The sequence below is a fragment of the Stenotrophomonas sp. VV52 genome, assembly GCF_002893095.1.
Lineage (GTDB): Bacteria > Pseudomonadota > Gammaproteobacteria > Xanthomonadales > Xanthomonadaceae > Stenotrophomonas > Stenotrophomonas aracearum.
Genome location: NZ_PKQQ01000001.1, coordinates 396,646 through 454,316 on the forward strand (window position 1 = coordinate 396,646; position 57,671 = coordinate 454,316).

General features: G+C 67.2%; 42 protein-coding genes (2 of these 42 only partly in view). 17 read left to right on the plus strand and 25 right to left on the minus strand.

Annotation, left to right across the window (positions count from 1 at the left end; all coding sequences use genetic code 11):
• From C2U58_RS04285 to C2U58_RS04310, 6 genes are all read left to right on the plus strand, one after another.
• Positions 1 to 800 carry the 3' portion of a glycine zipper 2TM domain-containing protein gene (locus C2U58_RS04285; RefSeq protein WP_102944685.1) on the plus strand. It extends 25 nt beyond the left edge of the window, so the window shows 800 of its 825 coding nt (coding positions 26-825); its start codon lies off the left edge, out of view; the stop codon is at positions 798 to 800.
• A 149-nt stretch (positions 801 to 949) separates the two neighbouring features.
• A complete protein-coding gene (locus C2U58_RS04290) occupies positions 950 to 3,229 on the plus strand; it encodes a thiamine pyrophosphate-dependent enzyme (protein ID WP_102944686.1) in 2,280 nt (759 codons plus the stop codon).
• A gap of 3 nt (positions 3,230 to 3,232) precedes the next feature.
• A complete protein-coding gene (gene asnB, locus C2U58_RS04295; RefSeq protein ID WP_102944687.1) occupies positions 3,233 to 5,176 on the plus strand; it encodes an asparagine synthase (glutamine-hydrolyzing) in 1,944 nt (647 codons plus the stop codon).
• A gap of 153 nt (positions 5,177 to 5,329) precedes the next feature.
• Positions 5,330 to 5,890 (plus strand): NAD(P)H-dependent oxidoreductase, encoded by a 561-nt coding sequence (locus C2U58_RS04300; protein ID WP_102944688.1) that lies wholly within the window; start codon positions 5,330 to 5,332, stop codon positions 5,888 to 5,890.
• Between the two features lie 202 nt (positions 5,891 to 6,092).
• Positions 6,093 to 7,517 (plus strand): replicative DNA helicase, encoded by a 1,425-nt coding sequence (locus tag C2U58_RS04305; RefSeq protein WP_102944689.1) that lies wholly within the window; start codon positions 6,093 to 6,095, stop codon positions 7,515 to 7,517.
• 102 nt (positions 7,518 to 7,619) lie between these two features.
• Positions 7,620 to 7,835, plus strand: coding sequence for a hypothetical protein (locus tag C2U58_RS04310; protein ID WP_102944690.1), 216 nt, complete (start codon positions 7,620 to 7,622; stop codon positions 7,833 to 7,835).
• Positions 7,836 to 7,890: 55 nt separating this feature from the next.
• Here the strand turns inward: C2U58_RS04310 and lpdA are convergent, their stop codons facing one another.
• The 7 genes from lpdA to C2U58_RS04345 form a co-directional block, all read right to left on the minus strand.
• Entirely contained in the window at positions 7,891 to 9,327 is a 1,437-nt protein-coding gene (gene lpdA / locus C2U58_RS04315) for a dihydrolipoyl dehydrogenase (RefSeq protein WP_102944691.1), read from the minus strand.
• Positions 9,328 to 9,387: 60 nt separating this feature from the next.
• On the minus strand, positions 9,388 to 10,590 hold the full coding sequence (gene sucB / locus C2U58_RS04320) for a dihydrolipoyllysine-residue succinyltransferase (RefSeq protein WP_102944692.1): 1,203 nt from the start codon (positions 10,588 to 10,590) through the stop codon (positions 9,388 to 9,390).
• Positions 10,591 to 10,631: 41 nt separating this feature from the next.
• Positions 10,632 to 13,463: a 2-oxoglutarate dehydrogenase E1 component gene (locus C2U58_RS04325; RefSeq protein ID WP_102944693.1), complete on the minus strand. Its 2,832-nt coding sequence runs from the start codon at positions 13,461 to 13,463 to the stop codon at positions 10,632 to 10,634.
• A gap of 184 nt (positions 13,464 to 13,647) precedes the next feature.
• Positions 13,648 to 14,148: a hypothetical protein gene (locus C2U58_RS04330; protein WP_102944694.1), complete on the minus strand. Its 501-nt coding sequence runs from the start codon at positions 14,146 to 14,148 to the stop codon at positions 13,648 to 13,650.
• A 1-nt stretch (position 14,149) separates the two neighbouring features.
• Positions 14,150 to 15,583 carry a cupin domain-containing protein gene (locus C2U58_RS04335; RefSeq protein ID WP_102944695.1) on the minus strand — a complete coding sequence of 478 codons (1,434 nt, stop codon included), beginning with the start codon at positions 15,581 to 15,583 and terminating at the stop codon, positions 14,150 to 14,152.
• A 531-nt stretch (positions 15,584 to 16,114) separates the two neighbouring features.
• Entirely contained in the window at positions 16,115 to 17,482 is a 1,368-nt protein-coding gene (gene purB / locus C2U58_RS04340) for an adenylosuccinate lyase (RefSeq protein WP_102944696.1), read from the minus strand.
• A gap of 35 nt (positions 17,483 to 17,517) precedes the next feature.
• Positions 17,518 to 18,852 carry a hemolysin family protein gene (locus C2U58_RS04345; RefSeq protein ID WP_102944697.1) on the minus strand — a complete coding sequence of 445 codons (1,335 nt, stop codon included), beginning with the start codon at positions 18,850 to 18,852 and terminating at the stop codon, positions 17,518 to 17,520.
• Between the two features lie 231 nt (positions 18,853 to 19,083).
• On the opposite strand from C2U58_RS04345, the gene C2U58_RS04350 reads away from it, so the two are divergent.
• Positions 19,084 to 20,499, plus strand: a complete 1,416-nt coding sequence (locus tag C2U58_RS04350; RefSeq protein WP_102944698.1) for a class II fumarate hydratase — start codon at positions 19,084 to 19,086, stop codon at positions 20,497 to 20,499.
• A gap of 588 nt (positions 20,500 to 21,087) precedes the next feature.
• Here the strand turns inward: C2U58_RS04350 and C2U58_RS04355 are convergent.
• The 7 genes from C2U58_RS04355 to C2U58_RS04385 form a co-directional block, all read right to left on the minus strand.
• Entirely contained in the window at positions 21,088 to 21,513 is a 426-nt protein-coding gene (locus C2U58_RS04355) for a hypothetical protein (RefSeq protein WP_102944699.1), read from the minus strand.
• 92 nt (positions 21,514 to 21,605) lie between these two features.
• Positions 21,606 to 22,193, minus strand: a complete 588-nt coding sequence (locus tag C2U58_RS04360) for a DUF2884 family protein (protein ID WP_102944700.1) — start codon at positions 22,191 to 22,193, stop codon at positions 21,606 to 21,608.
• A gap of 12 nt (positions 22,194 to 22,205) precedes the next feature.
• Entirely contained in the window at positions 22,206 to 23,093 is an 888-nt protein-coding gene (locus C2U58_RS04365) for a DUF4097 family beta strand repeat-containing protein (protein ID WP_102944701.1), read from the minus strand.
• Positions 23,094 to 23,119: 26 nt separating this feature from the next.
• Positions 23,120 to 24,151 carry a hypothetical protein gene (locus C2U58_RS04370; RefSeq protein WP_102944702.1) on the minus strand — a complete coding sequence of 344 codons (1,032 nt, stop codon included), beginning with the start codon at positions 24,149 to 24,151 and terminating at the stop codon, positions 23,120 to 23,122.
• Positions 24,148 to 25,023: an ABC transporter ATP-binding protein gene (locus tag C2U58_RS04375; RefSeq protein WP_070209528.1), complete on the minus strand. Its 876-nt coding sequence runs from the start codon at positions 25,021 to 25,023 to the stop codon at positions 24,148 to 24,150. Before C2U58_RS04375 ends, C2U58_RS04370 begins: the two co-directional genes overlap by 4 nt.
• A complete protein-coding gene (locus C2U58_RS04380; protein ID WP_070209529.1) occupies positions 25,020 to 25,382 on the minus strand; it encodes a GntR family transcriptional regulator in 363 nt (120 codons plus the stop codon). Before C2U58_RS04380 ends, C2U58_RS04375 begins: the two co-directional genes overlap by 4 nt.
• A gap of 2 nt (positions 25,383 to 25,384) precedes the next feature.
• Positions 25,385 to 25,636 (minus strand): hypothetical protein, encoded by a 252-nt coding sequence (locus tag C2U58_RS04385; protein WP_102944703.1) that lies wholly within the window; start codon positions 25,634 to 25,636, stop codon positions 25,385 to 25,387.
• Positions 25,637 to 25,904: 268 nt separating this feature from the next.
• Here C2U58_RS04385 and C2U58_RS04390 point away from each other — a divergent pair, with 268 nt between their 5' ends.
• The 6 genes from C2U58_RS04390 (at position 25,905) to C2U58_RS04415 (ending at position 32,066) form a co-directional block, all read left to right on the plus strand.
• Complete coding sequence (locus C2U58_RS04390) at positions 25,905 to 26,513, plus strand: glutathione peroxidase (RefSeq protein ID WP_102944704.1); 609 nt, start codon at positions 25,905 to 25,907, stop codon at positions 26,511 to 26,513.
• A gap of 83 nt (positions 26,514 to 26,596) precedes the next feature.
• Positions 26,597 to 27,577: an FKBP-type peptidyl-prolyl cis-trans isomerase gene (locus tag C2U58_RS04395; protein WP_102944705.1), complete on the plus strand. Its 981-nt coding sequence runs from the start codon at positions 26,597 to 26,599 to the stop codon at positions 27,575 to 27,577.
• Between the two features lie 23 nt (positions 27,578 to 27,600).
• Positions 27,601 to 28,950 (plus strand): UDP-glucose/GDP-mannose dehydrogenase family protein, encoded by a 1,350-nt coding sequence (locus C2U58_RS04400; protein WP_102944706.1) that lies wholly within the window; start codon positions 27,601 to 27,603, stop codon positions 28,948 to 28,950.
• Positions 28,943 to 29,182: a SlyX family protein gene (locus C2U58_RS04405; RefSeq protein ID WP_070208808.1), complete on the plus strand. Its 240-nt coding sequence runs from the start codon at positions 28,943 to 28,945 to the stop codon at positions 29,180 to 29,182. The genes C2U58_RS04400 and C2U58_RS04405 overlap by 8 nt, the downstream gene beginning before the upstream one ends.
• A gap of 13 nt (positions 29,183 to 29,195) precedes the next feature.
• On the plus strand, positions 29,196 to 29,912 hold the full coding sequence (locus tag C2U58_RS04410; protein WP_102944707.1) for a DUF2058 family protein: 717 nt from the start codon (positions 29,196 to 29,198) through the stop codon (positions 29,910 to 29,912).
• Positions 29,913 to 29,996: 84 nt separating this feature from the next.
• Complete coding sequence (locus C2U58_RS04415) at positions 29,997 to 32,066, plus strand: acyltransferase family protein (RefSeq protein ID WP_253256640.1); 2,070 nt, start codon at positions 29,997 to 29,999, stop codon at positions 32,064 to 32,066.
• A 3-nt stretch (positions 32,067 to 32,069) separates the two neighbouring features.
• Here the strand turns inward: C2U58_RS04415 and C2U58_RS04420 are convergent, their stop codons facing one another.
• From C2U58_RS04420 to C2U58_RS04435, 4 genes are read right to left on the minus strand one after another with little or no spacing between them, the layout of a single operon-like run.
• On the minus strand, positions 32,070 to 33,236 hold the full coding sequence (locus C2U58_RS04420; RefSeq protein WP_102944709.1) for an MFS transporter: 1,167 nt from the start codon (positions 33,234 to 33,236) through the stop codon (positions 32,070 to 32,072).
• On the minus strand, positions 33,233 to 35,920 hold the full coding sequence (gene metH, locus C2U58_RS04425) for a methionine synthase (protein ID WP_102944710.1): 2,688 nt from the start codon (positions 35,918 to 35,920) through the stop codon (positions 33,233 to 33,235). The genes C2U58_RS04420 and metH overlap by 4 nt, the downstream gene beginning before the upstream one ends.
• Positions 35,917 to 37,005, minus strand: coding sequence for a homocysteine S-methyltransferase family protein (locus tag C2U58_RS04430; protein WP_102944711.1), 1,089 nt, complete (start codon positions 37,003 to 37,005; stop codon positions 35,917 to 35,919). The genes metH and C2U58_RS04430 overlap by 4 nt, the downstream gene beginning before the upstream one ends.
• Before the next feature lie 11 nt (positions 37,006 to 37,016).
• A complete protein-coding gene (locus C2U58_RS04435; protein WP_102944712.1) occupies positions 37,017 to 37,946 on the minus strand; it encodes an ArsR family transcriptional regulator in 930 nt (309 codons plus the stop codon).
• A 143-nt stretch (positions 37,947 to 38,089) separates the two neighbouring features.
• Here C2U58_RS04435 and C2U58_RS04440 point away from each other — a divergent pair, with 143 nt between their 5' ends.
• Positions 38,090 to 39,238 (plus strand): acyl-CoA dehydrogenase family protein, encoded by a 1,149-nt coding sequence (locus tag C2U58_RS04440; protein ID WP_102944713.1) that lies wholly within the window; start codon positions 38,090 to 38,092, stop codon positions 39,236 to 39,238.
• Positions 39,239 to 40,011: 773 nt separating this feature from the next.
• On the opposite strand, the gene C2U58_RS04445 is transcribed toward C2U58_RS04440, so the two are convergent.
• Positions 40,012 to 43,182, minus strand: a complete 3,171-nt coding sequence (locus tag C2U58_RS04445; RefSeq protein ID WP_102944714.1) for a multidrug efflux RND transporter permease subunit — start codon at positions 43,180 to 43,182, stop codon at positions 40,012 to 40,014.
• Positions 43,183 to 43,197: 15 nt separating this feature from the next.
• Positions 43,198 to 44,472: an efflux RND transporter periplasmic adaptor subunit gene (locus C2U58_RS04450; protein WP_102944715.1), complete on the minus strand. Its 1,275-nt coding sequence runs from the start codon at positions 44,470 to 44,472 to the stop codon at positions 43,198 to 43,200.
• A gap of 577 nt (positions 44,473 to 45,049) precedes the next feature.
• Here C2U58_RS04450 and C2U58_RS04455 point away from each other — a divergent pair.
• From C2U58_RS04455 to C2U58_RS04465, 3 genes are all read left to right on the plus strand, one after another.
• The gene (locus C2U58_RS04455) at positions 45,050 to 50,026 is read left to right on the plus strand and encodes an NAD-glutamate dehydrogenase domain-containing protein (RefSeq protein WP_102944716.1); all 4,977 of its coding nucleotides are present in this window, start codon (positions 45,050 to 45,052) and stop codon (positions 50,024 to 50,026) included.
• Positions 50,027 to 50,602: 576 nt separating this feature from the next.
• Positions 50,603 to 51,379 carry an NAD kinase gene (locus C2U58_RS04460; protein ID WP_102944717.1) on the plus strand — a complete coding sequence of 259 codons (777 nt, stop codon included), beginning with the start codon at positions 50,603 to 50,605 and terminating at the stop codon, positions 51,377 to 51,379.
• Between the two features lie 16 nt (positions 51,380 to 51,395).
• Positions 51,396 to 52,346 carry a 5'-nucleotidase gene (locus C2U58_RS04465; protein ID WP_102944718.1) on the plus strand — a complete coding sequence of 317 codons (951 nt, stop codon included), beginning with the start codon at positions 51,396 to 51,398 and terminating at the stop codon, positions 52,344 to 52,346.
• 106 nt (positions 52,347 to 52,452) lie between these two features.
• Here C2U58_RS04465 and C2U58_RS04470 read toward each other — a convergent pair whose 3' ends face one another.
• The 5 genes in view from C2U58_RS04470 to kynU are tightly spaced (at most 28 nt apart) and all read right to left on the minus strand, a layout consistent with a single transcriptional unit that may run on beyond the window.
• Complete coding sequence (locus tag C2U58_RS04470) at positions 52,453 to 52,986, minus strand: DUF2939 domain-containing protein (RefSeq protein WP_102944719.1); 534 nt, start codon at positions 52,984 to 52,986, stop codon at positions 52,453 to 52,455.
• A gap of 3 nt (positions 52,987 to 52,989) precedes the next feature.
• Positions 52,990 to 53,676 (minus strand): DUF2461 domain-containing protein, encoded by a 687-nt coding sequence (locus C2U58_RS04475; RefSeq protein WP_102944720.1) that lies wholly within the window; start codon positions 53,674 to 53,676, stop codon positions 52,990 to 52,992.
• On the minus strand, positions 53,673 to 55,112 hold the full coding sequence (gene sbcB / locus C2U58_RS04480; protein WP_102944721.1) for an exodeoxyribonuclease I: 1,440 nt from the start codon (positions 55,110 to 55,112) through the stop codon (positions 53,673 to 53,675). The genes C2U58_RS04475 and sbcB overlap by 4 nt, the downstream gene beginning before the upstream one ends.
• Positions 55,112 to 56,479 (minus strand): NAD(P)/FAD-dependent oxidoreductase, encoded by a 1,368-nt coding sequence (locus tag C2U58_RS04485; RefSeq protein WP_102945012.1) that lies wholly within the window; start codon positions 56,477 to 56,479, stop codon positions 55,112 to 55,114. The genes sbcB and C2U58_RS04485 overlap by 1 nt, the downstream gene beginning before the upstream one ends.
• Before the next feature lie 28 nt (positions 56,480 to 56,507).
• A protein-coding gene (gene kynU / locus C2U58_RS04490; RefSeq protein WP_102944722.1) for a kynureninase crosses the window boundary here: on the minus strand, positions 56,508 to 57,671 show its 3' portion. 114 nt of this gene lie beyond the right edge of the window; 1,164 of the gene's 1,278 nt are visible here — the last part of the coding sequence; its start codon lies off the right edge, out of view; its stop codon occupies positions 56,508 to 56,510.

A 57,671-nucleotide genomic window follows, 5' to 3' on the forward strand; every position in this document is an offset into this window, starting at 1 on the left:
TGGTCGCCGCAGGCGCCCTGCTGGTCGGCGGCATCGCCACCGCCGCCTTCATGAAGAGCGGTACTTCCGCCGACCCGGTCACCGCGAATCCGACCCACCCGACCATCGACACCACGCCGCTGGCCGATGACGCTGCCCGCACCGACGAGCTCGCCGTGGACAAGGCCGGTCGCCTGGAATACGCCGACGTGGTCAGGGTCGATCCGCTGACCCAGAAGGAAAAGGCCTACGCCACCGTGATCGGCACCGAGCCGGTGCGCGAGACCTCCACCACCCAGACCCCGCATGAAGTCTGCGAGGATGTGGTGGTGCAGGAGCGCCTGCCCGAGCGCGACGGCAACGTCGGCGGCACCGTGGCCGGTGCGGTCATCGGCGGCCTGCTCGGCAACCAGGTCGGCGGCGGCAACGGCCGCAAGGCGGCCACCGCGGCCGGCGCCGTCGCTGGCGGCATGATCGGCAACCAGGTCGACAAGCGCCACGTCGGTGGCCGTGTGGTCAACCGCACCGAGCGCCAGTGCCACACCGAAACGGCGACCTCCGAGTCGAGCAAGGTCACCGGCTACAACGTGACCTACCGCAATGAAGACGGCACCACCGGCACCATGCGCATGGCCAGCAAGCCGGGCAACCGCATCGCCATGGGCACCACCAACGCGGTGACCGGCTACAACGTCACCTACCGCTACGACGGCGTCGAAAAGACGGTCAAGATGGCCAACAAGCCGGCCAGCGACCGCCTGCCGGTGGTGGATGGCCAGCTGGTCACCCAGACCGCCGCCCTGGATACGACCACCCGGTAACGGCGGCCGGGCAAACGAAACACCCCGCAACAGGCCGGCACATCGCCGGCCTGTTGCGTTTCCGCATGCTGCACCCGCGCTTGGCAACCCGCACCGCTTGCCGCCATGCTCGCCCGGTCCGTCCGTTCGGCTCAGCTGGAGGGTAGTGCATGGTGGCCGTGGTCCCCGATCCGATTCCCGCGCGCATGAGAGGCCTCAACCGGGCCGAGATCTGCGACGCCAACTTCGTCGAGTTCGTGCAGCACTGGGACGGCCCCGCCGCGCCGCGTCCCGACCCCGGCGCGCCGATCCTGCCGGGCAGCACGCTGGACGCGCAGGGCTTCGACGCGCTGTTCGAATCGCAGCTGGCCAGCCGCCACCTGGACCTGATGGCGCGCGTGCTGCGCGTCCAGAACAAGGTCTTCTACACCATCGGCTCCTCCGGCCACGAAGGCAACGCGCTGGTGGCGCGGCTGGCCCGGCATACCGATCCGGCGTTCCTGCACTACCGTTCCGGCGCGTTCATGGCCGAGCGCTTCCGCCAGCTACCGGACATGGACCCGGTGATGGACGCGGCGCTGTCGTTCGCGGCCAGCCGCGACGACCCCGCCAGCGGCGGCCGCCACAAGGTGTGGGGCAGCAAGCCGCTGTGGGTGCTGCCGCAGACCTCCACCATTGCCTCGCACCTGCCCAAGGCGCTGGGCACGGCGATGGCCATCGAGACTGCGCGCCGGATCGGGCACGCATTGCCGATCCCCGACGACAGCGTGGTGATCTGCTCGTTCGGGGACGCCTCGGCCAACCATGCCACCGCGCAGACCGCCTTCAACACGGCCGCCTGGGCCGCTTACCAGAAGCTGCCGGCGCCGGTGCTGTTCGTCTGCGAAGACAACGGCATCGGCATTTCGGTGAAGACCCCCGAGGGCTGGATTGCCGAAAGCTTCCGCCATCGCCCGGGGCTGGACTACTTCTTTGCCGATGGCTTGGACCTGGCCAGCGGCCACGAGCAGGTGCAACGCGCGCTGGAGCACTGCCGGCGCACCCGTCGACCGACCTTCCTGCACCTGCGCACGACCCGCCTGATGGGCCATGCCGGGACCGACTTCGAGATCGAATGGCGCCCGCTGCCGGAGCTGTGCGCCGCCGAAGCGGCCGACCCGCTGGTGCGCTCGGCGCGGATCGCGCTGGAGTCGGGCTGGATGACCCCGGCGCAGCTGCTGGAGCGCTACGAGGCGATGCGCGCGCGCTGTTTCGCTGCGGCCGAGGCGGCCGACCAGCGGCCGAAGCTGGCCACGCTGGCCGAGATCATGGCGCCGCTCGCGCCGTACACGCCGGCGGCGGTGGATGCCGAGGCCCGTCGGGTGCCAGACGCCGCCGCGCGAGAAGCTGCGTTCGGCAGCGCCGCGCAGCTGCCCGAACGGCAACCGCCGCGCCACCTGGCGGTGCAGATCAACCAGGCCCTGCACGACCTGCTGTGCAAATACCCCAGCGCGCTGCTGTTCGGCGAAGACGTGGCGCAGAAGGGCGGCGTGTACACGGTCAGCAAGGGCCTGCTGAAAGTGTTCGGTCCGCGCCGGGTGTTCAACACGCTGCTGGACGAAACCATGATCCTGGGCATGGCCCAGGGCCTGGCCAACCTGGGCATGCTGCCGATCCCGGAGATCCAGTACCTGGCCTACCTGCACAACGCCGCCGACCAGCTGCGTGGCGAAGCCTGTTCGCTGCAGTTCTTCTCCAATGACCAGTACCGCAACCCGATGCTGGTCCGCATTGCCGGGCTGGGCTATCAGAAGGGCTTCGGCGGGCATTTCCACAATGACAACTCGATCTCCGCGCTGCGCGACATTCCCGGATTGGTGGTGGGCTGTCCCTCGCGCGGCGACGATGCCGCAATGATGCTGCGCACGCTGGCGGCACTGGCCCGGGTCGATGGGCGCGTGGCGGTGTTCCTGGAACCGATCGCGCTGTACATGAGCAAGGACCTGCATGCCGCGGGCGATGGCCAGTGGCTGTTCCCGTACCCCGAACCCGACCAGGCGCTGGTGCTGGGCGAGGGCCGGGTGTACGCGGCCGAGGCCAGCGACCTGGTGATCTTCACCTACGGCAACGGCGTGCCGATGAGCCTGCGCGCCGTGCGCAGCATCGAGGCCGAACTGGGCTGGCAGGTGCGCGTGGTCGACCTGCGCTGGCTGGTGCCGCTCAATGCCGGCTTCATCGCCGAACAGGCGGCCGACGCGCGCCGGGTGCTGGTGGTCGACGAAGGCCGGCACAGCGCCGGGGTGGGCGAGGGCGTCATCACCGCACTGGTCGAAGCCGGTCTGGGCCACCTGCCGCTGCAGCGCGTCTGCGGCGCCGACACCTACACGCCGCTGGCGGGGGCAGCATTGTGCGTGCTTCCAAGCGACAATGCGCTGGTAAGCGCCGCGCGGGTGTTGGCGCAGGACCTTTGACGCATGTGTGGACTGGCAGGAATGTTGCTGGCCGCCCCGGGACGGGAGCAGGCCGCGTTGGAACAGCAGGCACGCCGCATGGGCGATGCCCTGCTGCACCGTGGACCGGATGACAGCGGGGTGTGGGCCGACGCCGCCAGCGGTATCGCGCTCGCGCACCGCCGCCTGAGCATCCTCGACCTCTCGCCGCTGGGCCACCAGCCGATGGCGTCCGACGACGGCCGTTACGTGCTGGCCTACAACGGCGAGGTCTACAACTTCGCCGCGCTGCGGCTGGAGCTGGAGGGCCTGGGCCACGTGTTCCGGGGTCATTCCGACACCGAGGTGCTGCTGGCCGCGTTCGCCGCCTGGGGCTTCGACGACACCCTCCAGCGGGCCAACGGCATGTTCGCCATCGCTCTGTGGGACCGCGCCGAACAGTGCCTGTGGCTGGCCCGCGACCGCGTAGGCAAGAAGCCGCTGTACTACGGCTGGGCCGGCGACACGCTGGTGTTCGGCTCCGAGCTGAAGGCGCTGTGGCAGCACCCGGACTTCGACAACGACATCGACCGCGACGCGCTGACCCTGCTGCTGCGGCTGGACTACATTCCCGCGCCGCACTGCATCCACGAGCGCTGCTTCAAGCTGATGCCGGGTCGCGTGCTGCGGCTGGATGCGGCGGCGGTGGCCGCCGGCGCGGCCGCGCACCGCCCGGACCAGCAGCAGCTGCCGTTCTGGAATGCGCGCGAGCGCATGCAGCAGGCATTGGCGCTTCCGTTCCTGGGCAGCGACGACGAGGCCGAAAGCCAGCTCGACGCGGTGCTGCGCGACGCGGTCGGGCTGCGCATGGTGGCCGACGTGCCGGTCGGGGTGTTCCTGTCCGGCGGCACCGATTCGTCGGTGGTGGCGGCGCTGATGCAGTCGCAGTCGTCCAGTCCGATCCACAGTTTCAGCATCGGCTTCGAAGGCTCCGACCACGACGAAGCGCCGCTGGCCAAGGCGCTGGCCGGGCACCTGGGCACGGATCACACCGAACTGTACGTCAGCGGCGCCGACGCGCTGGCGGTGGTGCCGGACCTGCCGGCGATGTTCGACGAGCCCTTCGCCGATGCCTCGCAGGTACCCACCGCACTGGTGGCAAAGCTGGCGCGCAGCGCGGTGACGGTGGCGCTGTCGGGCGACGGTGGGGATGAGCTGTTCTTCGGCTACAGCCGCTACCAGCGCGCCCTGCGCAACTGGACGATGCTGGGTCGGGTGCCGGCGCCGCTGCGGCGCTGGATGGCCGCGCATGCGCACACCCAGGGCGAGTCTTCGCGCACCGGCGGGCTGGCTGCGCTGCTGGCCGAAACCGGCGCGCGCGGCATTGGCGATGTGTACCGCAACCGCATTTCGCGCTGGCGCGACCCGGTCGCGGCGGTGATCGGTGCGCGCGGCGCGGGCAGCTTCTACGACCTGGCCGACCCGCTGCACGGCGCCGGTTCGCCGGCCGACGCGATGATGCTGGCCGATTTCAGCACCTACCTGCCGGACGACCTGCTGTGCAAGGTCGACCGCACCAGCATGGCGGTCAGCCTGGAAGCACGCGCGCCGCTGCTGGACTGGCGCGTGGCCGAGTTCGCCTGGTCGCTGCCGCTGGGCATGAAGCAGCGCGACGGGGTCAGCAAGTACCTGCTCAAGCGGGTACTGGGCCGGTACGTGCCGCAGGACATGGTGCACCGGCCCAAGCGCGGGTTCGGCGCGCCGGTGAGCGCCTGGTTGAAGGGCGACCTGCGCGGCTGGGCCGATGAACTGCTGGACCCGGCGCGGCTGGCTGCCGAAGGCGTGTTCAACGTGGACGCGGTGGCGCCGCTGTGGGCGCAGTTCAAGAACGGCGAGCGCAAGTGGCACACGCACCTGTGGAACGTGTTGATGTTCCAGGCCTGGCAGGCGCATTGGAAGCAGGTGAGGGCGGGGGTTTCGCGCGCGTGACGGGCATGGCGTGGGACACGCATGGCGTGTCTCTACGCGTAGCGACACGCCATGCGTGTCCTTGGGAACGCTGGCCACGCAGGCCCCCTACCTTCACCACATCCAACGCCACCCCGCCATACGCTGACCGTTCCCCTTCGAACGGAGACACCCATGGCCAACCCCACCATCGCCGTCCTCGTCGGCAGCCTGCGCAAGGGCTCGCACAACCAGGCGCTGGCCCACGCGCTGGAAAAACTGGTCGCCGGCAAGGCGACCTTCACGTACGTGCAGATCGGCAATCTGCCGCTCTACAACCAGGACTTCGACAAGGATTATCCGGCCGAAGGCCTGCGCCTGAAGGACCAGATCCGCAAGGCCGACGCGGTCCTGTTCGTCACCCCCGAGTACAACCGCTCGATCCCCGGCGTGCTCAAGAACGCCATCGACCTGGGCTCGCGTCCCTACGGCCACAGTGCCTTCGCCGGCAAGCCCGCAGCGGTGATCGGTGCCTCCATCGGCGCGATCGGCACCGCACTGGCCCAGCAGCACCTGCGCAACGTGCTGGCCTACCTGGACATGCCGGTGCTGGGGCAGCCGGAGGCGTTCATCCACTTCAAGGAAGGCCTGATCGACGAGCACGGCGCGATCAGCAACGAAGGCACCCGCGACTTCCTGCAGGCATACATGGACAAGTTCCTGGCCTGGATCGCCACCCACGGCGGTCAGCATTGAGCAGGGTGGTTCTGCGATAATGGCGGCCGGCGCGACCGCACTGTTGCGCCTGGCCTTACGGCCGGCAGCCTGCGGGTCCAGAACGTCCTGACCCGGTTGTACCCAGCCCGTCCACTGCTTATCCACAGGGTTTGCTCTGGCTGTGGCGGCCCTGCCGTGCCTACCATGTCCCACGTTCCCGTCGCAGGAAGTACCCCGACCCATGTCCGCCCGCTCCGGCTTCCGTTCCGACCGCAAAGACCGCGGTGACCGCTTCGATCGCGACGAGATGCGCATCGACGCGCTGCGCGTGCCGCCGCATTCGATCGAGGCCGAACAGGCGGTGCTGGGCGGCCTGATGCTGGCCCCGGAAAGCTACGACCGGGTCAACGACCAGCTGACCGAAACCGACTTCTACCGGCGCGACCACCAGACCATCTACCGCGCGATCCGCGAGCTGTCCGAACGCGACCGCCCGTTCGACGCGGTGACCCTGGGCGAGTGGTTCGAGTCGCAGGGCAAGATGGACCTGGTCGGCGACGGCGCCTACCTGATCGAACTGGCCAGCACCACGCCGTCCGCCGCCAACATCGCCGCCTACGCGGAGATCGTGCGCGACAAGGCGGTGCTGCGCCAGCTGATCCAGGTCGGTACCGACATCGTCAACGACGGTTTCCAGCCCGAGGGCCGTGAGAGCAGCGAGCTGCTGTCGGCGGCGGAAAAGTCGGTGTTCGCCATTGCCGAGCAGGGTGCCCGCGGCCGCACCGATTTCGTGGCGATGCCCGGCGCGCTGAAGGACGCCTTCGAAGAGCTGCGCAACCGCTTCGAGAACGGCGGCAACATCACCGGCCTGCCGACCGGCTACGCCGACTTCGACGCGATGACCTCGGGCCTGCAGCCGACCGACCTGATCATCCTGGCCGCGCGTCCGGCCATGGGCAAGACCACCTTCGCACTGAACATCGCCGAATACGCCGCGATCAAGTCCAAGAAGGGCGTGGCGGTGTTCTCGATGGAAATGTCGGCCTCGCAGCTGGCGATGCGCCTGATTTCCTCCAACGGCCGCATCAACGCGCAGCGCCTGCGTACCGGCCAGCTGGAGGACGAGGACTGGAGCCGCGTCACCGGCGCGATCCGCATGCTGAAGGAAACCAAGATCTTCATCGACGACACCCCGGGTGTGTCGCCGGAGATCCTGCGTTCCAAGTGCCGCCGCCTCAAGCGCGAGCACGACCTCGGGCTGATCGTGATCGACTACCTGCAGCTGATGAGCGTGCCGGGCAACAGCGAGAACCGCGCGACCGAAATCTCGGAAATCTCGCGCTCGCTCAAGGGCCTGGCCAAGGAACTCAACGTACCGGTGATCGCGCTCTCCCAGCTTAACCGCTCGCTGGAAACGCGAACCGACAAGCGCCCGGTGATGGCCGACCTTCGCGAATCCGGCGCAATCGAGCAGGACGCGGACATGATCGTGTTCATCTACCGCGACGACTACTACAACAAGGAAAATTCCCCGGACAAGGGCCTGGCCGAGATCATCATCGGCAAGCACCGAGGCGGCCCGACCGGCTCGTGCAAGCTCAAGTTCTTCGGCGAGTACACCCGCTTCGACAACCTGTCGCACGATTCGGTGGGGTCGTTCGAATAAGGGTTCGTCGGCGAATCCGGCGTTTCGTCGCAAACCGGTTGAACCGGGTGGGGCAGGGCGGCACGCTGGTCCCACGCGGCAAGGTGCCGCCTGGAGACCGTCATGAAGACCCTGTTCGCGCTCGGCGTGTGGTGCCTGCTGTTCGTGCTGTGCTGGCCGCTGGCGATCCTGGCCCTGCTGGCCTGGCCGTTCGTGTGGCTGCTGAGCCTGCCGTTCCGACTGGTGGGGATCACGTTCTCGGCGCTGTTCGCCTTCCTCGGTGCGGTACTGATGTTGCCCGCACGCCTGCTCGGCAGCGGTCGCCCCGTCGCTGCGTAACCCACAAAAAAACCCCGCCAAGGCGGGGTTTTTCGTTGCGTCACGCCAGGGCCGGTCAGTTGGCCTTGTGGATGGCGCGCTTGCTCACGGCCATGGCGGCGTCGTGGACCACTTCCGACAGCGACGGGTGCGCGTGGCAGATGCGGGCCAGGTCGTCGGCCGAGCCGCTGAACTCCATGGTCAGCACGCCTTCGTGGACCAGTTCGGACACGTTTGCGCCGACCAGGTGCATGCCGAGGATGCGGTCGGTTTCAGCGTGCGCCAGCACCTTCACGAAACCGGCCGGTTCGATCATCGCCACGGCACGGCCGTTGGCGGCGAACGGGAAGCTGCCGGCCTTGTATGGAATGCCTTCGGCCTTGAGCTGCTCTTCGGTCTTGCCGACCCAGGCCAGCTCCGGCTCGGTGTAGATGACCCACGGAATGGTGTCCATGTTGACGTGGCCCGGCAGGCCCGCGATCAGCTCGGCCACCGCGATGCCTTCCTCGAAGCCCTTGTGCGCCAGCATCGGGCCGCGCACGCAGTCGCCGACCGCCCACACGCCGTTGACGCCGGTGTGGCAGTGCTCGTCCACTTCGATCTGGCCACGCTCGTTGACCTTGACGCCGGTCCCTTCGGCCAGCAGGCCCTTGGTCGCGGCGCGACGGCCCACGGCCACCAGCAGCTTGTCCACCACCAGGCTCTTTTCGCCTTCGGCGTCGGTGTAGGTCAGGGCGACTTCCTTCTTCTTGCCCTTGCCGGTCACTTCGGCCTTGGAGACCTTGGCACCCAGGCGGATGTCCAGGCCCTGCTTCTTGAATTCCTTGGCGGCAACCTTGCCCACTTCGGCATCGGCAGCGGCCAGGAAGGTCGGCAGCGCCTCCAGGATGGTCACTTCCGCACCCAGGCGCTTCCACACGCTGCCCAGTTCCAGGCCGATCACGCCGGCACCGATCACCGCCAGGCGGGCCGGCACTTCGGTGAAGTCCAGGCCGCCGACGTTGTCGACGATGGTCTCGCCGTCGAACTTGGCGAACGGCAGTTCGATCGAGTCCGAACCGGCGGCGATGATCACGTTGGTGCCCTTGAGCTCAACTACTTCGCCGTCGTGCTGGGTGACCTTGACCACGTTGCCCGGCTGCAGTTCACCGAAGCCGTAGTACGCAGCGACCTTGTTCGCCTTGAACAGCATGGCGATGCCACCAGTGAACTGCTTGACGATCTTGTCCTTGCGGCCAACCATCGCCTCGACGTCCATCTTGGCATCCTTGAAGCTGATGCCATGGTCGCCAAAGATGTGGCCCATGTTCCAGAACTGGCGCGAGGAGTCCAGCAGCGCCTTGGACGGAATGCAACCCACGCGCAGGCAGGTACCGCCCAGTGCCGGCTTGCCATCCTTGCCCAGGGCAGCGTCGATGCAGGCCGTCTTCAGGCCCAGCTGCGCGGCGCGGATGGCGGCGTGGTAACCGGCCGGGCCGGCACCGATGACGACAACGTCGAATTGTTCAGCCATTGAAAATTCCTTGATGCTTTACCAGAACCCCTCCGCGCGGTCGCGGAGGGGCGGGAGGTCTTACAGGCCGAACAGCATGCGGCCCGGGTTTTCCAGCTGGTTCTTGATGTCCACCAGGAACTGCACCGAATCCTTGCCGTCGATGATGCGGTGGTCGTAGGACATCGCGAGGTACATCATCGGCGCGATCACGACCTGGCCGTTCTGCGCGATCGGACGTTCCTTGATCGCGTGCATGCCCAGGATGGCGCTCTGCGGCGGGTTGATGATCGGGGTGGACAGCAGCGAACCGAAGGTGCCGCCGTTGGTCACGGTGAAGGTGCCGCCCTGCAGTTCTTCCAGGCTCAGCTTGCCGTCACGGGCCTTCTTGGCGTAGTCGGCGATGGTCTTTTCGATGTCGGCGAACGACATGCGCTCGACGTTGCGCAGTACCGGCGTGACCAGGCCCTTCTCGGTCGACACGGCGATCGAGATGTCCGAGTAGCCGTGGTAGATGATGTCGTCGCCGTCGATCGAGGCGTTGACCAGCGGGAAGCGCTGCAGCGCGTTGGCGGCAGCCTTCACGAAGAAGCTCATGAAGCCCAGCTTGATGCCGTGCGCCTTGACGAACTCGTCCTGCAGGTCCTTGCGCGCGGCCGACACCTTGGACAGGTCGACTTCGTTGAAGGTGGTCAGCATGGCGGTGGAGTTCTTGGACTCCATCAGGCGTTCGGCGATGCGCTTACGGATGCGGGTCATCGGCACGCGTTCTTCCGGACGGGCACCACCGGACTTGCCGGCGCCGCCGTTGCGGGCGAAGTTGACGATGTCTTCCTTGGTCACCGCGCCGCGACGGCCGGTGCCGTCGACGTCGGCCGGGTTCACGTTTTCGGTGATGGCGCTGAAACGCGCGCCCGGGGGCAGCGCGTCGGCAGCCGACTTCGAGGCCGGTGCCGGGGCAGCGGCAGCCGCCGGCGCAGCAGCGGCCGGGGCAGCGGCTTCGGCCTTCGGGGCTTCAGCGGCCGGGGCCGGGGCGGCAGCCACGGCGCCTTCCTCGATCACCGCCACGACCTGGCTGGAGGTCACGGTGGCGCCCACTTCGAACTTGATTTCCTTCAGCACGCCATCAACCGGCGACGGCACTTCCAGGACGACCTTGTCGGTTTCCAGGTCGAGCAGGTTTTCGTCGCGCTTGACGGCGTCGCCAACCTTCTTGTGCCAGGTGGCGATGGTGCCGTCGGCGACGGATTCGGGCAGTACCGGGGCTTTGACTTCGGTGGCCATGCGGGGGCTTCCTGGTTTGTCTTTTCTGGAATGAGGGAAAGTTATTCAGCGACCGCGTCGTTGAACGGGTTGACCAGTGCATCGGCGACCAGCTTCTGCTGTTCGATGATGTGGTCGGCCATGTGACCGGCGGCCGGGGAGGCCGAACGCGCGCGACCGGCGTAGTGCAGGTTCTGGCCATCGGCCAGGCAGAACTGCAGGTGGTGGCGGATCTGGTACCACGCACCCTGGTTCTGCGGTTCTTCCTGCGTCCACACCACGTCGGTGGCCTTGCCGTACTTCTTCAGTTCGGCGGCCAGCAGCGCACGCGGGAACGGGTACAGCTGTTCCACGCGGATGATCGCCACGTCGTCCTGGCCGCGCTTGGTCTGGTCTTCGAGCAGGTCGTAGTAGACCTTGCCCGAGCACAGCACCACGCGCTTGACCTTCTTGGCGTCTGCGTTGGCGTCGCCGATCAGGTGCTGGAACTCGCCGTTGGCCAGCTCGTCCAGGCTCGACACGGCCAGCTTGTGGCGCAGCAGCGACTTGGGCGACATCACCACCAGCGGCTTGCGGGTGGTCAGGTGCAGCTGGCGACGCAGCATGTGGAAGGCCTGCGCCGGGGTCGACGGCACCACCACCAGCATGTTCTCCAGCGCGCACAGCTGCAGGAAGCGCTCCAGGCGCGCCGAGCTGTGTTCCGGGCCTTGGCCTTCATAGCCATGCGGCAGCAGCAGGGTCAGGCCGGTGATGCGGCCCCACTTGGCTTCGCCGGCGGCGATGAACTGGTCGATCACCACCTGGGCGCCGTTGGCGAAGTCGCCGAACTGGCCTTCCCAGATGCACAGGGTGTTGGGATCGGTGGTCGAGAAGCCGTACTCATAGGCCATCACCGCTTCTTCGCTGAGCAGCGAGTCGATGATGCTGGCCTTCTCCGGGGAGTCCACCAGCTGCCGCAGCGGCAGGTAGTAGTTGTCGGTCTTCTGGTCGTGCAGGATCGCGTGGCGGTGGGTGAACGTACCGCGGCCCACGTCCTGGCCGACCAGGCGCAGCGCGTGGCCTTCGTCGAGCAGGGTGGCGTAGGCCAGGTTCTCGGCAAAGCCCCAGTCGCCCGGGATTTCGCCAGCGGCCATCTTGCGGCGGTCGTCATAGACCTTGGCCACGCGCGAGTGCAGTTCCACTTCGGCCGGCACGGTGTTGATCAGCTCGGCCAGCGCCTTCAGCTTGGCCGGGTCGACCTTGGTCGAGACCGGGTCGGACAGCTTGCCTTCCAGCAGCTTGGGCCAGTCGACGAACAGCGCGCTGCTCGGCGGAGTCTTTTCGACCTTGGCCAGTTCGGTGGTGACTTCGCCGGCGTCCAGCTTCTCGCGGTAGGCATCGACCATCGCCTTGCCGGCACCGGCGGCGATCACGCCGGCCTGTTCCAGCTGCGCGGCGTACAGCTCGCGGGTGGTCTGGTGCTTGCGGATCACCTGGTACATCAGCGGCTGGGTGATCGCCGGTTCGTCGGCTTCGTTATGGCCCCAACGGCGGTAGCACATCAGGTCGATGACCACGTCCTTGGCGAAGCGCTGGCGGAACTCGAAGGCCAGCTTCGAAGCAAACACCACGGCTTCCGGATCGTCGCCGTTCACGTGCAGCACCGGCGCGGCGATCATCTTGGCGACGTCGGTGGCGTAACGGGTCGAACGGGTGTCTTCCGGGTTGGAGGTGGTGAAACCGACCTGGTTGTTGACCACGATGTGCACGGTGCCGCCGACGGCAAAGCCGCGGGCCTGCGACATCTGGAACAGCTCCATGACCACGCCCTGGCCGGAGAAGGCCGCGTCGCCGTGGATGAGGATCGGCATGACCTGCTTGCGGGCGGTGTCCTTGCGGCGCTCCTGGCGCGAACGCACGGAACCGGCCACGACCGGGTCGGCGATTTCCAGGTGCGACGGGTTGAACGCCAGCGCCAGGTGGACCGGGCCACCGTCGGTGGCCACGTCGGCCGAGAAGCCCATGTGGTACTTCACGTCGCCGGCCGAGGCGTGCTCGTCGTGTTCGAACTTGCCTTCGAACTCGTCGAACAGCTTGCGCGGGTTCTTGCCGAGGGTGTTGACCAGCACGTTGAGGCGGCCGCGGTGGGCCATGCCGATCACCACGTCCTTGACCCCGTCCTTGCCGGCGTCACGGATGATGGTGTCCATCATCGGGATCAGCGAGTCGCCGCCTTCCAGCGAGAAGCGCTTCTGGCCGACGTACTTGGTGTGCAGGTAGCGTTCCAGGCCTTCGGCGGCGGTCAGGCGCTCCAGCGTGCGGCGCTGGGTGTCAGCGTCCAGGCTGTAGTTGCCACCGGCCAGTTCCAGGCGCTGGTACAGCCACTGGCGCTGCTCGACCTCGGAGATGTGCATGAATTCCGCACCGATCGAGCCGGTGTAGGTCTTCTTGAGGCGGGCGAGCAGGTCGCGCAGCTTCATGCGCGGTTGGCCACCGACACCGCCGGTGCTGAACTCGGCGTTGAGGTCGCCTTCGGACAGGCTGTGGAACGGCAGGTCCAGGTCCGGCGAATTCACGGCCTGGGCCAGGCCCAGCGGGTCCAGGCGGGCGTCGAGGTGGCCGCGCGAACGGTACGCGGTGATCAGACGACCGACATTGCGCTCGCGTTCGTCGCTGGCACCGGAGTTGCCGCCGCCCTTGACCGCGTTTTTGGCGGCGTCGGCGATGTGGGCGATGACGGCCGAGTGCGGAATGTCACCGGCTTCGCGGCCCTTGAAGCCGTCGAAGTAGGTCTTCCATTTGGGATCGACACTGTCCGGAGAAACGAGGTACTGCTCGTACAGATCCTCGATATAGGAGGCGTTGCCGCCGGCGAGCTGCGAAGACTGCGCAAACTGCTTCAGTAGATTGTCCACGATGGAGGGTCGGATTCGCTTGTGGGGTAGGGCTTCGATGATCCGGCAGGGAAGATGAATAGCCCTGCACGGGCGGTATCTAACGGGCCAAATTGTACCCCCATCGGGACACGAAGGGGCACCACGACGGCCCGTGGCGGGCCTGCGGTGTCATTCCCAGACAGGTTCAGCTGCCGGAACCGGACTAGAAGCCCAGTGCGCGCAGCTCGGTACATTCCCGCGAACGTTCCCATATGCGCTGCAAACCTTCCTGCAACGGCCGCGAACGAGCCGGCAGCGACAACCCGGCCTCGCCGTCGAAGCGCAGGCCGCTCAGACGAAAGTAGTAGTCGCCGGCGTCGTTGACCAGGCAGGCCGAGGCGAGGGCGCGGTCGATGGGATCGCTGACCTGGCGCACGCGGAACACGGTGGGCAGGCGCTGGATCAGGCCGAGCAGGGGCGAGCCGGCCTGGGCGATGGCGGTGGCGTCGTGCACGAGCAGGGTGGCCTGCTTGTCGTGGCGGGCGGTGGCGAAGCGACGCAGGGCGTCGAGCACCGGCGGGGCGTCGAGCAGGCCGGGGTCGAGCTGGCGGCTGTGGATCCAGAGATGGCGCCGGGCGCGGTCGATCAGGGCGGTGGTGAAGGCCACCGCCTGGTCGGCGCTGTCGATGTTGACCGCGCCGTTCGGGAGGTCGGGCGCGGTCATGTCAGGCCTTGCCGCCGTGGCCGTCGGTGCCTTCGGCGTCGTCGTCGCTGTCGTCGAAGTCGACGATCACTTCGACGCCGTCTTCGTGGACGGTGACTTCGTGGACGTTGGCCTGGACGTCTTCGTCTTCGACGACCTCGACGGTGTCGGTGGCGTCGATGATTTCGTATTCGGCGATGCCTTCGTCGCCGTCTTCGTCGTCGAAGTCGTCTTCATCATCGAAGGCGTCGCCGTCGAGCAGCTGGTAGTAGCCGCCGGCGATCAGCTCGTGCAGGGCGTCGCGGCCCTTGGCGGAGAGCTTCTGGTAGAGCGGGGCGCCGATCTGTTCGGCGCCGGCCAGGGCCTGGGCGTCCTTGACCGGCAGGGCGAACTCGAGGCCGCTGCAGTACAGGCTGGCGCCCTTTTTGGCGCGACGCCAGGCGAGGCGGGCCCAAGGGTGGCGGCCGAGTTCGATGCCCTCGGCGAGGGCGGCCTCAACATCGTGGCGCGGCAGGGGCTGGCCGGAGGCGACGACGTCGCCGGCGGCGCGGTAGGTGGTGATGAAGCGGCCGAACCAGTCGCCGAGACGGTCGGGGTCGTTCATGCGGATGGCGTTGAGGGCCTGGACGACGCGGTTCATGGCGACGGCGTCGATCTCATTGGGGTCTTCTGGGACCTTGAGGTCGGGGTCCTGGTAACGGATGGCTTCGTCGGCGTCCATGATCAGGGTGTCGAGGTAGTCGCTGATCAGTTCGGCGGAGGCGGGGGCGCGCATGCCGAAGGAGAAGGTCAGGCAGGGGTCTTCGGCGACGCCGTTGTGGGGGACGTTGGGCGGCAGGTAGAGCATGTCGCCGGGTTCGAGCACCCAGTCGTGGGTGGGCTTGAAGCGCTGCAGGAGCTTGAGTTCGACGTCGGGGCGGAAGTCGAGCGGGGGGCGCTTGCCCTTGATGGATTCGCTGGCGTCGATCTGCCAGCGGCGGTGGCCATGGGCCTGGAGCAGGAAGACGTCGTACTGGTCGACGTGGGCGCCGACCGAGCCGCCCGTGGCGGCGAAGCTGATCATGACGTCGTCCATGCGCCAGCGCGGCAGGAAGCTGAAGTGGCTGAGCAGGGCGCGCACGTCGGGGTCCCATTTGTCGACGTCCTGGACCAGCAGGGTCCAGTCGTGGTCGGGCATGCCGGGGAAGTCTTCTTCCTGGAACGGGCCGGTGCGGACGGTCCAGCCGTCGGTGGCGCGGTCGTGGCTGATCAGGCGGGCGAGGGCGGTTTCTTCGCAGGCGAGGCCGGCGAGGTCTTCGGGCTGGAGCGGGGTTTCGAAGTCGGGGAAGGCGCCGCGAATGAGCAGGGGGCGCTTCTGCCAGTAGTCGCGCAGGAAGGTGGCGGCGGGCATGCCCAGCGGCAGGCCGGGGCGGGCCTGGACTTCGATGACGGGGGTTTTGGTCTTGCGCACAGCCATGGGGGAATCCTTGCAGCGTTCAGGCGGGATACGCGGGTATTGTCCGCTGGTTCTGTGTCATGTGCACCTGCGGTGGGGTGTCGCGCCTGAAGCTGGAGCCAGAGCCAGAGCGCTGGCGCCTCGGGTGTTACGTGTTGGGGCGGCCGCCGGGCAGCCCCGCTCCGGGACACGCCGTGAACCCGTCCATGGGGGCTGCTAGAAAACATCCATGTTTTCTAGCGTCCCTCCGGGGCTACCCGGCGGCCGCCCCCGATAGTGCGTCGGTTTGGGCGGTGGGCAACGGCAACGGCAACGACGCAGGGCGTCGCTCTACCGCGGGAGGGGGGCGTGGATGCCCGGTAGGGTTGGGTCCCAACCAACCGCACGCACACGCTCCGCGCCCGGTAACGCATTGCAATCAACCGAAACCGCTCTGTCGGGGCCGACCGGACGGCGGTGCCGGGCTCTGCCCGGCCTACTCGCGCCTCAACAAAAAACGGGGCGCCGGATCTACCGGCGCCCCGTCTGGGGTTCGCGCTTGCGTGGGGCCGATCAGATCGCCTTGGCCAGATCCGCCGCCAACCCGATGTACCCACCCGGGGTCAGCTCACGCAGGCCCTGCTTGGCGTCTTCCGGCAGGTCCAGAGACTCGACGAACGCCTTCATCGATTCGGCGGTGATGCCCTGGCCGCGGGTGAGGGCCTTGAGCTGTTCGTAGGGGTTGGGCAGGCCGTAACGGCGCATGACGGTCTGTACGGCTTCGGCCAGTACTTCCCAGGCGGCGTCGAGGTCGCCGTCGAGGCGCTCGGGATTGACGGTCAGCTTGCCCAGGCCCTTGGCCAGCGAGTCGAGGGCGACCTGGCTGTGGCCGAACGCGGTGCCGACCGCGCGCAGCACGGTGGAGTCGGTGAGGTCGCGCTGCCAGCGGCTGATCGGCAGCTTGGCACTGAAATGTTCGAACAGGGCGTTGGCGATGCCGAAGTTGCCTTCGGCATTTTCGAAGTCGATCGGGTTGACCTTGTGCGGCATGGTCGAGGAGCCGACTTCGCCTTCCTTGAGCTTCTGCTTGAAGTAGCCCAGCGAGATGTAGCCCCAGATGTCGCGGGCCAGGTCGATCAGGATGATGTTGGCGCGACGGGCGGCGTCGCCGATTTCGGCGATGTTGTCGTGCGGTTCGATCTGGGTGGTGTACGGGTTGAACACCAGGCCCAGGCTTTCGACGAAGCGCTTGGCGAAGGCCGGCCAGTTCACGTTGGGGTAGGCGATGGCGTGGGCGTTGTAGTTGCCGACGGCGCCGTTGATCTTGCCGGTCAGTTCGACCGCGGCGATCTGGCGGCGCTGGCGCTCGAGGCGGGCGACGACGTTGGCCACTTCCTTGCCAAGAGTGGTGGGCGAGGCGGTCTGGCCGTGGGTGCGCGAGAGCATGGGCTGTTCGGCCTGGGCGTGGGCCAGGGCGCGCAGGCTGGCGGCGATGCCGTCGAGCGAGGGCAGCAGCACTTCGCGGCGGGCCTGTTCGAGCATCAGGCCGTAGCTGAGGTTGTTGATGTCTTCGCTGGTGCAGGCGAAGTGGACGAACTCCAGGGCGGGGGCCAGTTCGGCGTCGTCCTTGAGCTGTTCCTTGATGAAGTACTCCACGGCCTTGACGTCGTGGTTGGTGGTGCGTTCGATCTCCTTCACCCGCGCGGCGTGGGCCGGGGCAAAGTCGTCAGCCAGGGCGCGCAGGCGGGCGGCGGCGCCGGCCGGGAACGGCGCCAGTTCGGCGATGCCGGCCTCGTTGGCCAGGGCCAGCAGCCATTCCACTTCGACCTTCACGCGGGCCTTGATCAGGCCGTACTCGGAGAAGATCGGGCGCAGCGCGTCGACCTTGCCGGCATAGCGGCCATCGAGCGGGGACAGGGCGAGCAGGGCGAATTCGGACATGGCGGGCGCAGGCAATGACGGCGGGGGCCGTCATTCTACGCTGCCCCGGGGTCCTCGTCGGCCTGTTCGGGCGCGCGGCGCACGGTGACGGCCTGGATCCGGTGGCCGGCCATGCGCTTGACCGTGAACAGCTGGCCATCGATCCGCACCTGTTCGCCCTCTTCGGGCAGGCGCTGCAACTGGTGCACGATCAGCCCGCCGACCGAGTTCAGGTGCTCGGGGGCGGCCAGGTCGCGGCCGAGCAGGCGCTCGAGGCGGAAGATGGAGGTGGAACCGGCCACCAGCAGGCTGCCGTCGGCGCCCCGGGTGGGGGCGTCGGTGACCACGTGCGGGTGTTCGTCTTCGATATCGCCGACGACAACCTCCAGCAGGTCTTCCAGGGTGAAGTAGCCCAGGATGCGGCCATGTTCCTCGACGCACAGGGCCATGTGCGTGGTGCCGGTGCGGAAGCGCTCGAGCACGGCGGTGACCGGGGTTTCCAGCGCGATCAGGTTGGCCGGGCGGAGCAGGGTGCGCAGGTCGTCGGTGGGGTTGCCGCGCGCGATTTCGACCAGCAGGTCCTTCATGTGCAGCACGCCCAGCACTTCTTCGCGGTCCGCGTCGAACCACGGGTAGCGGCTGTAGCGGCTTTCGGCGAATTCGGCCATGACCTCGGCCAGGCCCATGCCCTGGCGGAACACGCGCATGTGCTCGCGCGGCCGCATCAGGTCGCCGGCGACCAGCTCGGGCAGTTCCAGCGCATGGCTCATCAGGGTGAGGTCCTGGTCCGGCGCGTCGGCGCCGGGCTGCTGGCGGGCGACGATCAGCTTGAGTTCTTCGCGCGAGTAGCGGTGCGAGGTGTGCTCCACGTCGCCCCAGCCGGCCAGGCGCAGCAGCGCGTTGGCGCTGTGGTTGAGCAGCCAGATCGCCGGGAACATGGCCCAGTAGAACAGGTACAGGGGCGCGGCGGTCCACAGCGACATGGCTTCGGGACGACGGATCGCCATCGACTTCGGCGCAAGTTCGCCGAGCACGATGTGCAGGAACGAGATCAGGCTGAAGGCGATGATGAAGGCGGTGAGGCGGGCCGCGTCGGGGCCCATGCCCAGCGTGTCGAAAAGCGGCTGCAGCAGGTGGGCGAAGGCGGGCTCACCGACCCAGCCGAGGCCGAGCGAGGACAGGGTGATGCCGAGCTGGCAGGCCGAGAGATAGGCGTCCAGGTGCGAATGCACGTTGAGCAGCAGGCGGCCGCGCCAGCCGTGGCGGGCGGCCAGGCCGACGGCCTGGGTATGTCGCAGTTTGACCAGGGCGAACTCGGCGGCCACGAAGAAGCCGTTGAGTACGACCAGGAACAGGGCCAGCAGCAGGAGCAGGAGGTTGCCGACGATCATGCGCGGCGGCCCCGCGTGGCGGTGGGAATGTCGTTACAACAATGCGGGTCGTCGCCCATGGGAGAGAGGTGATGCCTGAATGAACACGAATCCCGAGTCTAGCCGAACCGGCGCGCGCTTGGGTTTCAATCCGGCTTGGGAGTATCGTGGGCGGAGCCGCCAGCCAGGGAATGAAGGCCCGTTGCCAGCCGCCGTTCCCTTTCCCCACTGAAAGAACCGCGGAGTGATGCAATGAGCAAGGGTTTCCGGACCGAGCATGACAGCATGGGCGAACTGCAGGTGCCTGCAGACGCGCTCTGGGGCGCGCAGACGCAGCGTGCGGTAGACAATTTCCCGGTCTCGGGCCAGCGCATGCCGCGCGGTTTCATCCGCGCGCTGGGGCTGGTGAAGGGGGCGGCGGCGGCGGTCAACGCCGAGCTGGGCCACCTGCCGAAGAACATCGCCAAGGCGATTGAGAGTGCGGCCGACGAAGTGGCCGATGGCGCGCATGACGCGCATTTCCCGATCGACATCTACCAGACCGGTTCGGGCACGTCGTCGAACATGAATGCCAACGAGGTGATCGCGACGCTGGCCAACCGTGCGGGCAAGGCGGGCAAGACGTCGGTGCATCCGAACGACCACGTGAACCAGGGCCAGAGTTCGAACGACGTGATTCCCACGGCGTTGCGGGTCTCGGCGTTGCTGGGCGTGCAGCAGCAGCTGCTGCCCGCACTGGTGCACCTGCGCAAGACCATCGACAAGCGCGGCCGGGCGTTGCGCAAGGTGGTCAAGACCGGGCGCACGCACCTGATGGATGCGATGCCGCTGACGTTCGAGCAGGAATTCGGTGCGTGGTCGGCGCAGTTGTCGTCGGCGCAGGAGCGGCTGGAAGACAGCCTGAAGCGGTTGCGCCGGCTGCCGCTGGGCGGCACCGCCATCGGCACGGGCATCAACGCGGACCCGCGCTTCGGTGAGCGGGTCGCCAAGCGCTTGAAGCAGCAGACGGGCGTGCGCTTCGACAGCGCAGAGAACAAGTTCGAGGGACTGGCGGCGCAGGACGATGCGGTGGAGCTGTCGGGCCAGCTCAATGCGCTGGCGGTGGCGTTGATCAAGATCGCCAACGACCTGCGCTGGATGAACGCCGGTCCGCTGGCGGGCCTGGGTGAGATCGAGCTCCCGGCGCTGCAGCCGGGCAGTTCGATCATGCCGGGCAAGGTCAATCCGGTGATTCCGGAGGCAACGGTCATGGTGTGCGCGCAGGTGATCGGCCACCACACGGCGATCACGGTGGCGGGCCAGACCGGCAATTTCCAGTTGAACGTGACGCTGCCATTGATCGCAGCCAACCTGCTGGACGGGATCGGCCTGCTGTCCAACATTTCGCGCCTGCTCGCCGACACCGCGATCGCCGGGCTCAAGGTGCGCGAAGACCGCGTACGCGAAGCGCTGGGCCGCAACCCGATCCTGGTAACCGCGCTCAACCCGATCATCGGGTACGAGAAGGCCGCCGCGATCGCCAAGCGCGCTTACAAGGAGCAGCGGCCAGTGCTGGAGGTTGCGAAGGAAGACAGTGGTCTTTCTGAGGCCGAGCTGCGTCGGTTGCTGGATCCTTCCGCGCTTACAGCCGGCGGGATTCAGGCAGGCGGCGGTGGTGGCGGGGGCTGATCTACTGCTCGAACGGCAGCGTCTCAATTGATACGTGCAGGGGCGGCCGCCGGGCAGCCCCGCTCCGGGACACGCCGTGAACCCGTCCATGGGGGCTGCTAGAAAACATCCATGTTTTCTAGCGTCCCTCCGGGGGCTACCCGTCGGCCGCCCCCATACAGGGTCGTGTGCGGTTGGGAACAGCGGACACGCATGGCGTGTCCCTACGCGGGTTCGAGACCGTGCGCTGGCCTGCTGGTAGGGTCGGTTCCCAAACGACTGCCGTGAAATCCTCCGCGCCCGGTAACGCATGGAAATGATCGGCCCTGCTTTTTTCCCGTGGCCACCGGCCAACTGTCAAAGGGTCGCCCGGTGTCGGTTTGCGGGGGACTCGGCGCCATGGATGGCGTCCGCGTAGCCTACACGGACGTACTTGCGGCGACCCCGCAAACCGGCACCGGGCGGCCCAAGCCAGGGGACGCCTTGCACCTGCGGCTGTTCGCCTGAATCCAACAGCAGCCGGGCAGGGCCCGGCTCTACCGGATCGCCAGCAATCCGTGGAGCCGGCCGGCGGCCGGCACTATGTGCATGAAAGCAAAGCGCGAGGCGTCAGCGCCGGTCTGCCATCAGGTTGTCGAACGTCTCGGTGTAGCCCTTGAACTCGGGAATGCGGGTCACGATGTCGGTCGGAATCGGCTGCATGCCCGGCGGCACCACGATCTTCACCGCGCGCTTGTCCGGGTCGTGCGGCGCGTCCACCAGCGTGTTCTGGCGCAGTACCTGCAGCTGGCCGAACATGTTCTGCAGCAGCGCCTGCTGGCTGGCGTCCAGCGGAATCTCGATCTCGTCCACCTTCATGTGGCCGTTCGGCAGGATGATCAGGTTCGGCGCCGGCGCCCGGCGCACCGTCACCATGCCATCGCTGACCGTGATCTTCGGCTTGCTGCGCTCCGCGCGGTGGTTGCGGTACTCCTGGTCGCAGCCGGTGGCGACAACGCAGAACAGGGCGAACAGCAGCAGGCACAGCTTCTTCATGGCGGGCGAACAACGAAAAAGGGGAGGACTAGTGTAGTCCTCCCCCCCGTCCCGGTGGCCTGGCTGCGACCGAACGTCGCAGGCGCCCGCCGTCAGCTGTGGCAGTCGTCGATGTCGCCCTGGTCCATCGTCGCGTACGGCTTGAAGGCCGGCAGCGCCGCCGCCAGCGCCTGCTGCTTGGCCAGCATCACCGGCAGCAGCCCGCACAGCTGCTTCGCGCTCGCCTCCATCTTGGCTGCCTCCGCGTTCACCCGCTCCTCGATGCCCTGCGTATCGCCCGAGAACACCCCCCGCAACGCCTCGCCGGCCGCCTTCACCCCCAGGCTCGCACCGGCCACCCCGATGTCCATGCCCGCACCGGCCAGCGCCTCGATCTGCTTGCGGTAGTCCAGCAGCAGCGCGCGCTGGTGCGCATCCACTGCCACCGCCTTGCCATTGATCAGCAGGTCCCCCTGCGGCGTGATCTCGGCCTCGTCCGACTGGTTGTTGGACACCTTGATGTTGCCCTGGGCCATTTCCACCCGGGCCTTGTCCGTAGCGTCCTTGACCTTCTTCCCGATCGAATCGGCGTCCACCATCGGCTTGCCCGTGGCCGGGTCCGTCCGGTTCGAATCGGCATTGCCGCACGCCGCCAGGGGCAGGCACAGCAGCAGCGTCGGCAGCAGCAGTCGAATCTTCATGTGCGTGTCTCCTTACTTGCCACGCGGCAGCTGGACGCGGCCGCGCACGTTGCTGTCATTGATATCGCCGCTGCCACTGTTGGCCACGGTCAGGTCGCCCCCCACGTCGCGCACCGTCACATCGCCCGAACCGTGACGGTCCACCGTGACGCTGCCGCCGACATCGCGGGCCTCGAAGTCGCCCGACCCGATGTTGCCCAGGCTCACGTTGCCCTTCACCTGGCGCAGGTCCACATCGCCCGACCCCACCGTCTTGATGGCGACGTTGCCGGTCACCCCGTCCAGGGTCAGGTCGCCCGAACCGATCGTGCCGACCGTGACGTTGCCGCGCAGGTTGCGGGCATCGAAATCGCCCGAGCCGATCGACAGCAGGTTCAGCGCACCCGCCCCGTCGAGTTCCACATCGCCCGAACCGATCGCCGCCGTGACCAGGCCCTTGATATCGCGCAGCTTGATGTCGCCCGAGCCCACGTCCGCACTCAACGAATGCGCCCCGGTCACCGACGCATCGCCCGAGCCTACCTTCATCTGGATCAGCACGTTGTCCGGAATCGTGCCGCGCAGGTCAAGGTAAGCGTAGCTGTTGCCGCTCATGTTGAACTTCAGACCCTGGTTCTCCCGGCGCAGGCGCACCACCAGCTTGTCGCCCACCTTCTCCTGGGTCACGGTCAGCTCCGGCAGCCAGTCGGCATTGGAAGCACAGGCCCGACCGCCCAGCTGGGCAGCGCCCGGGCCCGCCTGCAGCACCAGGTCGTGCTGGTTGACCTCGAACACCACCGCCTTGGCGCCGGCGACGTCGAGCTTGAGATCGCGCGGCGCGTTGAACTTGCACTGCGGCTCATCGGCCAGTGCGGTCAGCGGCAGCAACATCAGCGAAGCAATGGCAAGCGTGCGGATCATGGACGGTTCCTCGAAGCGGTGAGGGATCAGATTTCGCCGGCGCGGCGGCGCAGGCGGATGGCAATCACGATGAATACAGCGCCGGCAGCCGCGCCGATCCACAATTCCGGCAGGGCCAGCGCGGCCAGCTGGCTCGACGGCGACAGCGCCGCAGCGATGTTGTCGCTGTCGTGCATCACCGCCTGCAGCTGGTCCTGGCGGTAGAACAGGTCGCTGCCCGGCAGGGTGCCCAGCAGCAGGCGGCCCACGATGTGCTGCCAGAACCAGCCGCTGCTCATGTCGAACAGCTGCATCACCCGGGTGGTGCTGACGATGATCCCGGCAAACAGCGGCAGCATCACCGCCCACAGGAACGGCTTGGACTTGGCCAGCGCCGACCACATCAGCAGCCAGCCCACCGTCGGCAGTGCCCACAGCAGGTACACCGGCAGCCAGGCCAGGTGGCCGGCCAGGAACGCCAGCGGGCTGGCCGGGCCCCAGATCAGGGTCATCGGGTTGCCGCCGTGGGTCATCACGATCACCGACAGGATCGCCAGGAAGCCGAACATGGTCAGCACCGACGCGATCACCGCGATCACCGGGGCCACCAGCAGCGCGCTCAGCGCCTTGGACAGCACGGTCTGGGTGTCCGACAGCGGCAGCGACTTCCAGAACAGGATGCTGCGGTCGCGGCGGTCGTCATACAGCGCGCCCAGGCAGTAGAAGAACACCACGAAGGCCAGCACCACGAACGGCCACAGCGAGCTCAGTACCAGGGTCGCGTCCAGCGCATTGCCGAGGTCGGCCATGTTCTTGGCGTCCATGTGCTCGGTCAGCAGCTTCAGGTCCAGGCCGTTGATGTTGATCTTGGTGTTGTCCAGATGCAGGTCGCCGTTGGCGGCCGCACGGCGCAGGCCCCACAGGCCGATCAGGATCCCGATCAGGCTCATCACCAGCGAAATGCCGCCGGCGATCAGCGGCGCCCACAGGAAACCGCCGCGGTTTTCCCAGTACTCGCGCTTGAGCAGCCACTTGAAGGTGCTGGCCTTGCTGATCGGGTGGTAGTGGACGGTGTTCATGCGTAGGTTCCCTTCATGATGGCCACGAACAGATCCGCCAGCCCGGGGCTGCGGATTTCGCCAAGCGGCGTGAGCTGGGCGCGCGGTACCCCGTCGAACAGCAGTACGGTCTTGCCGAAGGGCAGGCTGCGCTCGTCGATCGGGCCCAGCGCACGGGCTGCCTCCAGCGTCTCGGCCGACACCAGCACTTCGGTGTAGCGCTCGCCGACCTCTTCCATGTCGGCGGTCAGCACGATGCGGCCGTCGCGGATGAACATCACGTCGGTGAGGATGTGCTCGATCTCTTCCACCTGGTGGGTGGTGACGATGATCGTCTTCTGCTCGTCGAAATAGTCTTCCAGCAGGCGCTGGTAGAACTCCTTGCGGTACAGGATGTCCAGGCCCAGGGTCGGTTCGTCCAGCACCAGCACCTTGGCGTCGATGGCCATCACCAGCGCCAGGTGCAGCTGCACGATCATGCCCTTGGACAGTTCGCGCACGCGCTGGCGCGGCTGCAGCTTGGTTGCCGCCAGGAAACGCTCGCAGCGGGCGCGGTCGAAGCGCGGGTGGACCCCGGCCACGAAGTCGATCGCATCGCGCACCTTCATCCAGCGCGGCAGCACCGCCACGTCGGCGATGAAGCACACATCATTCATCAGCGCGTTGCGCTGCACGGTCGGGTCCAGCCCGAGCACGCTCAGCTCGCCGTCCACCGTGGTCAGGCCCAACAGTGCCTTGAGCAGGGTGGTCTTGCCGGCGCCGTTGGGGCCGATCAGGCCGGTGATCCGGCCCGGGGCGATGGTGAAGCTGGTGTTGTCCAGCGCGAGGGTCTGCTTGTAGGCCTTGCGCAGGCCACGGGCGGAGATGACGACATCACTAGCAACGGCATTCATGAGGATTTCCCCTGGGGCAGCAATTCGTCGAGATGCAGGCCCAGGCGCTGGATGCGCTCCAGGACCAGCGGCCATTCTTCATTGAGGAAGCGGTCGCGCTCGCTGCTGCGCAGCTGGGTGGCGGCTTCCTCGGTCATGAACATGCCCAGGCCACGGCGCTTCTCGACCAGGCCTTCGTCGGCCAGTTCCTGGTAAGCGCGCGACACGGTGATGGGGTTGAGCTGGTACTCGGCGGCCACCTGTCGAACCGAGGGCAACGCATCGCCGGGCTTGATGATGCTGTCCAGCATCATGGCGATCACGCGTTCCTTCAGCTGACGGTAGATCGGAGCACCATCGCTCCATTGGATATCGCTCATGGTCAGCTCCGTGGGTTCAGCGACTGTGCGAATGAGAAGTAAGGCATGGACAGGGAGCTGTGCAGCCGGCGGGGAGGCGTGGGGGCGCCGTCGGCGGTCCCTGCCTTGATGACGCCTGCGTCCTGCGGGCCTTCAAACGCACCGGTGGCGATGTCGCCGCCACGGTCACCGGCGGGGATGCTGAACCAGCCCAGCAGCAGCAGCGCGGACGCGGCTGTAAGGGCTTTGGCGGAGTGGTGGCGCATGCGGTTCATGGGCTTCCCCTGCATCAGGTGACTGGTGTTGTATGCAACTATAACACCGACACGCCGATGTGCAATACCCGACACGCCCCAACTGATGGCAGGGGTATTACACAGTCTGAATGCGGAGCGCAAGTGGTTGATTCAATTCGTTAAATCTCCCCGTCACGACCTTCATTTCCATGGCCGTGCATTCAGCTGCGGGAGCAAAACCCCCGGTGATATAGTCCGCGTGCGCCCTGCACAGCAGGTTTTCCCGCTTCCATCCGGAGTTTTTGCGATGTCCCAGACGTCTCCCGTGCTGCCCCCGTACCCCGCTGTCCGCGCGCGTGCCCGCCGCTGGGGCGTGGGCCTGCTGCTGGTGGGCCTGCTGGGCAGCGCCTCGGCCCAGGCGGCCGACCTGCTCGACGTCGACTACCGGCCGCTGGCGGGCAAGTCGGAAGTGAACCTGGAGAAGACCTATGGCGGCAAGGTGCTGCTGGTGGTCAACACCGCCAGCAAGTGCGGCTACACCCCGCAGTACGAGGCCCTGGAGGCCCTGCAGAAGAAGTACGCCGCGCGCGGGTTCTCGGTGCTGGGCTTCCCGTCCAACGACTTCAAGGGGCAGGAACCGGGCAGCGAGAAGGAGATCCAGGAGTTCTGCACGCTCACCTACGGCGTGAAGTTCCCCATGTTCCAGAAGGTACAGGTCACCGGCCCGGAGGCCACGCCGCTGTACCAGCGCCTGACCGCCGCCACCAAGGTCGCACCGGGCTGGAACTTCCATAAGTACCTGATCGGGCGGGGCGGCAAGGTGGTCGCCCAGTTCCCCAGCAAGGTGACCCCGGACGACAAGGCGCTGGTTGCCGCGATCGAACGTGAGCTGTCTGTCACACCGGCGACGCACTGACAGCCTCGACATCTCGCACGTGCGTGCGACAATGCCGGATTCGCGCCGACGTCGGCGTCCAGTAACTTCCAGGAATGCAGCGAATGAAGATGGGAATGCGCGGCGCCGCGGCGTCGGTTCTGATTCTGGCGATGGGTGCCACCGGTACCGTGATGTCGCAACAACCGGCTGCAGGTGCAGCCGCAAAGGAGACTTCGACCTTGACCTCCCAACGTGAAAACGTCAGCTATGCCATCGGCATGGATGTCGCAAATTCGTTCGCCCCGATCGCCGACGAGATCGATCTGGCCGCCCTGCGCCGCGCAGTGAACAACGCCTTCGAAGGCAAGCAGCCGCTGATCACCCAGGAAGAAGCCCAGAAGACCGACCAGTCGCTGCGCATGGCCATGGCGGTCAAGAGCGGCCAGCCGGTGCCGGGCATGGCCCCGGGCACCCCGGCGCCGAAGGTGGACCGTGAGAAGGTCGGCCTGATGCTGGGCAGCTACGCCGTCGGCCCGTCGCTGGCGCCGCTGAAGACCGAGCTGGACCTGGACGTGCTGTTCGACGCGGTCAAGACCGCCTTCGCCAAGGGCACCCCGAAGCTGACCGCCGACCAGGCCAAGTCGACCCTGGAAGCCTTCATGGCCGCCAAGCAGGGTGAGATGCAGGCCAAGGAAGCCGCCAAGGCCGGTACCAATCGCACCGAAGGCAACAACTTCCTGGCGAAGAACAAGACCCAGCCGGGCGTGGTCACCACCGCGTCGGGCCTGCAGTACCAGGTGCTGCGTCCGGGTTCGGGCGAGCGCCCGATGCCGACCAGCAAGGTCCGCGTGAACTACGAAGGCAAGCTGCTCGACGGCACCGTCTTCGACAGCAGCTACACCCGTGGCGAGCCGATCGTGTTCGGCCTGGACCAGGTGGTCAAGGGCTGGTCGGAAGGCGTTGCACTGATGCCGGTCGGCGCCAAGTACCGCTTCTGGATCCCGGGCGAACTGGCCTACGGTGAGCAGGGCACGCCGGGCGGTCCGATCGGCCCGAACGCGACGCTGACCTTCGACGTCGAACTGCTGGACGTTCTTCCGTAATCGGAACTGGAGTTACTACGGACATGCGCGTCGCAATTTTCGGTACCGGCTATGTCGGACTGGTCACGGGTACCTGCCTGGCCGATGTCGGCCACCAGGTGGTCTGCGTCGATATCGACCAGGCCAAGGTCGACGGCCTCAACCGTGGCGTCATCCCGATCTACGAGCCGGGCCTGGAGCCGATGGTCAAGGCCAACCATGCCGCCTCGCGGCTGGCCTTCACCACCGATGCCGCCGAGGCGATCGCACATGGCCAGGTGATCTTCATTGCCGTGGGCACGCCACCGGACGAGGACGGCAGCGCCGACCTGCAGTACGTGCTGGCCGTGGCCCGCACCATCGGTCGGCACATGCGTGTGCCGACCGTGGTGGTGAACAAGTCGACCGTGCCGGTGGGCACGGCCGACAAGGTCCGCGCCGCGATTGCCGAGGTCCTGGCAGAGCGCGGCGAGGAGATCACGTTCGACGTGGTCTCCAACCCCGAATTCCTCAAGGAAGGCGACGCGGTGGCCGACTGCATGCGGCCGGACCGCATCGTGATCGGTGCGGCCAACGCCGAATCGGTGGCGCTGATGCGCCGCCTGTACGCGCCGTTCAACCGCAACCACGATCGTGTGGTGGAGATGGACGTGCGCTCGGCCGAGCTGACCAAGTACGCCGCCAACGCCATGCTGGCGACCAAGATTTCGTTCATGAACGAGATCGCCAATATTGCCGAGAAGGTCGGTGCCGACGTCGAACAGGTCCGCCAGGGCATCGGTTCGGACCCGCGCATCGGCTGGCACTTCATCTACCCGGGCGCCGGTTACGGCGGCTCGTGTTTCCCCAAGGACGTGCAGGCGCTGGCCCGCACCGCGCAGCAGTATGGCCATGAGCCCAAGCTGCTCAATGCGGTGGAGGCGGTCAACGACGCGCAGAAGGGGCATCTGTTCCAGCTGATCCAGCGTCATTACGACCGCGGTGAGGATGAGGGCGTGCGCGGCCGCACCTTCGCGGTGTGGGGCCTGTCGTTCAAGCCGAACACCGACGACATGCGCGAAGCCTCCAGCCGCCGCCTGCTGGCGCAGCTGTGGGAAGGCGGCGCCACCGTGCGCGCCTACGACCCGGAAGCCACCGAAGAAGCGCGACGCATTTTCGGCGAGCGCGACGACCTGGTGTTCTGCGAGAGCGCCTACGACGCCATCGACGGCGCCGATGCGCTGGTGGTGGTCACCGAGTGGAAGCAGTTCCGCAGCCCGGACTTCAACCGCCTGCGCGAAACGCTGAAGGACGCCGTGGTCTTCGACGGCCGCAACCTGTACGACCCGCAGGAAATCGAAGCCGCGGGCCTGGCTTACTACGGCATTGGCCGGGGACGTTCGCTGCATGCATGAGTCCACTCCCTCCGCGCGTGAGCAGGCGCTGGAAGCGCGCCTGGTCGAGCTTGAAATGCGCGTGTCCTTCCAGGAACAGGCGCTGGCCGAGCTCAGCGAAGCGTTGGCCGATGCGCGCATCGAGGGCAGCCGCAACGCCGACCTGACCCGCCTGCTGCTGGAGGACCTGGGCAAGGTCCGCAACGCGCTGTATTCCGATTCGGGCGAAGAACCACCGCCCCCGCACTACTGATCGACCCAACGTCATGAGCGATACCCTCCGCGACCAGCTGCTGGGCCTGGGCTTCAAGTCCGCGCCCACGCCCGAACGCAAGCCCGACGCCCGCCGTGATGGCCGGCCCCCGAACAAGCCGCACGGTGGCCGCCCGCAGGGCAAGGCCGCCGAGGGCGCGCGCCCGCCGCGCGATGGCCAGCGCCCCGCGCGCGACGGCGACGCCCGTCGCGGTCCGCAGGGCAAGGGCCGCCCCGGTGGCGGCGGAGTCCGTCCGGGCCAGGGCCAGGGCCAGAAGCCCGGCCAGGGCACGCCGCGCTCGCGCGAGGACATCGATCTGGCCAAGGCCTATGCGATCCGCGCGCAGAAGGAAAAGGATGACCGCATCGAAGCCGAGCGCCTGAAGCAGGAAGAGGCGCGCGTGCGCCGCGAAGCCAAGGTCAAGCTCGAAGAACTGCTCAAGGGCAAGGCGCTCAACGATGAAGCCGCCGACATCGCGCGGCACTTCCCGTACGGCGGCAAGATCAAGCGCATCTATGTCACCGCCGACCAGCTGCGCCAGCTCAATGCGGGCGAACTGGGCGTGCTGCAGAGCAATGGCCGTTACCTGCTGGTGACCGCGGCGGTGCTCGACAAAGCCGAAGCGGTGTTCGCCCCGTCGGTCGCGCTGCGCGTGGATCCGAACGCACCGGCCGAAGACGACCCGTACGCCGACCCGGCCTACCAGGTGCCGGACGACCTGGTCTGGTAAGCGCGTAATCGCCCCATGTAATGCCACCTGACGGCCTGCGAGGCAGGTCGCCAGGTCACAGGAGTGTGCATGCAGGAAAGCCAATTGCGACAGACCTACGTCCCACACATCGACGGCCTGCGTGCCGTCGCGGTGCTGTCGGTGATCCTGTACCACCTCAAGGCCAGCTGGCTGCCGGGTGGCTTCACCGGCGTCGACGTGTTTTTCGTGATCTCCGGCTTCGTGGTCAGCGCGTCGGTCGACCGACTGCCCGCAGTAGGGGGCTGGCAGGGCCTGCTGCGTTTCTACGCGCGGCGCATCCGTCGGATCGTGCCGGCACTGGTGGTCTGCCTGCTGGTCACCGCCGTGCTCAGCGCGCTGTTCATTCCCGAATCCTGGCTCAGCGAGACCAGCGACAAGACCGGCCGTCGCGCGTTCTTCGGCCTGAGCAACTGGGTGCTGGCCAGCACCGGCAACGACTACTTCTCGCCGCGCACCGAATTCAATCCGTACACCCACACGTGGTCGCTGGGCGTGGAAGAGCAGTTCTACTTGCTGTTCCCGCTGCTGTTCCTCGCGTGGGCACGCGGTGGACGCGGCCGCGCGCTGTCGCTGGGCCTGTTCGCACTGGCCACGCTGGCGTCGCTGGCCTACGCGCTGCGCCTGGTCGGGCAGGGCGGGCAGGAGATCCAGGCGTTCTACGTCACCACCACCCGTTTCTGGCAGCTGGGCGCCGGTGTGCTGCTGTACCATGCGATGTCGCTGGCCGGGCGCTTCACTGCGACATCCGGAGCAGCCACGCAGGGCGTGGCTCTACCGGTGGCAAGTGGGTTCTCCTGGCGTTCGCCGGTGCTGCTGCTTGCGGTGGCGGCACTCGGGTATGGGCTGTGGTCTGCCCGGCCGGGGCACTCGCCCTGGCCGGACGGACTGTGGCCGGTGCTGTCCACCGGCGTGTTGCTCGCGGTGCTGCATGGCCACCCGCAGGGCTGGACCGGGCGCGCGCTGTCCAGCGCGCCGATGGTCTGGGTCGGCAAGCTTTCGTACTCGCTGTACCTGTGGCATTGGCCGGTGTTCGTGCTGTTCCGCTGGACGGTGGGGCTGGAGACCGTGGCCAACGGCGCCATCGCCGTGCTGCTGGTGTTCGCGCTGGCCTGGCTGTCCTGGCGCTGGGTGGAGCAGCCGCTGCGGCATGGCGCGCGCGGTCCGCGCACGAACGGGCGCTGGGTGTTGCTGGGGCTGGCGGTGCTCGTGCTGGGCGCGGGCCTGCAGTCGGTGCTGGTCAAGCATCAGCGGCACTACTCGCTGAGCACGGTCAGTCGGCATCCGCTGGACTGGTATCCCTATGCGAAGGGCCTGAAGAAGGAAGTGCCGGACTGCCAGGTGGTCGAATCGCAGATTCCGGTCGCGGGCGGGCAGGCGCGCCTGCTGCAGCGGGGCGACTGTCCCGGCGGCAGCGGGACCGGCACCGTGTTGTTCGTCGCCGGCGACTCGCACGCGTTGGTCTACAACGAACTGCTGCGCCGCAAGGTGGTGCAGGACGGTGGCCAGGTGCGCCTGTACGGCAGCGGCGGCTGTGCGCTGGTCGGCATGCAGGGCTGGCGTGGGCCGAACCCGGCCTGCGATGCGTACACCCGGAACGTGCTGGACGACATCCAGGCCAACGCGCGCGCAGGCGATGTGCTGTTCCTGCCTGGCCTGCGCGTGCCGCGTCTGGCGGAGCAGTACCAGCTGTTCGACATCGTGCAGGTGCAGGCTGACCTGGCCAGCCCGGCGGCGGTAAGCGGGCGTGCGGGCGAGGTCGCGATGGCGATCGAACAGCTGCGACCGCTGGCCGAACGCGGCGTGCGCATCGTGTTCGAGGCGCCCAAGCCGGTGCTGCCGGCGCCACCGTACCGCTGCTCGGATGTATTCAACCGCCACAACCCGATCTGCATCAACGGCATGGAGATTCCGCGCGCGCAGACCGAAGCGATGCGCGCCCCGGTGCTGGACAGCCTCAAGCAGGTGGCCGCAGCACTGCCCGGCGCAACCGTGTGGGATCCGCTGCCGCTGCTGTGCCCGGGCGAGGTGTGCAAGCCCGACCTGGACGGCCGGCCGCTGTACTTCGACGGTGACCACCTGAGCGGTTACGGCAACCGCGTCCTGTTGCCGTCGTTCCGCGAGCAGGTGCGGTAGCAGCTAGCGGCGCTTGCCGCGCAACAGCGGCAGGCTGATCGCGAAGAAGCACAGCAGGGCGCCCGCCGCGGCGAAACCTGCACCGACGAGGAAGGCGGTGCGGCCGTTGTCGATGCCCCATAGCTGGCCGGCGATCAACGCGCCGAGCACGCCGCCCACGCCGGACGAGAATCCATAGAGCAATCCCTGTCCGTGCCCATTGAGCCGGCCCGGGAAATACGTGGCCAGCATCTGCATGGCTGCGGCGAAGAACGCGGCGAACCCCAGCGCGTGCGCGGTCTGCGCGACCAGCATCACCCCGAGGTGCTGCGGGAACAGGGCGGTGACCGTCCAGCGCACGGTTGAACTCAGCAGCGCGATCAGCAGCATCCAGCTGGCGTCGTAACGACGGAAGAAACGGCCGATGGTGAAGAACACGGCCACCTCGAACACCACGCCGATGGTCCACAGCAGGCCGAGGGTGGAGGTCGCATACCCGTGGTGGTCCATGTACACCGAGAAGAACGTGTAATACGGCCCGAACGAGAGCTGTTCCATGAAGGCGGCTAGGAAGAACGCCAGCACCTGCGGCTTGCGCACGATCTGCCAGAAGCCGCTGGCATCGCCATCGGCGCGGTGTAAGTCGCGCGCGTAGCGGTTGGCGAAGGAGGAGGCCACCAGCAGCGCGAACAGCGGCAGCATCAGCCACGGCAGCACGCCGGCGCTGCGGCCTTCCAGGAACCAGCCGAAGCCCATCACCACCGCGATGAAGCCCAGCGAGCCCCAGACCCGGATCATGCCGTATCGGTGGCTGTCGTTGCCCAGGTGGGTGAGCGTGATCGACTCGAACTGCGGCATCACCGCGTTGTAGAAGAAGCAGAACACCACCATCGCCGGGTACATCCACGGCTGTGGCAGCGGCAGCAGGAACGCGCAGAAGGTGACCAGCGTGAGCACGCTGCCGATCCGCAGCCAGCGGATCGGGTCGCGCGAGGCGGCCGCGATCGAGGTCCAGGTGGTCGGCGCCACGATGCGGGTGGCGTACCAGATCCCCATCATCACGCTGATCGCGGTCACGCTCATGCCGCGCGCGGTCAGGAACAGCGACCAGTAAGGCGTAAACGCGCCGAGCGCTGCGTAATAGAACAGGTAATAGCTGGAGAGGCGTGCGACCGGAACGGCGTCGTTCATTCGGGATCGTAATCCAGGTTCGACGCCAGCCACCGCTCTGCCTGCGCACGATCCACGCCCTTGCGCTTGGCGTAATCCGTGACCTGCTCGCGCGTCACCCGACCGACCACGAAGTACTGGCTCTGCGGATGGCTGAAGTAATAGCCGGAGACCGCAGCCGTGGGCAGCATCGCAAAGCTCTCGGTGAGCTCCATGCCCGCATTCCGTTCCGCATCCAGCAGCCGGAACAACGTGCCCTTCTCACTGTGCTCCGGGCACGCCGGATACCCCGGTGCCGGCCGGATCCCGCTGTACTGCTCGGAAATCAGCGCCTCATTGTCCAGCGCCTCGTCCGGCTGGTAGCCCCAGTAATCCATCCGCACCTGCTGATGCAGCCGTTCGGCCAACGCTTCGGCCAACCGGTCCGCCAACGCCTTCAACAGGATCGCGTTGTAATCATCATGGTCGGCCTCGAAGCGCGCCACATGCGGCTCGATGCCAATCCCCGCCGTCACCGCGAACGCGCCGATCCAGTCCTGGCGGCCGCTGTCGGCCGGGGCGATGAAATCGGCCAGGCAGAAGTCCGGGCGTTCCACCGGCTTGTCCACCTGCTGGCGCAGGAAGTGCAGCACGGCCGGGCCCTCGTCGGTCTGCAGGTGCACATCGTCGCCCACACTGTTGGCCGGCCACAGCCCGAATACCGCCCGGGCGGTGAGCCAGCGTTCCTCGACGATGCGGGTCAACATCGCCCGCGCGTCGCGGTACAGATCGCTGGCCTGGGTGCCGACGATCTCGTCGGTAAGGATGGCCGGGTACTTGCCGGCCAGCTCCCAGGCCTGGAAAAACGGGGTCCAGTCGATCACCTCGACCAGGTCGGCCAGCGGGTAATCGTCCAGCACGTGCAGGCCCGGCTTGCGCGGGGCAGGAGGCGTGTACGTGTCCCAGCCACCGTCGAAGCGCTGCGCGCGGGCCTTGGCCAGGGTCACCAGTCGCTTGGCGTCGCCGCGGTTGCGGTGGCGCTGGCGGATGTCGGCGTAGTCGGCCTCGTTGGCGGCCACGAACGCCTCGCGCAGCTCGCTGGAAATCAGCGACTGGGCCACGCCCACCGCGCGCGAGGCGTCCTTCACCCACACCGTGGGTGCCTTGTAGTGCGGGTCGATCTTCAGCGCGGTATGCGCGCGCGAGGTCGTGGCGCCGCCGATCATCAACGGCAGGGTGAAGCCCTGGCGTTCCATTTCACGGGCGACATGGCTCATTTCCTCCAGCGACGGCGTGATCAGGCCGGACAGGCCGATGATGTCGGCGTTCTCGGCGCGTGCTGCGTCCAGGATCTTCTGCGCCGGCACCATCACGCCCAGGTCGACCACCTCGAAGTTGTTGCAGGCCAGGACCACGCCGACGATGTTCTTGCCGATGTCGTGCACGTCGCCCTTGACCGTGGCCATGATGATCTTGCCGTTGCTCCTTGCGGTGTCGCCGCTGCGCGCCTTCTCGGCTTCGATGAAGGGCAGCAGGTAGGCCACCGCCTTCTTCATCACCCGCGCGGACTTGACCACCTGCGGCAGGAACATCTTGCCAGCGCCGAACAGGTCGCCGACCACGTTCATGCCGTCCATCAGCGGCCCTTCAATCACGTCCAGGGGGCGGCTGGAGCGGACGCGGGCTTCCTCGGTATCGGCTTCCACCCAGGCATCCAGGCCGTGCACCAGCGCATGCGCCAGGCGTGCGTCGACCGGCTTCTCGCGCCAGGCCAGGTCTTCGCCCTTGACCTCGCCTTTCTTGCCTTTGTAGCGCTCGGCGATCTCCAGCAGGCGCTCGGTGCCATCGCTGCGGCGGTTGAGGATCACGTCCTCCACGCGCTCGCGCAGCTCGGCATCGAGGTCGTCGTAGATCGGCATCGCACCGGCGTTGACGATGCCCATGTCCATGCCGGCGGCGATGGCGTGGTACAGGAACACCGAATGGATCGCCTGGCGCACGGTTTCGTTGCCACGGAACGAGAACGACACGTTGGAGACGCCACCGGAAACGTGGCAATGCGGCAGCGTGCGCTTGATGATGCGGGTGGCTTCGATGAAGTCCACCGCATAGTTGTCGTGCTCTTCGATGCCGGTGGCGACGGCGAAGATGTTCGGGTCGAAGATGATGTCCTGCGGCGGGAACCCGACCTGGTCGACCAGGATCCGGTAGGCGCGCGTACAGATCTCCACCTTGCGTGCACAGGTGTCGGCCTGGCCCTGTTCGTCGAAGGCCATCACCACGGCGGCGGCGCCATAGCGCAGCACCTTGCGCGCGTGTTCGATGAACAGCGCTTCGCCTTCCTTGAGCGAGATCGAGTTGACCACGCTCTTGCCCTGCAGGCACTTCAGCCCGGCCTCGATCACGCTCCACTTGGAGGAGTCGACCATCACCGGAATGCGGGCGATGTCCGGCTCGGACATGATCAGGTTGAGGTAGCGGGTCATCGCCTTTTCGGAATCGATCAGGCCCTCGTCCATGTTGACGTCGAGGATCTGCGCGCCGCTGGCGACCTGCTGGCGCGCCACTTCCACGGCTTCCTCGTAGCGCTCTTCCTTGACCAGCTTGCGGAACTGGGCGCTGCCGGTGACATTGGTGCGTTCGCCGACGTTGACGAACAGCAGGTCCGGGGTAATGACCAGCGGCTCAAGCCCGGACAGGCGGGTGTGGCGGGTCGGTGCGCTCATGCGGCCTGCTCCCGTGCTGCGGGCAGGGCGCGCGGTGGCAGCCCGGCCACGGCCTCGGCAATGGCACGGATATGGTCGGGGGTGGAGCCGCAGCAGCCGCCCACCAGGTTCAGCAGGCCGTCCTGGGCGAAGCCGCGCAGGGTGGCGGCCATCTCATCCGGGGTTTCGTCGTACTCGCCGAAGGCGTTGGGCAGGCCGGCGTTGGGGTGGGCGCTGACGTAGCAGTCGGCGACCTGGCCCAGGGTTTCCACGTGCGGGCGCATCGCGTCGGCCCCGAGCGCGCAGTTCAGGCCGATCGAGAGGGGGCGCGAATGGGCGAGCGAGGCGTGGAAGGCGTCGGCGGTCTGCCCGGACAGGGTGCGTCCGGAGGCGTCGGTGATCGTGCCGGAGATCATGATCGGCAGCCGTGCGCCGCGCGCGTCGAAGGCTTCTTCGATGGCGAACAGCGCCGCCTTGGCGTTGAGCGTGTCGAAGATGGTTTCGACCATGAGGGTGTCGGCGCCGCCGTCGATCAGGCCATCGATGGCTTCGCGGTAGGTGTCGCGCAGCGCGTCGAAACTGGTGTTGCGGAAGCCGGGGTCGTTGACGTCGGGGCTGATCGAGGCGGTGCGGCTGGTCGGGCCGAGCACCCCGATGACGAAGCGCGGCTTGTCCGGGGTGGTGGCTTCGACGGCGTCGCAGCAGGCGCGGGCGACGGCGGCGCCGGCCTTGTTGAGCTCGTACACCAGGTGTTCGAGGTGGTAGTCGGCCTGGCTCACCGAGGTGGCGTTGAAGGTGTTGGTCTCGATCAGGTCGGCACCGGCCTGCAGGTAGGCGGTGTGGATGCCGGCGATGACCTCGGGGCGGGTCAGCAGCAGCAGGTCGTTGTTGCCCTTGAGGTCATGGCCTTCGGGGGTGCCGTGGTCGCAGCCGGCCCCATGCTGGTGGTCGAAGCCCTGGGCGAAACGCTCGCCGCGGTAGTCGGCTTCCTCCAGCCCATGCCGCTGGATCATGGTGCCCATGGCGCCGTCGATGATCAGGATGCGGGTGGCCAGCGCATCTTCGAGGGCGCGGACACGGTCGGGGTGCAGCCAGGGCAGGGACATGCGGGGCAACCTCAGGGCTTGCTGGCGATCAGCGAAATGACTTCGAAGTGTGGCGGGCGCTTTTCGCGGGTCACGGTTTCCAGGCTGGAGACGACCAGCCCGGCCTTCTCGGCGAACCTGCGCAGTTCCTTGTCCGAGAAGCCCAGGTTGACGTGGCCATAGGCTTCGACGGCGGCCTTGTGTTCGTGGCGGGCCAGGCTGCACAGCAGCAGGCGTCCGCCGGAGCGCAGCACGCGCGCGCCTTCGGCGACGGCCTGGGCGGGCTTGGCGGCGTAGGTCAGGGCGTGCATCAGCACGACCAGGTCGAAGCTGCGGTCCTTGAACGGCAGGGCATGCATGTCGCCTTCGCGGACCTCGACGTTGGCGAGGCGGCGCAGGCGTTCGCTGGCGGCGGCGACGACGCGGGCGCTGGTGTCGATGCAGACGTAGCGTTTGGCATGCGGGGCGACCAGTTCGGCGAGCACGCCGTCGCCGGAGGCGATGTCGAGCACGTCGCCGGTTTCCAGCAGCGGCAGCGCGGTGCGGGCGAGGGCTTCCCAGGTACGGCCGGGGGAGTAGTGGCGCTCCATGTCGCCGGCGACGCTGTCGGCCCAGTTCTGGTCGGCGGCGCGGCTGGCGAGCACGGCGGCCACGCGTTCCGCATCCTGGCGCAGCAGGGGATCGTCGCTGCCGGTGCTCAGGGCATGCCACAATGCACGCTGCGCGGGGTCAAGCGCGGCGTCGTCGAAGCGGTAGTAGGCCGAGACGCCAGCGCGGCGGTCGCGGACCAGGCCGGCCTCTTTGAGCCGGGCCAGGTGGGTGGACACCCGGGGCTGGGCCAGGGTGGTGATGGCCGAGAGCTCGGCCACGGTGAGTTCTTCCTGCTCCAGCAAGGTGAGCAGGCGTACGCGGGTGGCGTCGGCGAACACTTTCAGCCGGACCGACCAGTCCTCGAGATCCATAAATATCTACCTATCGCGATATAGAGATATTTTCGTCCGTGGGTGCCTCGTGGGTCAAGTGAGGTGGAACGGGCCGTTCCCCGCTACAATCCTTCCATGCGGCTGCGTATTGTGGCCTCCAGCCATGTTCCTGGGAGGGTGTTGTGGATTTCAGCTTTACCGAAGAGCAGCTGATGCTGCAGGACGTTGCCCGTCGCATTGCGCAGGAAAAAATCGCCCCGAGCGCGGAGCACCATGACCGCACCGGCGAGTTCCCGTTGGAGAACATCCGCCTGCTGGGTGAAAACGGGCTGATGGGCATCGAGGTGCCGACCGAGTACGGCGGCGCGGGCATGGACCCGATCTCCTATGTTCTGGCGATGGTCGAAGTGGCGGCAGGCGATGCCGCGCATTCGACGATCATGTCGGTGAACAATTCCCTCTTCTGCAGCGGGATCCTGAACTTCGGCAGCGAGGCGCAAAAGCAGAAGTACGTACGCGCGATCGCGGAAGGCGAAGCGATTGGTGCGTTCGCGCTGACCGAGCCGCAGTCGGGTTCGGACGCGACGGCGATGCGCTGCCGCGCGGTGAAGCAGGCCGACGGCACGTACGTGATCAACGGCAAGAAGAGCTGGATCACCTCGGGCCCGGTGGCGAAGTACATCGTGCTGTTTGCGATGACCGCGCCGGAGCAGGGCGCACGCGGGATCACGGCGTTCATGATCGACACGGACAAGGCGGGCTTCCACCGCGGCAAGACCGAGCCGAAGCTGGGCATCCGTGCGTCGGCGACGTGCGAGATCGAGTTCCAGGATTACGTGGCAGACGTTGACGATGTGGTGGGCAAGGAAGGCGAGGGCTTCAAGATCGCGATGGGTGTGCTGGACGCAGGCCGCATCGGCATCGCCTCGCAGGCCATCGGCATCGCGCGTGCGGCGTACGAGGCGACCCTCGAGTACGTGAAAGAGCGCAAGGCGTTCGGCGCGGCGATCGGCACGTTCCAGATGACGCAGGCGAAGATCGCGGACATGAAGTGCAAGCTGGACGCAGCGCTGCTGCTGACCCTGCGCGCGGCGTGGGTGAAGGGGCAGGGCAAGCGTTTCAGCAACGAAGCGGCGATTGCCAAGCTGACGGCCTCGGAAGCGGCGATGTGGATCACCCACCAGGCGGTGCAGATCCACGGCGGCATGGGCTACTCCAAGGAAATGCCGCTGGAGCGTTACTTCCGCGACGCCAAGATCACCGAGATCTACGAAGGCACCTCGGAAATCCAGCGCTTGGTGATCGCGCGCAACGAAACCGGTTTGCGCTGATCCAACGCCAAGCCGTGCAATACATCGGGGCCCTTCTTGGGCCCCGATTGCTATTGGGCGCTTGATTGCATGGTGTGCGGTAGAGCCGGGCCTTGCCCGGCTGCTGTTGGATTCGGGCGAACAGCCGTGGGTTGCGAGGTTTCCCTGGTCAGGGCCGTCGGGTGCGGGTTTGTGGGGGACGCTGCAAGTACGTCCATGTAAGCTCATCGCCGCATCCATGCGGCTCGTGCCCCCTCAAACCCACCCCCGCCGACCCTCCGACAGTGCCTCGGAGGCCACAGGAGAAGCCGGTGTGCCGACCGATGGTCGACACGAATGCGTGCTTTGATGGTTTACGGGGGACACGCATGGCGTGTCACTACGCGGTGCGTCCTGCCCACGGATGCAGGCTTGGTAGGGTTGGTTCCCAAACAACCGCCGTGAAATCGCCCGCGTCCGGTAACGCATGGAAATCGAACGAAACCCCATGTCGGCCGTAGGCCGACATGGGCGTTTCCCATGGCCACCGGCCAATTGTCAAAGGGTCGCCCGGGGTCGGTTTGCGGGGGACTCGGCGCCATGGATGGCGTCCGCGTAGCCTACATGGACGTACTTGCGGCGACCCCGCAAACCGGCACCGGGCGGCCCAAGCCAGGGAACCCTTGCACCCCAGGGCTGTTCGCCCAAAACCAACAACAGCCGGGCAGGGCCCGGCGCCACGCAACGTTGGCAACTGCCGAACAAAAAAGGCCCCGGATCGCTCCGGGGCCTTTCGCATTACAAGTTACTGCAGATCACCGATCCGGACGATGCACCGTATTCGCGTCGCCCTGGCGTTCCAGGAACTCCTTGGACGGTTCGTCCAGCTTGTCGCCCAGCATGCGGCGGACCACCACGAAGAACACCGGGATCATCAGCAGGCCGAGGAAGGTGGCGAACACCATGCCACCAATCACGCCGGTACCGATTGCGTGACGCGCGTTGGCGCCGGCGCCGGTCGAGATCGCCATCGGGATCACGCCCATGATGAACGCGAACGACGTCATCAGGATCGGGCGGAAGCGCAGGCGCGCCGCCTCGATCGTCGCATCGCGCAGGTTCCGGCCCGCCGCCCGCTGCTCCACCGCGAACTCCACGATCAGGATCGCGTTCTTCGCCGCCAGGCCGATCACCGTGATCAGGCCGATCTTGAAGTACAGATCGTTCGGCAGCCCGCGCGCCAGCGAGAACGCCAGCGCACCCAGCACGCCCAGCGGCACCACCAGCAGCACCGCCACCGGGATCGACCAGCTTTCATACAGCGCCGCAAGGCACAGGAAAACCACCACGATCGACAGCACCAGCAGCAGCGTCGCCGCGTTGCCCGCCAGGATTTCCTGGTAGGACATGCCCGACCAGTCGTAGCCGAAGCCCGCCGGCAGGTCGTCCTGCACGATGCGCTCCATCGCCTGCATCGCCTCGCCCGAACTGCGGCCCGGTGCCTGCGAACCCACGATGTTGATCGCCGAATACCCGTTGTAACGGCTCAGCGACGGCGGCGCCGACACCCATTCCGAACGTACCACCGTGCTCAGCGGAATCATTGCCGGCGTACCGTCCGCGTTGGTCTGCAGCGAACTCGGCGTGTAGAAGCTGTTCAACGACTCCGCCCCGGTCCGGAACGGACCGTCGGCCTGCATCGTCACCCGCTTGATGCGGCCCTGGTAGAAGAAGTCGTTCACGTACACCGGCGCCAGCATCAGCTGGATCGTGCTGTACACGTCCGACACCGACAGCCCCATCGTCTGCGCCTGTACCCGATCCACATGCAACTGCAGCTGCGGTGCGTTTTCAAGCCCGTTCGGGCGCACGCCCGTCAACAGTTCCTTCTCTTCCGCCGCCTTGCCCAGCAGCGTGTTGCGCGCCTGCGTCAACTGCTCGAAGCCCACGCCGCCACGGTCCTGCAGCCACATGTCGAAGCCGCCGAACTGGCCCAGGCCCTGAACCGTCGGCAGGTTGACCACGAAGATCTGTGCTTCCTTGATCCCGTAGAACGCGCCGTTCATGTTGCCGATGAACTCCGGCACCGTGATGTCACGGTCCGCCCACGGCTTGAGCCGAATGAAGCCCATGCCCACGTTTTCGCCCGAACCCACGAAGCTGAAACCGGCCACCTGCAGCATGCCCTCGAACCCATCCTGCTTTTCCAGGATCCCGCGCATCTGCGCGAAGGTTGCGTTGGTCTGCGCCTTGGTCGAACCCGGCGGCAGCTGCACGATCGCCAGCGCATAGCCCTGGTCTTCTTCCGGCAGGAAGCTGCCCGGCATGCGCGTGAACAGGAAACCGCACAGCACCGTCAGCACCACGAACAGGATCATCCAGCGCGGCGCATGCTTCACCGCCGACGTGATGTGGCCCACGTAGGTGCCGCTGACCTTGTCGTAGTACTTGTTGAACGTGCGGTACACCACGTTCGGCTCGCCGTGCGTCGGCTTCAGGAACGTCGCACACAGTGCCGGCGTGAAGCCCAGCGCCAGGAACGCCGAGAACGCCATCGCGATCGCAATGGTCAGCGCGAACTGCTTGTAGATCTCGCCGGCCGCGCCGCCCTGCAGCGCCGACGGAATGAACACCGCCGCCAGCACCACCGTGATCGCCACCACCGCACCGGTGATCTGGGTCATGGCCTTCTGGGTCGCCGCCTTCGGTGGCAGCTTCTCCTCGGTCATGATGCGCTCGACGTTCTCGATCACCACGATCGCGTCATCCACCACGATGCCGATCGCCAGCACCATCGCGAACAGCGTCAGCTGGTTGATCGTGAAGCCGATGATGCTCATGCCCAGGAACGTGCCGAGCAGCGCCACCGGAATGACCAGCGTCGGGATCAGCGTCGCCCGGAAGTTCTGCAGGAAGATCAGCATCACCAGGAAGACCAGCACGATCGCTTCGACCAGGGTCTTGACCACTTCCTCGATCGAGATCTTCACGAACGTGGTGCTGTCGTACGGCGAGAACCAGGTCACGCCGGCCGGGAAGCTCGGCTGCAGCTCTTCCATCTTCGCGCGCACCGCGTCCGCCACGTTCAGTGCGTTCGCGCCCGGCAGCAGCTGGATCGCGAACGCACCGGTCGGCTTGCCGTTGTACTGCGTGTCGAAGCCGTAGTTGTTGGCGCCGAAGGCAATCCGCGCCACGTCCTTCAGCATCACCCGCGAGCCGTCTGCATTGGCGCGCAGGATGATGTTCTCGAACTGGTCAGGCGAGCTGAAGCGCCCTTCGGCCGAGACCGTGGCGGTGAAGTAATGCCCGGCCGGGGACGGATCCGAACCCAGCGAACCGGCTGCGAACTGCACGTTCTGCGCCTTGATCGCCGCCAGCACTTGGGTGGCCGACAGCCCGAAGCCCTGCATGCGTTCCGGGTTGAGCCAGATGTTCATGGCGTACTCGGAACCGAACTGCTGGGTGCTGCCGACGCCGGGGATACGCGAGATCTGGTCGAGCACGCGCGAGCCCACGATGTCGTTGAGCGCGTCGCGGGTGATCGACTCGCGGTCCGACTGCAGCGCCACCACCATCAGGAAGCCGGCGTTGGCCTTGGCCACCACCACGCCCTGCTGGGTCACTTCGGTGGGCAGGCGCGGCGTGGCCAGCGACACCTTGTTCTGCACCTGCACCTGCGCGATGTCCGCATCGGTGCCGGTTTCGAAGGTCAGGGTGATCTGCGCACGACCGTTCGAGGCCGACGAGGAACTGAAGTACAGCAGGTGGTCGATACCGGTCAGCTGCTGCTCGATCACCTGGGTGACCGACTTTTCGGTGGTGTCGGCGCTGGCGCCGGGGTAGGTGGCGCTCACCGTCACCTGCGGCGGTGCGATGCTTGGGTAGGACTCCACGCCCAGACCCAGGATCGAGATCACGCCCGCAAGCGAGATCAGGATCGCGACCACCCAGGCGAATACCGGGTGTTCAATGAAAAATTTAGGCATGACGGAGGGTTCCCGTTACTGCTTGGTCGGTTCGGCAGCCGGAGCGCCGTCGGAGGGCTTGGCGGCCGCGTCGGCAGGTGCCGCAGCGTCGGCCTGCGCGGCCGGTGCCTGGCCGGCAGCGGCGGGCGCAGCGCCCGCCGGAGCCTGCCCATTGGCCCCCGGAGCGGTCGGGCTCCACGGCTTGGCCGTGGCCGGCGCATCTTCCTTCACCTTCTGCACGCCGGCGACGATCACCTGGTCGCCCGGCTGCAGGCCGCTGCTGACCAGCCAGTTGCTGCCCTGCTGGCCTTCGGTGACGACGTTCTTGCGCACCACCTTGCCGTCCTTGCCGACCACCATCACGAAGCCGCCGACGGTATCGCGCTGCAGCGCCTGCAGCGGTATCAGGAACGCGTTCTTGCGCTCACCGAGGACCGCCTGGAAGCTGACGAACGAGCCCGGCAGCAGGATCTTGTCCGGGTTCGGAAGCACCGCGCGCAGGGTCACTGCGCCGGTCGATGGGTCGACCACGGCCGAGGAGTAGTCCAGCGTGCCCGGATGCTCATAGGCGGTGCCGTCGGAGAGCTTCACCGCCACCGTCGACTTGCCGTCGCCGGCCAGTGCCACCGAGCCCTTGGCTTCGGCCTGGCGCAGCTGGGTCAGTTCGTCCGAGCTCATCGAGAAGTTCACGTACAGCGGGTCGAGCTGGTCCACGGTGGTCAGCAGGGTGATGTCGCCCTGGCCGACCAGCGCACCTTCGGTCACCTGCTGCTTGCCGGCGCGGCCGTCGATCGGCGAGGTCACCTGGGCATAGCCGAGGTTGATCTTCGCGTTCGACAGCGCGGCCTGCGCCTGCTGCACGGCGGCGGCGGAGGAGCGTTCGTTGGCTTCGGCCGCGTCCAGGTCCGACTTGGACACGAACTGCTGCGGCGCCAGCGAACGGGCGCGGACGGCGGCGGCCCGGGCATTGGCCGCGGTCGCCTGTGCCGAGGCCAGCTCGGCCTGCGAGGCATTCAATGCGGCCTGCAGCGGCGCCGGGTCGATCAGGAACATCACCTGGCCCTGCTTGACGTCCTGGCCTTCCTGGTAGACGCGCTTGAGCAGCACGCCCGGCACGCGGGCGCGCACGTCGGCGCTGCGATACGGCGACAGGCGGCCGACCATCTCACGCTGCAGCGGCAGGGTATCGGCCTTGGCTTCGATCACGCCCACTTCCGGCGGCGGGGGCGTCTGTTGTTCCGGCTTCTTGCAGGCGGCCAACGCGACGGCGACTGCGCACGTCAGGGCGAGGGTGCGGAGTGGGGCGATCATCGGGGGGAACTCCGGTGTTGGTTTGAATGCTGGGGGTGGACCGCGACCGGCGCAACGCACGCGCGCGGGTAGCTGTCCACGGGAATGTCGGCCCACCGGCGCCGCCGCGAGGCGTCTGCACGAAGGGAGAAATACGGTACGGCGATCCTGCTCAATAGCAGGTGGCTCATGAAGTGCGGGTCGTCATGCCGGTCCGGGCCGGCGCCGAGTCGCAACAGGGTCTGTTCAGTGATGTGAAATCCGACAGCACCGTTCCACACGCGGTGATCGCGTGCATCCAGCACGGCGGCGGTGGGGGTGGGGGAAGTCACGCGGTGGACTATACCGTCCAGTTCAGAATTGGTGAAGCATGGCTTTCGACACGGTTCGTTGTGCGCGTCGTCAAGTTGCCATGTCCAGTGCCGATGCTGTCATGCACATGTCGGATGCAGCACATTCCATACTCTGGCGCACTGATCAACGTGCGACGTAAACGCCAACCAACCCGAAAACCCTTATTCCGTCCTGCAGCAAGGTGTTTTCGTGCGGTAGGGCTACAATTTCATTTTCCCAACTGGGCAACACGCATCGCTCTGCCATGAAACCGCAAAAAACAGCAGCCAAGACCGTGAAAAAAACGACCAAACCAGCCGATACGCAGACTGTCTCGCCAGTGGGCTTCTCTCTGGAACCGGTGTACACGGCTTTGCGCAAGCGTTACCCGGCGGCCGGGCAGGCCGAGGCAGTGGCGTTCGCCGCAGAGTTCTACAAGCGCATGGAAGCGGACGAGTTCCCGCACCACACGGTTGAGGAATGGGCCGCACTGGCCGGCGACACCCTCGAATTCTCCCGCGTGCGCAAGGCCGGCAAGGCCAACGTGCGCGTGTTCAACCCGACCCTGAAGGCCAATGGCTGGGAGTCGGCGCACACCGTGCTGCAGATCGTCAACGACGACATGCCGTTCCTGGTCGACACCGTCACCATGACCCTGGCAGAACATGGCGTGGGCGTGCACGTGCTGGGCCACCCGGTGATCCGTTTCAGCCGCGACAAGGCCGGCAAACTCACCCAGGTGGGCGAAGGCACCGCCGAGTCGGTGATGCTGCTGGAGATCGACCGACAGCCGGCCGAGGCCATGGCCGACGTCGAGCAGGCTATCGTCAAGGCCCTGGATGAAGTGCGCGCCATCGTCGGCGACTGGGATGCCATGCGCAGCAAGGCGCTGGTCCTGGCCGACGACCTCGGCACCCGACAGCTGCCGGTCGACGACGCGTCGCGCAGCGAGGCGCAGGCGTTCCTGCGCTGGGCCGCCGACAACCACTTCACCTTCTTCGGCTACCGCGAGTACCGCGTCGAGAAGCAGGGCAAGGAAGAGGTGCTGGCGCCGTTGAACGACACCGGCCTGGGCCTGATGCGCGGCAAGGACAAGTCCGCTGCGCGCCCGGTCAAGACGTTGGCTGCGCAGGGCCTCAACGCCACCACCGGGTTGAAGGACGCGTTGATCCTGACCAAGACCAACGCGCGTTCGCGCGTGCACCGCGCTGGCTACATGGACTACATCGGCGTGCTGGAATTCGACGCCAAGGGCAAGATCATCGGCGAGCAGCGCTTCCTGGGCCTGTTCACCTCCAGCGCCTACAACCGTCGCCCGTGGGAAATCCCGCTGGTGCGCCAGCGCCACGAATACGTGATGAAGCAGTCCGGCCTGGCCCCGGCCAGCCACAGCGGCAAGGCCCTGCGCCACATCCTGGAAACCCTGCCGCGCGAAGAACTGTTCCAGTCCACCGAGGAAGAACTGTTCCGCACCGCCATGGGCGTGCTGGGCCTGCAGGAACGCGTGCGCAGCCGCCTGTTCCTGCGCCGCGACAAGTACAGCCGTTTCATCTCCGCGCTGGTCTACCTGCCGCGCGAGCGTTTCAACACCGACGTGCGCCTGCGCATCGAAGCGATGCTCAAGGACGCGCTGCAGGGCGAGTACGTGGACAGCTCGGTAGTGCTGGGTGAGTCGCCGCTGGCCCAGGTGCACCTGATCGTGCGCCCGAAGGCCGGCCAGACCCTGGAAGTGGACACCAGCGCGCTGGAACAGAAGCTCGCCCAGGTGCTGCGCAACTGGCAGGACGACCTGCGCGAAGCGCTGGTGGCCCGCCACGGCGAAACCGAAGGCCTGCGCATTGCCGCTCGCATCGGCAAGGCGCTGCCGGCCGGTTACATCGAAGACTCGAGCACCGAGATCGCGGCCAACGACGTCAGCCAGCTCGACGCGCTGACCGGTCCGGACGACCTGCGCCTGAGCCTGCAGGCCGTGCACCGCGAAGAAGGCGACGGCCTGCGACTGAAGCTGTACCGCCAGCTGGACGACATCCCGCTGTCCGATGCGCTGCCGATGATGGAGAACATGGGCCTGCGCGTGATCGCCGAGCGCCCGTACCGCCTCACCGTCGACAACGCGCCGGTGTACGTGCAGGACTTCGAAGTGGAGTCGGTGGCCGGCCCGATCGACGCGGCCAGCGCCGATGCCGCCTTCGGTGAAACCTTCGCCCGCGTGTGGCACGGCGACGCCGAGAACGACGGCTTCAACCGCCTGGTGCTGTCGGCCGGCCTGCACTGGCGCCAGGTCGCCATGCTGCGCGGCTACTGCAAGTACCTGCTGCAGACCGGCGTGCCGTTCTCGCAGGCCTATGTGGAAGGCACGTTCACCCGTTACCCGCTGCTGGCCCGCCTGCTGGTGGAGCTGTTCGAAGCGCGCTTCGACCCGGCGACCGGGCATGAGGACAAGGACGCGATCGCGGAAGGCCAGGCCGACCTGCGCGCGCACCTTGAAGTGCTGTCTGGCGGCGACGAAGCCACCCAGAAGGTGCTGAAGACCGTGGTCGACGCCCGCAAGGGCAACCGCACGGCGCAGATGGACGCCGCGCGCGATGCGCTGCTGAAGCTGATGGACCGAGTCTCCAGCCTGGACGAAGACCGCATCCTGCGCAGCTTCATGGGCGTGATCGACGCGACCCTGCGCACCAGCTACTACCAGACCGACGCGCAGGGCCAGCACGGCCACGTGATCAGCTTCAAGTTCGATTCGGCGCTGGTGCCGGACCTGCCCAAGCCGCGTCCGTACCGCGAAATCTTCGTGTACGGCCCGCGCGTGGAAGGTACCCACCTGCGCTTCGGCGCGGTGGCGCGTGGCGGCCTGCGCTGGTCGGACCGTCGCGAAGACTTCCGTACCGAGGTGCTGGGCCTGGTCAAGGCGCAGATGGTCAAGAACACGGTGATCGTGCCGGTCGGCGCGAAGGGCGGCTTCTTCGCCAAGACCCCGCCGGCCAGCGGCGACCGCGATGCGGTGTTCGCCAACGGCGTGGCCTGCTACAAGCTGTTCATCCAGGGCCTGCTGGACATCACCGACAACATCGTCAACAACAAGATCGTGCCGCCGGTGGACGTGGTCCGCCATGACATGGACGACCCGTACCTGGTGGTGGCGGCCGACAAGGGCACTGCGACGTTCTCGGACATCGCCAACGGCCTGGCCATCGCGCACGGCTTCTGGATGGGCGATGCGTTCGCGTCGGGCGGTTCGGTCGGTTACGACCACAAGGGCATGGGCATCACCGCACGCGGTGCGTGGGAGTCGGTCAAGCGCCACTTCCGTGCGCTGGGCCGTGACAGCCAGAGCCAGGACTTCACCACGGTGGGTGTCGGCGACATGTCCGGCGACGTGTTTGGCAACGGCATGCTGCTGTCGCGCCACATCCGCCTGCTGGCGGCGTTCGACCACCGTCACATCTTCTTGGACCCGAATCCGGATGCGGCAACGTCGTTCGTGGAGCGCGAGCGGATGTTCACGGTGCCGCGTTCGAGCTGGGCGGACTACGATGCGAAGCTGATCAGCAAGGGCGGCGGGATCTTCCCGCGCACGCTGAAGTCGATCGAGATCACGCCGCAGGTGCGTGAGGCGCTGGGCCTGGACGAGAACGTCAAGGCGATGTCGCCGAACGATCTGATGAGCGCGATCCTGAAGGCGCCGGTGGACCTGCTGTGGAACGGCGGCATCGGTACGTACGTGAAGGCGGCGACCGAGCAGCACAGCGATGTGGGCGACCGCGCCAACAATGCGCTGCGCGTGAACGGTGGCGAGCTGCGCTGCAAGGTGGTGGGCGAGGGCGGCAACCTGGGCATGACCCAGCTGGGCCGCATCGAGGCGGCGCAGGCCGGCGTGCTGCTCAATACGGACTTCATCGACAACTCGGCCGGTGTGGACACCTCGGACCATGAAGTCAACATCAAGATCCTGCTCAATGATGTGGTGCGGGCGAAGAAGTTGACGGTGGAGCAGCGCAACAAGCTGCTGGCGTCGATGACGGACGAAGTGGCGGAGCTGGTGCTGAACGACAACTACCGCCAGAACCAGGCGCTGAGCCTGATGGAGCGGATGGCGGTCAAGCGCCTGGGCTCGAAGCAGCACTTCATCCGGACCCTGGAGAAGCAGGGCCTGCTGGATCGCCAGATCGAGTACCTGCCTTCGGACGCTGAAATGTCGGCACGCAAGGCGCGTGGGCAGGGGTTGACCCGTCCGGAGCTGTCGGTTCTGCTGTCGTATTCGAAGCTTGTGGCGTTCGCGCAGCTGCTGGATTCGGACATTCCGGAAGATCCGTACCTGTCGAAGGAGCTGCAGCGTTACTTCCCGACGCCGCTGCAGAAGAAGTATGCGGACGCGATGGAGCGTCACCGCCTGAAGCGCGAGATCATCGCTACGGCGGTGACGAACCAGACGATCAACCGGATGGGCGCGACGTTCCTGATGCGTATGCAGGAGGACACGGGCCGCACGATCGCGGAGGTGGCGAAGGCGTACACGATCAGCCGTGAGACGCTGGACGCGCGTGCACTGTGGGCGCAGATCGATGCGCTGGACGGGACGCTGCCGGAGTCGGTGCAGATCGATGCGCTGGAAGTGATCTGGAAGCTGCAGCGTGCGTTCGTGCGCTGGCTGCTGTTCCGCCCCGGTGCGATGCCGGGTATCACGGAGGCGGTGAACCGCTACCAGGCGCCGTTCAACGACATCCGCGAGGCGTCGGGCGTGCTGCCGGATTCGCAGCGCCCGGCCTACGAGGCGAGCGTGCAGGAGTGGAAGGACAAGGGCCTGCCGCCGGCGCTGGCACAGCAGCTGTCGGAGCTGCAGTTCCTGGAACCGGCGTTCGACATCATCGAGCTGGCGCGCACGCGCAAGCTGAAGCCGGTGGATGTGTCGAAGGTCCACTTCCGCCTGGGCGATGCGTTGCAGCTGCCGTGGCTGTTCGAGCAGATCGATGCGCTGGAGGTCAACGGTCGTTGGCACGCGGTGGCCCGTGGCGTGCTGCGCGACGAGCTGGCGGCGCACCACCGCAACCTGGCGGCGCAGGTACTGTCGATGAAGGGCAGTACTGCCGAAGCCAAGGTCGCCGCATGGCTGGCCCGCGACGACAGCAGCCTGCGCTTCACGCTGTCGATGCTGCAGGAACTGGCCGAGCAGAAGACCCTGGACTACCCGACCGTCTCGGTCGCGGTCCAGCGCCTGGGCCAGCTGGCTGCCCACGGCGCGTAAGCGCTTCGGGTAGTGTTTGATGCAGAAAGGCCCCGCTTCGGCGGGGCCTTTTTTGTTGTCTGGCGCCCGCGATCCTGCGATTGCAAACAACCCGGTAGAGCCAGGCCCTGCCTGGCTCGCTGTTGGATTCAGGCGAACAGCCCTCGTCTGCGCGGTTTCCCTGGTCAGGGCCGTCGGGTGCGGGTTTGTGGGGGACGCTGCAAGTACGTCCATGTAAGCTCATCGCCGCATCCATGCGGCTCGTGCCCCCTCAAACCCACCCCCGCCGACCCTCCGATAGTTGGCAGGTGAGTCACCGAAAAGCGGTAGAGCCGGGCCTTGCCCGGCTGCTCTTCCTCTCCGCACACGACCATGTATGGGGGCGGCCGCCGGGTAGCCCCCGGAGGGACGCTAGAAAACATGGATGTTTTCTAGCAGCCCCCATGGATGGGTTCACGGCGTGTCCCGGAGCGGGGCTGCCCGGCGGCCGCCCCTGCACGTATGAATCGAAACGCTGCTGTTAGCGACCAACCCACAACAAGCGCACTTCCACCCCGGTTATGCTTCAACCAGCAAGCCCTCCACCGGACCCCACCAATGAGCGATTCCCCCCGCATCGCCTTCCTGGCCAGCAACACCGAAGCGGCCCAGCTCGCCCGCGCGGCGATGGTCGCTCGCTACGGCGACCATGCGCCGGAAGAGGCCGACGTGCTGTGCCCGCTGGGCGGCGATGGCTTCATGCTGCAGACCCTGCACCGGCATGGCGCGCTGGGGCGGCCCGTTTTCGGCATGAAGCTGGGTACAGTGGGGTTCCTGATGAACCAGTATCGGGAGGACGATGGCGAGTTGCCCGCCCGGCTGGCCGTGGCCGAGCCGGCCAATCTGCGACCGCTGGAAATGCTGGCATTGACCGAGTCGGGCACCACTACGGGCTCGCTGGCCTACAACGACGTGTCGCTGCTGCGCCAGACCCGCCAGGCCGCGCATATCGGGGTGGACCTCAACGGGCAGGAGCGCGTGGCCGAACTGATCGGCGACGGGGTGCTGGTGGCCACGCCGGCCGGGAGCACCGCCTACAATTACTCCGCGCACGGCCCGGTCCTGCCGCTGGGCTCGCATACGATCGCGCTGACCCCGTTGGCGCCGTACCGGCCGCGGCGCTGGCGTGGTGCGATCCTCAAGGCCGACACCGAAGTGCGCTTCCGCGTGCTCGATCCCTACAAGCGCCCGGTCAGCGTGACCGCCGATTCGCATGAAACCCGCGACGTGGTCGAGGTGACCATCCGGGAGTCGCGCGAACGCCGGGTGACCCTGCTGTTCGATCCGGAACACAACCTGGAAGACCGGATCCTCAGCGAACAGTTCATGTTTTGAAGGACCTTTGACCGCCATGGGCGACAACACCCCCCGCTTGCTGACCGTTGCCGTGACCTCGCGTGCGCTGTTCGACCTTGAAGAAGGCCATGCGCTGTTCGAGGCCGAAGGCGTGGACGCCTACGCCGAGTACCAGCGCACGCATGAAGACGACATCCTGCGCCCCGGCGTGGCCTTCCCGGTGGTGCGCAAGCTGCTGGCGCTGAACCAGGGCGAGTCGCCGGAGTCGCCGCGGGTGGAGGTCATCCTGCTGTCGCGCAATTCGGCCGACACCGGCCTGCGCATCTTCAACTCGATCCAGCATTACGACCTGGGCATCATCCGCGCCACGTTCACCGCCGGCGAGCCGACCTGGCCGTACGTGAAGCCGTTCGGCACCGACCTGTTCCTGTCGGCCAATCCGGAATCGGTGCGGCGTGCGCTGCGGCATGGCATCGCCGCAGCGACCATCCTGCCCAAGCCCTACGATGAAACGCTGGCCGCCGCCGAGCCGCTGGACATGAGCCAGCCGCTGGGCCAGCTGCGCATCGCGTTCGATGGCGATGCGGTGATCTTCGGCGATGAGAGCGAGCGCATTTCGCGCGAACAGGGCGTGGAGGCGTTTGGCCGGCATGAGCGCGAGAACGCGCGCGAGCCGCTCAGCGGCGGGCCGTTCCGGAACTTCCTGTCGGCGCTGCACACCCTGCAGGCGGAATTCCCGGCTGGCGAGGCTGCGCCGATCCGCACCGCGCTGGTCACCGCGCGCTCGGCGCCGGCGCATGAGCGGGTGATCCGCACCCTGCGCGAGTGGGGCGTGCGCCTGGATGAAGCGCTGTTCCTGGGCGGCCGCCACAAGGGGCCGTTCCTGGAGGCCTTCGGCGCGGACATCTTCTTCGACGATTCGCAGCACAACATCGACAGCGCCCGGCAGCATCTGAGCGTGGCGGCGGGCCACGTACCCCACGGCGTAGCCAACGAGCCCCGTTGATGCGCGCGTCACCGCGTAGTGCCCGCCGCTGGCGGGCTCTGCACGATGCCGGATCATGCGAGGAGCCGGCCGGCGGCCGGCACTACGGGCTCCGCACCATGCCCGATCAGAGCGGCAACCGGATGTCCACCAGCTTCCAGCTCAGCCCCTGCCGCTGCAGCACGAACACCACCGGGCCCTGCGCGGTCTGGGTGGTGGCGGTAAACCGCGACAGCGATTCGAACCGGTGGGTAGCGCCTTCCAGCGGCCGGGCCGCCTTCGGCGCGGCATAGGCGTCGTTGGTTTCCAGGTCGTTGCTGGCCCGCTTCCACAGGGTGTGGCCTTCCAGCAGCGCGCCGATCCCGGTCGGGGTCACCATCGCATCCACGGCGGTGCCACCCAGGCGCTGGCCAGCGGTGAGCAGCAATGCGCCCACGAGGTTTGACTGCACGTCCGGCCCGGCCTGGCGCACCACGTAGTCGTCCAGCTGCGCGCGAAGGTTCGCCCGCAGCATCGGGAAGTCCACGTAACGGTCCAGTTTCGAGGTATCGCGCTGCTCGATGGCCTGCGACAGCCCCCGAATGGTCAGGTACGGACCGGCCGCGACGAACCCGGCCAGCAGGACCGCAAGAACGACCAGGATCCAGATCAGCTTCTTCATGGGTCAGAACTCCAGATCCAACGCTGCACAAAGATAATCCACGAACGGCCCCAGCGTGACCAGGTCCTTGGCCAAGGTCTGGCGCAGCTTCGGCCCGGTCATGGTGGCGTCGTCCAGCGAGCGCCAGAACACCCAGTTGCGGTGCTTGAGGTCGTCGATGAACTCGAAGTCCGGTTCGAACCCGCGCGGGGCCCGCACCAGCTTCTCGCTTTCCTCGAAGTCGAACTTCCTGCGCAGCGCCGGCGCATGCGCCGCGGCCTTCCAGGCACCCGGGTTGTCCACGATGAAGTGGCGGACCTTGCGCTGGGTGGCCGGCTCGGGGTGCCACAGCCCGGCGCCGACGAAACTCTCGCCCGGCTGGAGGTGGATGTAGAAGGACGGCGCCGGCACCTGTTTGCGCCGCTCATGGAACAGCCGAGCACCCTGCCAGGTCTTGTACGGCGACTTGTCGTTGGAAAAACGCGCGTCGCGGTAGATCCGGAACAGCGAGCCGCCCACGCCGCGCGGGTCGGAACGGAAGTGGTCGCTCACCGCCGCCAGGTCCGGCTGCAGGTCGCTGATCAGGCGCAGGAAGGGCTGCCGCACATGTTCTTCGTACTTGTCCTTGTGCGCGTTGAACCAGGTCTTGTCGTTGTTGCGTGCCAGGCCGCGCAGGAAGGTGAAGCTGGCAGGGGTGAAATAGGTGCTCACAGGCTCTGCTCCAGGTCGTTGCCCCAGTCGCGCAGGCGCTGCAACAGGGCCAGTTTGTCGGGCGCGTCGGCGTGCTCGGCGGCCAAGGTGTCCAGCTGCGCGCGGAACTCCGCCAGGCTCTGCTCGCCCAGCGCCGCATCGCCAGACAGGCGCTGCCGGCGGTAGTCGTTCCAGCGATCGCGTTCGGCCGCATCCAGGGTCTGCGGATGGTTGCGCGCGCGGTAGCGGAACAGCAGTTCCGGCATGCGCGGGTCTTTCAGGCGCTCGGCGAAACCGGCCAGCTCGGCCGGTGGGCTGGTACGCAGGCGGGTCATCAGGGCCTTGTCGCCGTCGGCCAGGAAGCCGTCGTACAGCGAGGCATCCACGTCGCTGACCGTGGCGGTGCGCTCGCCGGCATAGACCTGGCGCACCTTCTCGACCAGCGCCGGGCCGGCCGCGCGCACCCGCGCGACATTGGCTTCCACGAGCGCCACGTCGATCCCCAACCGGGCGTGGTCGGCCGGGCGCAGGTGGTTCCAGGCGACCAGCGCCGGCACTTTGTTGAGGTGCACTTCCTTCAGCGGCACGCGCTGCTCGCCTTCGGCGAGGTCGGCCGCGCGGGTGTACAGGCGCGCAGCGAGGGTTTCGGCGGGCAGCGCCAGCAGCCCGTCGAGGTCGCCCTCCAGGTCCAGCGCGATCACCCGGTTGTTGATGTAAGGATGCCGCGCGATCGGCAGCACCGGGGCGGCGCACATGCGCTGGGCCGGGTAGCGCATCGAGATGTGCAACACCGGCTGCAGGGCGTCCACCTCGAGCAGGCTGCCGACGAAGCGCTTGTCGCGCAGCTTCAACGCGTAGTCCCACAGCCGCGGCTGGGCCTGCTTGAACAGGCGCGCCATGCCGATGGTGGCATGCACGTCCGACAGCGCCTCGTGCGCGTCGCCGACGCGCACATCGTTGGCCAGTGCCAGGTGTTCCAGCTTGAACGAGGTGGCGCCGTCTTCGCGCTGCGGCCAGGCAATGCCGTCCGGGCGCAGGGCATGCACCAGGCGCAGCATGTCCAGCAGGTCCCAGCGTGAATTGCCGTTGCGCCACTCGCGCTCGTACGGGTCGAAGAAGTTGCGGAACAGCCCGTGGCGGACGAATTCGTCGTCGAAGCGCAGCGTGTTGTAGCCCAGCGTGCAGGTGCCCGGCCGCGCCATCAGGTCGTTGATGCGCGCGAAGGCCTCGGCCTCGCTGACCCCTTCGGCCATCGCATGCTGCGGGGTGATGCCGGTGATCAGCGTCGCCACCGGCGACGGCAGCAGGTCGTCGGCCGGCTTCACGTAGAAGCTGACCGGTTCGTCGATCGGGTTCAGGTCGGCGTCGGTGCGGATCGCCGCGAACTGCGCGATGCGGGTGCGAAGCGGGTCCTGGCCGAAGGTTTCCAGGTCGTAGAACAGGAAGCTGTCGGCCATCAGTGCGCGCCCTCCAGCACCGGTAGTTGCGCGTGCACCACGCGCTCCAGCGCGGCCCAGTCGATGTGCTCCAGCGTTTCGTGACCGGCGGTGGCGTCCTGCAGGATCTTCCGCTGCAGTTCGGTGCGCTCCAGCGCCACCGCGTACGGTGTGTGCAGGAAGGTCACCATGGTGTAGTGCGGCACGAAGCGGGTCGGCCAACGCGCCTGCAGCGCCTGCTCCAGCTCGCGCTGCAGCAGGAACGCCGGGTCGGCCACGCGGTCGCGCATTTCCAGGTAGTTTTCCAGCGCCATCTGCTGGATCGCTTCGGCGTTCGGCTTGCGCTCGGCCTCGAACGCAGCGAACGCAGCGGCCAGCGAGTCTTCTTCCTGCAGGTGGCGGGCCAGCGCCACGCAGTCCTCGAACGCGCAGTTCATGCCCTGGCCGTGGAACGGCACCATCGCGTGCGCCGCATCGCCCAGCAGCACCGCGCGGCCGTGCAGGTGCCACTGGCGCAGGTGCAGGGTGCCGAGCAGGCCGGGCGGATGTTCTTCCCAGTCGCGGCGCAGGTTCGGAATCAAGGCCAGCGCATCCGGGAAGTCGCGCGCGAACAACGCCTCGGCTTCGGCGCCACTGTTGGTGGTGGCGAAGCTGGGGTTGCCCTCGTTGGGCAGGAACAACGTGACGGTGAACGTGCCTTCGTCATTCGGCAGCGCGATGCACATGTAGTTGCCGCGCGGCCAGATGTGCAGCGCGTTGGCCTCGATGCGGAACCCACCGTCGTCGCTGGGTGGGATCTCCAGCTCCTTGTAGGAGTGGTCGAGGAACTCGATGCGCTCGTCCAGCGGGTGCTTGCGGTTCATCGCCGCACGCAGCGCCGAACCGGCACCGTCGGCGCCGATCAGGGTGTCGAAGCGGATGTCGTGCGGGTGGTCGTTGCGGTCGTCGATGAAACGCGCGTAGCCGGCATCGAAATCCACCGTGTGCAGGCGGCGGTGGAAGTGCACCTGCGCGCCGGCGTCTTCGGCCAGCTGCAGCAGCGTGGTGTTGAGGTCCTTGCGGTGGATCGACCAGATCACTTCGCTGTCGTCGCGGCCATAACGCTGCAGCTGCGGCTCGCCCTGGCGCGGATGCACCATGCGCCCACGCATCATCACCGCCTTGGCCATGACCGCGTCTTCCACACCGGCCTGGCGCAGCGCGTTGCGCCCCCGTTCGGCCAGGGCCAGGTTGATCGAGCGGCCGCTCTCGTAGTCGCTTATCCGCGGGTCGCCGCGGCGTTCGTACAGGGTGATCCGCCAGCCCTGGCGGGACAGCAGGATGGCCAGCAGGGAGCCGGCCAGGCCGGCGCCGATGATGCTCAGGGAGCGGTGTGCAGATGCGATCAAGTCAGGGTCCACGCAGGGGAGGGCAGGCTTACAGGCCCGCCCAGGATTCCACTTCTTCGACGAAGTGATGCAGGTCGAGGTAACGGTTGTACAGCGGGGTGGGCGAAATGCGGATCACGTCCGGCTCACGCCAGTCGCCCAGCACGCCCACCGTCTGCAGGTATTCGAACAGGTTGCGGCCGCGCTCGCGGCCACCCACCACGCGCAGCGACAGCTGGCAGCCGCGGCGCTCGGGTTCGGCCGGGGTCAGCACCTCCAGCACCCCGGCCAGGCGGGCGCGCACCAGCGCGTCGAGCAGGCCGGTGAGCTGCAGCGACTTGGCGCGCATCGCCTCGATGCCGCCGGCCTTGTCGACCACGTCCAGCGCGGCGCGCAGCGGCGCCAGCCCGAGCACCGGCGGGTTGCTCAGCTGCCAGCCTTCGGCCCCCACCGCCGGGACGAACTGCGGCGCCATCTTGAAGCGGGTCGCTTCCTCATGGCCCCACCAGCCGGCGAACCGGGGCAGGCTGGCGTCGCGGTGGTGGCGTTCGTGCACGAAGCAGCCGGCCACGGCGCCGGGGCCGCTGTTGAGGTACTTGTAGTGGCACCAGACCGCGAAGTCCGGCGCGATGTCGTGCAGCTGCAGCGGCACGTTGCCGACCGAATGGGCCAGGTCGAAGCCGACCCGGGCGCCCTGCAGGCGTGCCATGCGGGTGATCGCGTCAAGGTCGAACACCTGGCCGCTGCGGTACTGCACGCCGGGCCACAGCACCAGCGCCAGGCGCGGGCCGTGCTCGGCGATGGCGCGCTCGATCGCGGCGAGCGAGAGGGTGCCTTTGGGTTCATCGGGCTGGACCTCGACCAGGTCGGTGGCCGGGTCGAAGCCGTGGAAGCGGATCTGCGACTCCACCGCATGGCGGTCGGTCGGGAAGGCGCCGGCCTCCATCAGGATCACCGGACGCTCGGCGGTGGGTCGATAGAAGCTGACCATCATCAGGTGCAGGTTCACGCTCAGCGTATTCATCGCCACCACTTCGCTGGGCAGCGCGCCGACCATCCGGGCCAGCTGCGCATTGACCAGCCGGTGGTAGCCCAGCCACTGGGTGTCGCCCGTGAAGTGGCCTTCCACTGCCAGCGCCCCCCACTTGTCCATCACCTCCTGCACGGCGGCCTTGGCGGCACGGGGCTGCAGGCCCAGCGAGTTGCCCACGAA

What these genes read in the sequence shown, in the direction of transcription:
- C2U58_RS04465 (WP_102944718.1), top strand. Translation starts at nt 51,396, where the DNA reads ATGGGCGACAACACCCCCCGCTTGCTGACCGTTGCCGTGACCTCGCGT.
- C2U58_RS04290 (WP_102944686.1), top strand. Translation starts at nt 950, where the DNA reads ATGGTGGCCGTGGTCCCCGATCCGATTCCCGCGCGCATGAGAGGCCTC.
- C2U58_RS04355 (WP_102944699.1), bottom strand. Translation starts at nt 21,513, where the DNA reads ATGAAGAAGCTGTGCCTGCTGCTGTTCGCCCTGTTCTGCGTTGTCGCC.
- lpdA (WP_102944691.1), bottom strand. Translation starts at nt 9,327, where the DNA reads ATGGCTGAACAATTCGACGTTGTCGTCATCGGTGCCGGCCCGGCCGGT.
- C2U58_RS04345 (WP_102944697.1), bottom strand. Translation starts at nt 18,852, where the DNA reads ATGATCGTCGGCAACCTCCTGCTCCTGCTGCTGGCCCTGTTCCTGGTC.
- sbcB (WP_102944721.1), bottom strand. Translation starts at nt 55,112, where the DNA reads ATGGCCGACAGCTTCCTGTTCTACGACCTGGAAACCTTCGGCCAGGAC.
- purB (WP_102944696.1), bottom strand. Translation starts at nt 17,482, where the DNA reads ATGTCCGAATTCGCCCTGCTCGCCCTGTCCCCGCTCGATGGCCGCTAT.
- C2U58_RS04470 (WP_102944719.1), bottom strand. Translation starts at nt 52,986, where the DNA reads ATGAAGAAGCTGATCTGGATCCTGGTCGTTCTTGCGGTCCTGCTGGCC.
- C2U58_RS04445 (WP_102944714.1), bottom strand. Translation starts at nt 43,182, where the DNA reads ATGCCTAAATTTTTCATTGAACACCCGGTATTCGCCTGGGTGGTCGCG.
- C2U58_RS04455 (WP_102944716.1), top strand. Translation starts at nt 45,050, where the DNA reads ATGAAACCGCAAAAAACAGCAGCCAAGACCGTGAAAAAAACGACCAAA.
- C2U58_RS04330 (WP_102944694.1), bottom strand. Translation starts at nt 14,148, where the DNA reads ATGACCGCGCCCGACCTCCCGAACGGCGCGGTCAACATCGACAGCGCC.
- C2U58_RS04375 (WP_070209528.1), bottom strand. Translation starts at nt 25,023, where the DNA reads ATGAATGCCGTTGCTAGTGATGTCGTCATCTCCGCCCGTGGCCTGCGC.
- C2U58_RS04400 (WP_102944706.1), top strand. Translation starts at nt 27,601, where the DNA reads ATGCGCGTCGCAATTTTCGGTACCGGCTATGTCGGACTGGTCACGGGT.
- C2U58_RS04335 (WP_102944695.1), bottom strand. Translation starts at nt 15,583, where the DNA reads ATGGCTGTGCGCAAGACCAAAACCCCCGTCATCGAAGTCCAGGCCCGC.
- C2U58_RS04350 (WP_102944698.1), top strand. Translation starts at nt 19,084, where the DNA reads ATGAGCAAGGGTTTCCGGACCGAGCATGACAGCATGGGCGAACTGCAG.
- C2U58_RS04385 (WP_102944703.1), bottom strand. Translation starts at nt 25,636, where the DNA reads ATGAACCGCATGCGCCACCACTCCGCCAAAGCCCTTACAGCCGCGTCC.
- C2U58_RS04450 (WP_102944715.1), bottom strand. Translation starts at nt 44,472, where the DNA reads ATGATCGCCCCACTCCGCACCCTCGCCCTGACGTGCGCAGTCGCCGTC.
- C2U58_RS04310 (WP_102944690.1), top strand. Translation starts at nt 7,620, where the DNA reads ATGAAGACCCTGTTCGCGCTCGGCGTGTGGTGCCTGCTGTTCGTGCTG.
- C2U58_RS04380 (WP_070209529.1), bottom strand. Translation starts at nt 25,382, where the DNA reads ATGAGCGATATCCAATGGAGCGATGGTGCTCCGATCTACCGTCAGCTG.
- sucB (WP_102944692.1), bottom strand. Translation starts at nt 10,590, where the DNA reads ATGGCCACCGAAGTCAAAGCCCCGGTACTGCCCGAATCCGTCGCCGAC.
- C2U58_RS04390 (WP_102944704.1), top strand. Translation starts at nt 25,905, where the DNA reads ATGTCCCAGACGTCTCCCGTGCTGCCCCCGTACCCCGCTGTCCGCGCG.
- C2U58_RS04435 (WP_102944712.1), bottom strand. Translation starts at nt 37,946, where the DNA reads ATGGATCTCGAGGACTGGTCGGTCCGGCTGAAAGTGTTCGCCGACGCC.
- C2U58_RS04300 (WP_102944688.1), top strand. Translation starts at nt 5,330, where the DNA reads ATGGCCAACCCCACCATCGCCGTCCTCGTCGGCAGCCTGCGCAAGGGC.
- C2U58_RS04430 (WP_102944711.1), bottom strand. Translation starts at nt 37,005, where the DNA reads ATGTCCCTGCCCTGGCTGCACCCCGACCGTGTCCGCGCCCTCGAAGAT.
- metH (WP_102944710.1), bottom strand. Translation starts at nt 35,920, where the DNA reads ATGAGCGCACCGACCCGCCACACCCGCCTGTCCGGGCTTGAGCCGCTG.
- asnB (WP_102944687.1), top strand. Translation starts at nt 3,233, where the DNA reads ATGTGTGGACTGGCAGGAATGTTGCTGGCCGCCCCGGGACGGGAGCAG.
- C2U58_RS04305 (WP_102944689.1), top strand. Translation starts at nt 6,093, where the DNA reads ATGTCCGCCCGCTCCGGCTTCCGTTCCGACCGCAAAGACCGCGGTGAC.
- C2U58_RS04460 (WP_102944717.1), top strand. Translation starts at nt 50,603, where the DNA reads ATGAGCGATTCCCCCCGCATCGCCTTCCTGGCCAGCAACACCGAAGCG.
- C2U58_RS04395 (WP_102944705.1), top strand. Translation starts at nt 26,597, where the DNA reads ATGAAGATGGGAATGCGCGGCGCCGCGGCGTCGGTTCTGATTCTGGCG.
- C2U58_RS04360 (WP_102944700.1), bottom strand. Translation starts at nt 22,193, where the DNA reads ATGAAGATTCGACTGCTGCTGCCGACGCTGCTGCTGTGCCTGCCCCTG.
- C2U58_RS04370 (WP_102944702.1), bottom strand. Translation starts at nt 24,151, where the DNA reads ATGAACACCGTCCACTACCACCCGATCAGCAAGGCCAGCACCTTCAAG.
- C2U58_RS04405 (WP_070208808.1), top strand. Translation starts at nt 28,943, where the DNA reads ATGCATGAGTCCACTCCCTCCGCGCGTGAGCAGGCGCTGGAAGCGCGC.
- C2U58_RS04420 (WP_102944709.1), bottom strand. Translation starts at nt 33,236, where the DNA reads ATGAACGACGCCGTTCCGGTCGCACGCCTCTCCAGCTATTACCTGTTC.
- C2U58_RS04365 (WP_102944701.1), bottom strand. Translation starts at nt 23,093, where the DNA reads ATGATCCGCACGCTTGCCATTGCTTCGCTGATGTTGCTGCCGCTGACC.
- C2U58_RS04410 (WP_102944707.1), top strand. Translation starts at nt 29,196, where the DNA reads ATGAGCGATACCCTCCGCGACCAGCTGCTGGGCCTGGGCTTCAAGTCC.